This window comes from Chthonomonas calidirosea T49 (genome assembly GCF_000427095.1).
Lineage (GTDB): Bacteria > Armatimonadota > Chthonomonadetes > Chthonomonadales > Chthonomonadaceae > Chthonomonas > Chthonomonas calidirosea.
This window is the reverse complement of sequence record NC_021487.1, coordinates 2,363,716-2,421,386: the sequence shown is the minus strand read 5'-3', so window position 1 is coordinate 2,421,386 and position 57,671 is coordinate 2,363,716. Positions and strand designations below refer to the sequence as shown.

Here is a 57,671-nt window from a genome sequence, read left to right as displayed (position 1 = left end):
TCCACATAGGTCTCATGCTCATAGCGCAAGCAGCACATCAGTTTACCGCATATGCCGGAAAACTTAACCGGATTGAGAAACAGACTTTGGTCTTTCGCCATCTTCATGGAGATGGAGGCGAACTCGGTGAGAAACGTGGCACAGCAGAGCGTTCTCCCACAAGGGCCGATGCCCCCCAGCATCTTCGTCTCATCGCGCGCACCCACCTGATAGAGCATCACACGAACTTTAAGACGAGCCACAAGGTCGCGCACCAGGTCCCGAAAATCTACCCGGGTTTCTGAGGAAAAGTAGAAGGTAAGCTGCTCCCCATCGAAAGTGTACTCCGCATACAGCGCCTTCATGGGGAGCTCGTGCCGTTGAATTCCCTCCTTAAACAGGGCGAGATCCGCTTGTGCCTTCTGACGTAGCTCGCGCTCCCGCTGCAGATCGGCCGCTTCGGCACGGCGTAGAACACGCTGCAACGGCGCCTGCAGATCATCTTCCGGTACATCTTGAGGGCCGATGCGCACAACGCCTAGCGCCAGCCCTCGCGACGTCTCGACGATCACCTGATCGCCCTCTTTGAGCTCGATGCCGTTGGCCTCGAACCAATAGGATTTTGCCACTCGCTTAAAAGCCACACCAACACAAAGGGGCATCTGTACAGTCCTCAAGGTTTGCATGTTTCAAGAAGGGCATGGTTTTCAACGCCGACGCACCTTCCGCCCTCCAACGCGCAGGGCGTTTTTATTTGTCCACGGGAGATCGGGTTGGTTCGGTCGAACTCCACGGTGCAAGAAAACGGTATTGGCCCGAATCGAGATGGAGGACGACGCCATCCGATGTCATCTCCAGCAGCTTCACCCCCAGACTTTCCGAGAGAGGCCTATCGGCTTCCAACACATCGGCATCGGATTGGACCGGGAGAATCGCTGTCGCCGTGGTGTTCGTGGGAACCTCCACCTCCCATAGCAACCGTCCGTCTTCGATACGCCAGGCGCTACGAACCAAACCACACACCGTCCTAAGAGAGGCTTCGGCATGGGTAAGCCCACCTCCCGGCCTCGGCGCCAACCGAATATGACGATAGCCCGGTGATTTTGGGTCGAGATCGATTCCGGCCACAACCTGATACAGCCACGCCCCTACGGCGCCGTAGGCATAGTGGTTAAATGAGTTCATGGCAGGGTCTTGAAACCCTTTCTCCTCCGTCCAACTATCCCAACGCTCCCATACCGTGGTCGCTCCTTTCGTCACCGGGTAGAGCCAAGAAGGCCAGGTGCGCTGTAGCAGCAACCTATAGGCCACATCGAGATAGCCCTCCCGCGTCAGCACATGGAGAAGATAGGGAGTGCCGACAAAGCCGGTAGAAAGATGATAACCACGCGCACGAATATCGTGAACGAGCGCTTTCGCGACGGCAGCCCTTACGGATTCAGGAACGAGATCGAACTCCAAAGCGAGGACACAGGCCGTCTGTGTACCGCTTACCAAAAGCCCATCAGGCGTAAGAAAACGCCTCTGAAAGGCGCTCCGAATCGTTTCGTACAGCTGCCGATAGCGTTTCTCATCCTCCTCCTTTCCCAGCACTTTAGCGATCTCGGCCATGAGGGAGGCATCGTACGCGTAGAAAGCGGTGCCGATAAGGTCTAAGGGGGTCTCAGCATTTGTGGAGAGCCAATCACCAAAGCCCCGAAAGCCACTATACTCTGGGTGGCAGCGAATGCCATTGATGGCAGTCTTCTCCAAGTAGGCCATGAAACGCGCCATACTGGCGTAGCGGCCTTCTAATATCCGCTTATCGCCGTAGCAGAGATAGAGAGTCCAAGGACAGATGATGATGGCATCGGCCCACGCTGGTCCACCATCCGTGCCCACCATGGCGGGACAAGGGTTCGGGCAAACAGGAGGAATGGCCCCCTCTTCATTTTGCGAATCCTCCACTGTTTGCAGCCAGCGCGCGAAAAAGCTTTCGATGTCGTGAACAAAGGCACCGGTGCGCACGAACACCTGGGCGTCGCCCGTCCAACCCAATCGTTCATCGCGTTGGGGGCAGTCGGTAGGGATATCCACGGAGTTGCCCTTATGTCCCCACACAATGTTGTGCTGGAGTTGGTTCAGCAGGGGTTCGGAGCAGGAGAACGTACCCGTTAGCGGCATATCAGTGTGGAGCACTATGCCCGTGATGAGGTCTTTGCTCGGCTTTTCCGTTAGGCCGGTTACCTCCACATAACGAAAGCCATGAAAAGTGAAGAGAGGCTCGTAAATCTCCTCGTCACCTCCGCGCAGCACATAGGTGTCGGTCTGTTTGGCAGTGCGCAGATTTTCGGTGTACAGGCTTCCGTCTGGCTTAAGCATTTCACCGTAGCGCAGTCGAATCGTGGTGCCAGGATCGCCCTTCACCTTAAGGCGCACACGGCCCACCATGTTTTGCCCTAGATCGAATATCCAGGCGGGCATGGGCCAGTTTGAGACCTGCCGCGGCTCTTCGATGGGCGATAGCTCCTCCTTCCGTCGCACGGGAGGCCCTATGCGCGCGCAAAGCGGAGCCGGCCACGGCGCAAAGACCTGCACCGGTTTCCAACCCTCTGCAGCGAATCCTGGGCAGTTCCAGCCGGGCATCTCAAGGCGAGCGTTGTACGTCTCCCCCATAAGAAGGTCAGCTTCTAGTAACGGGCCGGTGGAAAACTGCCAAGTGGAATCGGTGGGAATATACTGGGTTTCGCCATTCTCATAGAGAATAACAAGCTGCGCCAAGAGGCGCGGTGCCTCCCCATAGATCTGCCGGCCCCACCAAGCGACATGCCCACAGAACCACCCATCGCCGAGAATAACCCCTATCGCGTTGGTGCCGACGTGGAGTTGCTGAGTTACATCGTACACAAAATACTCCACGCGCTTCCTATACTCTGTCCATCCTGGAGCGAGGACGACATCACCCACAGGTTGGCCGTTGATGCTGGCATCATAGAGACCAAGGGCCGTAATGTAAAGACGCGCCTGCCGAATGGAGCGTCCGATGGTGAACTCCTTGCGGAGATAGGGGCAGGGCACACCGGCGCGACGTCCTCCTACGATGGGGGCACCAATCCACTCAGCCTTCCAGTCATCTGGCGTTAAAAGCCCCATCTCCCACCAGGCCGGCTCTGCCCACTCAGAGGGTTGTCCTTGCTCATCCCACACACGTACGCTCCACCAGGCGCGTTGCATGGAGCGCAGAGGCTTTCCCTCATAGGGAATGTGAAACGTATGCTCTGACTCGACTTTGCCGCTCTCCCACAGGTCGGCCTCGCCGGCAAGAAGTGTTTCGCGGGAGGTAGCAACACGAATGGCATAGGCGGTTTGGCGCGCCCCGCGTCGTTCCTCACGAAGCTCCCAACTAAGGCGTGGCTGCAGCACATCAATCCCCAACGGGTTTGAAAGATATTCACATCGCAAGTTTTCTATGATCATGGAGTTAAGAGCTCTCTCCTACGAGACCTGTTTTTTCGTGCAGAGAAGTTCTCCTCTTGAAGGCGTTTCTCCTGCAAACCGTTCTCCGCACCCTAGGAAAAGCTGAAATCTAGAGGACAGGTTCCCAACCTGCCCCCACAAAAACTAGCATTTCCACCGATAAGTGGAGGGCTTCAATCTGCCGTTAATCTCTCTGTCAATAACCTAAGTGCTCTTGAGGGCCAGAGGTCCGACGAAGGAGGGATGGCCTCTAGGGAGGTTACAAAAATGATAGGAATTTTAGAAGCAAAAGCGCTAGTGGGAAAAACTTGCGAACTCGAGTGGAAAGACAGGCTCGGTAATGTACATAGAGCAACTTCATTGATCTACGATGCTACTTTTGTCCCTTTGTATGGAGGCTATCTGATTACAGCCCAAGAGGATATCCGTTTAGACCGTCTCATCAGCGTTCGCGTTGTAGAAGCCGAACCTACTGGCGCCTCATTAACCGCTTCCTCCTCCATAAACACGCAAAATGCGGCCGCCTGAGGTGGAATAAAGGGTGAAGAGGATGAGCATACAGCTCTCCTCTTCACCTAAGGAAAGAGGTGTGAAAGGAACTACCTCTAAGTTTGCGCGTTTTGCTAGCGCGTATAGTCGGGGCTGTCGGCCTCTGGATAGGTGTAGATTCCCATGTGCTGGTACTCCCACATAACCTGGCCCTGTGTTTTTGGAGTTCCATCTGGGTTTAAGAAGGGAGGGTCTTTGAACCACTTCACATGACCATCGCAGAAGATCCAGTTACGTCCCAGCGCATGCCGCTTCCCTTTAGGCCATCGTCCTTGCCCTGCAGCATCGTTATCATATCCAGGAGCTATGTACCAACCAGCAAAAATGACACCGTTTGATAGAAGCCTCGACCCCACATCTGTTGCGAAAAATACATTGGAGGGGCAGTGGTAGTAGGCGAGCGAATACATCTTCCCTCCGCGATATCCAGACGGGTTCAAGGTGGGATCGTAAGCCGAACTCAAAAAGTAATTTCCTGCATAAGACAGAGGGAAAGAGCGCAGGAAGGCGTTAACATCCTTTCTCATTCCTGGATAAGAGTTTGGCATATGAACTGCCAGTAATTGAGCTTCATAGCAGTAAGAATAGTACTTGTTGAATCCACCCTTATCCGGGTCGCTAGGACAACTAAATATCTGCCAATTCTTGATGTAGGGAGCTGTAGCGATGGGAAAAGAGAAAACTCCACTGAAGTACTGGTCTCCTAGAGGATAGATGCCATTGGCGTTGGGAGTAGGGCTGCTACAGGGGCCTTGCCAGCCCGTTTCAGGCGGAGTTTCATCGTAGTCCTGAGCATACATAAACACGGCCGTGCTGATCTGCCTGAGGTTGGAGATGCAGGTTGCTTTTCTTGCTGCCTCTCTTGCCTGGGCAAAAACAGGAAACAGAATGGCTGCTAGTATAGCGATTATCGCTATAACGACGAGAAGCTCAATAAGTGTAAAAGCCTTTCTCAAACATTTCATGGTTTGTTTCTCCTTATCGACTTCGCCATAGTAAGTCCTGTATTCTTTGTAAGTCTCTATAGAGCTTACAATCCATCCTACAGCTATGCCGATTAAGGATAGGTTAAAACTATTAAGCTCATTTCATCCTGCCTCTTCTAAGCTGTTTTAGCAGGCTATCTGGTCTTGCCCAACCTCTGCTCCGTTATGGGTATTGCGCTAGCTGACTTTTTGTGTTAGAATAGAATTCAGCGGATGAATCACAAAAGAACAGCTTAACTGCCTACTACAGGACGCATGAAAGCGCGCATTCTGGATCAAAAGTTTCGGTTTTCTACGCTTCGTCGAAAAGCCCGCCAACCATCGGGCTTTACGCTGATGGAGCTGCTCTTTGTCATGGCCGTTCTTGCAGTGCTGAGTGCCGTGCTTCTACCTGTTTTTCTCTCCGGGAGACGCTCGGCACAAAAGGCGGCCTGCCTTCAGAATCTTCACCAAATCGGCATCGCCCTCGCGCTTTACGTCCAAGACTACGACGAAGCGTTTCCTGCCTACACCGTAGACCCACAGGTCCGAGCGCACCCAGACGACCTCCTCACCTGGCATAACAGTTTCTGTCGTGCGGAAGACCTCCAACCTTCTCAGGTATCATGGGCCTCCCTGGCACTCCCCTATGCCCTCAGCAGCCTATATGGCACGTCAACTCAGGGCGACTCCCCCCTCTTCTGCCCGGCAGATACCGATCGCAAGGCGCGTCCTGTAACCTCCTACGAGTTCAAGATGTTCCTTTCCGAGGGCGTTCACATCAACGATGTGGAGTATCCTGCCGACACGGCCATGGTGTGGGAACAGTGGGACTATCATGATCCGGGGCACTACTCGGAGTACGACTCGCGCGCTCACCTTAACACAGTATTTGTGGATGGACATGCAAAAAGCGTCTGGTTGGTGGACACTACAAGCGCGCGCTACGGCAACGGTCCCGACCTCCACTGGCCCTTTGTAGGGCAAGGTAAAAGCGCCCCCTACACCGACCACGACACGTTACCGTGAAACCGCCGTTTCACGATGCCTAGCTTCTCTCTCCTTATTGCCCCACGCACAAGTTGATGACTTTCTTTTACCCTTAAAGCGGCGCAGCGACAATACGATAGAGATGCACATCGTAGGGCTGAAAGCTATCTTCGAATTTGCCATTAACCACCGAGATACTTCGATTTTCACCCAATACCTCTGCGGTCGCTTTTGCAGGTAGGCTCTTTACATCAAAAGCGCCCTTCGTAGCTCCATTGCGCATGGCAACTGCAAAAAGGTAGGTTGCGCCCTGATAGCGCTTTACCATGATATCAATAGGCACTTGAGCAGAGGATGAGACCACCGTGGCCGCTTTCTCTATGGTAGGGCTATTCAAAACAGGGGCGAGACGATGAATCTGTTGATTGATCTGGGTTACTGCAGCCAGCATGGAGGGGTCGTCGAGGAGCGCATGCTCATCGAAGGTCGGTTCGAACTGATGTACAAAGTAGATAAGCCCTCGCGAGCCGTGAATGAGAGCCATCCACACCTCCGCACGGACCTCGTGCGGCGTCGCTTTCTTTGCCCCACGGATCCGTGTGCATTCGACGCAGTTCCAAACCACCTTTTGTCCCTTCGACCAACGAACCAACCGTTCAACGCCTTTGGCCACATACCACAGATAGTTCTCGCCGTCTGGCCTGTCTAACCCCGCCACCGGATAGACGTCAAAGGAGACGATGTCGCAACCTTTTACGTAGGTTTCATAGTCCGATAGTTTGGCCCCCGGCCCTCGGCCATACCAAGCGTCGTTGGCGACTCCTTGCCCCAAATTTAGCAGGATAGGGCGGGTGGGGTCTGCAGCACGAAACCTTTGGTACTCGGCGACAATGCGCTCCGGGGGCACACAAGGCCCCCAGCTCTGTTTTCCCGTATTTGGGTCTTCCACCGGCTGCGCGTTGTCCGGCTCGTCCTCGTGCATCCAGCCAACGATGATCGGATCGTTTCGGTGTGCGAGCCCCACCGCGTTCTGCTCACAGATGACCGGCATATGGGCCGCTTTGAGTGCAGCAAGCTGCTCTTCAGTAGGGCCTTGCCAAAGCCCTACGTAGAGGTTAAAACCGGCCGCTTTGTACTTTAGGGCGTTTTCAGGGGACTGTAGCCAAACCGCGATCGGGAAATAGTCCGGCGTTGCAGGAGGGCCATACTTCCATTGAGCATAGGGTGCCCGACCCGTTGCCAGAGGGCCAGTGGCCACAGCCAATGGGGTAGGCCGCTTCCCTACAAGCCCTAGCAGAAGGGAAACGCCTAGCCCAATGAGGCCCAGATACCTGAAACGCATTTTGAAGCTTCCCCTTTCGTTGAGTCCACTAGGGTAAAGTTATGTACACAAAAAGCGTATAGACTCTTGAATGCGACGCACCGCAGACAACACGACACGAGCGGACAGCACTTGCGTGTGGTATACTAGCATACCCTTATAGAAAGTCTTATTGATACGGTACCGGTTGCACAAGGAACGTACTTATGTCGGAAACCACCCAAGCGGTCTCCATGACTCCATCTAATACCGATACCGGCCAAGAGCTGGAAAACATTCTGGAACGCCTCACCACCTACCGGCCTGAGGCGGATAAGGACCTTGTGCGCCGTGCCTACGCCTTTGCCGCCGAAAAGCACTGTGGACAAACGCGCAGCGACGGCTCACCCTATATCACCCATCCCCTCGCCGTTACCGCCATTCTGGCCGAACTGGAGATGGATGAAACCACTTTGGCCGCCGCGCTTCTTCATGACGTGGTAGAGGATTGCGGAGTCCCCCTCGAAGAGATTCAAAACCGATTCGGCCCCGCTGTAGCGCAGTTGGTAGACGGCGTTACGAAACTTCAGATCATCGGGGTAGACGAGGGCAAAACGCGTCCCAACATGCCTGAGGACGAAGAGGCGCTTACACCGATCGCCATCGATCGGCGCAAGAAGCAGGCAGAGATGGCCAAGAAGGCGGCCAACCTACGTAAAATCTTTTTGGCAATGGCCCGCGACCTGCGGGTCATTGTCATTAAATTGGCCGATCGGCTCCATAACATGCGTACCCTTTCGGCCCTGCCACCAGCTCGTCAATTGCGCATCGCTCAAGAGACCCTGCAGATCTTCGCTCCCTTAGCCCATCGTCTCGGCATTTGGCGCCTAAAATGGGAGCTAGAAGACCTTGCATTTCGTTACGTCGAACCGGAGGCCTATGAACAGGTGGCGGCCATGGTGGCGCGCACTCGGGCGGAACGCCAAGCCGAGGTAGATGAGGCCGTCGCCATCCTCCAGCAGAAGCTAAACGAAGAGGGTATAGAGGCCCAAGTTGTGGGACGCCCGAAACACCTTTATAGCATCTACAACAAAATGCGCCAGCAAGGGCTGGATTTCACCCAACTTTATGACCTTATTGCTCTCCGAGTCATCGTGCCAACGCGCCCCGACTGCTACCACGCTCTCGGAGTGGTGAGCGCGCTCTGGGCGCCCATTCCCGGCATGTTTTCCGACTACATCGCCCAGCCCAAAAGCAACATGTATCAGTCCATCCATATTAAGGTGATCGGACCGAAGGGTACTCCGCTAGAGGTGCAGATTCGTACCTGGGAGATGCACCGAACCGCGGAGTTCGGTGTGGCGGCGCACTGGCAGTATAAAGAGGGCGGCAAAACGAACGACCAGTTCGAGCGCCGTCTCTCTTTCCTTCGTCAGCAACTATTTGATTGGCAAAACGATAGCAAAGATAGTGGAGAGTTTTTACGTAACATCACGGAAGATCTGTTCACCGACCAGGTCTTTGTGCTGACCCCTAAAGGCGACGTTATAGACTTGCCGGCCGGGAGCTGCCCCATAGATTTTGCCTATCGGGTTCACAGTGAAGTGGGCGACCACTGCGTTGGGGCGAAGGTGAACGGTCGCCTAGTGCCGCTTTCCTATCAGTTTCGCAACGGTGACACGGTGGAGATCATCACCCGCCCTGGCGCCACGCCAAGCCGAGACTGGCTCGCCTTCGTGAAAACCTCCCACGCACGCGCGAAAATCAAGAACTATTTCAAACGTCTTCATCAGCGCGAAAACGTGCAGCGTGGGCGTGAGCTTTTGGAAAAGGAGCTGACCAACCAACTTGAGCGCGACCCCCATGGGTGGGGCGAGAACCCGCGGGACCTTCTGAAAGACGAATCGCTGCGCAGCGTGGCGGCCTCTTTCAACGTACCAAGCGAGATAGAGTTGCTGGCCTCAATTGGCTACGGCACCATCGCCCCTCTCACTGTTCTGAACCGTCTACGCCCTGTCGCTCCCACCGAAGTGAGCATTCCCATTGGCGGCAAACGCGCGAGTGAAGAGAAACTCCACATCGTGGCCGGTGGACTAGATACCGAGAATCTGCTCTTTCGCCGCTCTCGCTGTTGCTTGCCTATCCCCGGAGACGACGTCATCGGCTACATCACCCGTGGACGTGGTATGGCCCTTCACCGTCGCGAGTGTCCCAATGCACGCTACTATCTCGCCAACGAACCTGACCGCTGCGTGCCGGTAGAGTATGTGGGCAACGATGGGCAGGTCTATCAGGTCTATCTGACGATCGTTTGTTTGGATCGAACCGGGCTCTTGGCTGACATTGGCTCCGTTTTTGGAGAGAATAAAACCAACATCACCGCGCTACGAACCCAGTCGCATCGTGATAAAACCGCTACTCTAGAACTTGCTATTGAGGTACGTAACACAGAGCACCTCGACGATATCATCAAGAAAGTCTACGCGATTGGCGATATTTTGGACGTACACCGCGCTTTCGGCAGCCGCGATGAAGGCAAAACAAAATAGCCCTTTCATCGGTCTAACCTATAATTAAGACATAGGGGAAGAGACAGATGAAAGGCATATTTTGGGTTCGTCGTCTGCTGTTTTCTGGAGCGTTTCTTCTTTTGTGCGGGGGGCTGTCGCTTCCTCAAGAAACACAACCGCCCCTATCCCCACCGGATAACGGTTCCTCGCTCAATGTGTTGATTGTAGGAGGGGGGCCGGAGCCTGACTATAATCAAGTTGCCATCGAAAGCAACGTGCGTTATGTGCAACGGCTGCTTCCGGCCAACGCCCAATGTACCACCCTCTTTGCCGATGGCGATCCCAAGCATGACACCATCTACTATACCGATCCGGCACCTATTTCTATTGGTCAACACCTGTATGACCTCCTCATTCACGAGGATAGCACCTACTCCGCCGATCGCTATCGCCCCCCACACCTGCTCCGCGGCCCTGATGGTCCCTCGCGCCTTTCAGCCATTCGCAACTTTTTTGACCGCATGCATCAGCAGTATACAACCTCTTCCGATCCCGCGCCTTTGCTGCTCTACTTTACCGGCCACGGCAGCCCTGACCGCCCTACCTATGCCAACAATCGGTATGACCTTTGGAAACCGGGACCCGACCTCGATGTTCACACCCTAGCCAGTCTGCTAGAGCAGATACCGCCTAAAGTGCCCGTGACGCTCATCATGGTGCAGTGCTTCTCTGGAGGGTTCGCCGATCTCCTTTTCGGTGGGGGCGATCCAGAGCGTCCCTATCTAGATAGAGACCTTGTTGGGTTTTTTGCTGCTCTGCCGCAGCGTGAGGCTGCCGGCTGTACCTCCGAGGTAAACGAGGCCGAGTATCACGACTTTACCTCCTATTTCTTTGCTGCCCTCACCGGTCGTGACCGGTTGGGACACCCCGTTACCGGCGCCGACTATAATCACGATGGACGGGTGGGAATGGACGAGGCCTTCTGCTATACCCTCATCCACGATCCCTCCATAGACACCCCCGTCTGCACTTCTGATGTTTTTCTTCGCCATTTTGTACAAGCGAGCGACCAAGAGGTGTTCTCTACACCATGGCACGACCTGTTGAGGTGGGCCTCTCCGGCGCAACGCGCCGCTCTCGAAGCGATATCCGACCAGCTGCAACTCCAAGGCGAAAGCCGTGCGCAAACCGCCTTTAACCTCGTACAGGACGACTCAAACCTAAGAACTTTGCGTGCCCGCTTTGCCAACGCCGAATCGGAACTGGAAGGCCAACTGCGCGACGACAAGGCGATTCTCATCGCCAACTTCCCCAAACTGCGCGGGCGCGGGGCGGATAGAGAAGCCGCAAAGCAGGAGGCCATAGATTGGCTCGCTCAAAACGCGCAACAGTCCCCCTGGAAAGACCTACTGGAAGCGGAGAAACGCCTTGAGAACTTAGATGCTCAGGAAGAGCAGGCAGAGTGCGTAAAGGCACGTCAAATTCGGTTTGTGCGCCTTTGCAAATCGGTGGTGTTGGCGCACAAACTGCTAGCGGGCCAAGACGACGTGCTCAAAGAGCGCTATCTCAAGCTTACCAAAGCGGAGGGTCGCAGCCTGTTACCTCCAGCCCCTGCCTTTACCGAGACGCTTAGCCAGACGAACACTTTTGCGCTGCAGCCCCACCACATTTTGCGCCCTTGTGGCTGTGGCCAAAGCACCACCCATTTGCTGAAAGCATACTGAGCCTTCGATTATCAATCGCTTGTGCCTTAAAGAGTAGGCCCTAGGAGGCGGCGGGATTCACCGCGTGAGCGCCTTTGTCTTCGCTGAGGCTGACCTATTTTGCCTTTTGCGCCACGGTGTGCGAGACAATAAAGTAGAAGGCCACATCACGCGAAACCGGCGGAGTGGTTATCGTCACCTTACCATGGTCCACAACCGTCAACGTGCTTTCCGCTAACACCTTACCAGCACGCGTATCCCACCAAACGAGGTGATAGGTTCCAGGGGTGAGCGTAGGCAGTGCGATCTGACCTTGGGCTGGCTTCGGTTGGGCATCGGCAGGAGCGTAGATACCAGACCGATTGTATACCCAACCCGCCACATAGTTCTTACCCACACGCGCCAAACACTGCAGGGCCAAGGCGTAGTTCTCAAGAACGATACGGTGTATCCGCACCCAATCCGAACCCGTGTTTTGCAGTGTCAATGTGTGTTGCCCGGCAGGCAGGCCGAAAGACAGCGTGCCCTGCTGGGCCTCGGGGGTATAGTCGTTATTTTCTGCGCCGAACGTACGCGTTGCAACCACCTGTCCATCCACACCTATCTGAAGAGTAGCACCGGCCTTCGCAACCCGATCGATCTGCACCTCTCCTTTTATAGGCGTTGCACAGTTCACCTGCAAGGTAAGCGGTTCGGGCATCATATCACGATGGAACTGCCCCTGCAGGTAGGAGGGATAGGCACCAAAAGCGGCAGGAGCGCCTTCCGGACTGATGATGAAGGTGGACTGTTTTGCTGGCTCGAACCCGCCACCAGGGGCGATCACAAGATCGGCATGCTGTTGAGTCTCCACCGACAGTGTAGCCGTCTGAAGCCCTCTCTGTTCCAGCAACTCCGATGCATTTAGAAAAGCGGTGGCGGCCGCATAGTTGCCGTAGAGATCGTGTGCTTCGATGATATCCCATGACCAGTATTCGGGGGCGCCAGAGGGCCAGCGCATCAGACCTGCCCAGAGGCCATTGTGTAGCGCCAAGCCGTCTGAATCGGTTAGCGTTGCTGGCCCAAACTCTCCCACAAAGATCGGCTTGTTCAGCTTCAAGGCCTGCGCCGGTGGGCCGGCAGCCAACGTCGTTAGGGGATCGGGCGGATAGGTGTGCACCTGAATGTAGTCCATGCTTTGCCAAATAGGGCTATCGTAGGGCACATCTGGTGCCGAGCTAGTGGTGATAAGGTGATGATTGATATCATAACGCCGGAGAAAATCGGCCATTTCGCGATGCCACTGGGCGATGGCAGCCTCGTGTTTGTGCTGATAGGCATCGGTGAACTGTACCTCATTGAAAAGCTCAAACGCCATAATATTGGGCGAATAGCCCCATCTGGCAAGAATGTAGTAGAGCTTTCGTTTTGTATCCTCAATGGCCTGCGGGTTGGTAAAAAAATCGTCTGGCGCTTGCAGAAAGCCGCCATTTTTAACGTTGTAGGGGTTCTCGTCCCAGTTCGGGTTCACATTCGAGGAGTACTGCCCGTGGTGTTGCAGCACCATCTGAAAGTAGATACCATTCTGTTGAGCGGCCTCCACGATCTTGTCCCAACGTCGAGCGACATCGAGGTCAATATCTCCAGGCGCGACCTTACTGCCAGGAACCCAATCCAGATTTTGATGCGCCCAATGGGCCATCCAAACACGCGACCAGTTTTCACCCGCCGCGTGCATTTTTGCAAAAAGGGCGGGAATATCGGGCAGGTTCGGCGAAGGCCATGCCTCATTGTTACCAACAGGGTAATAGGTGTTACCGTTGTCAAAAACGAAGCGCATGGGATCGGCTGGGTTGATGCGAATGAAGCCAGGCTCAGGCGTGCCGGAGACGTTCCACTGGGTGGGGTTCAGGTTCGTTTCATGGGCGATCTGGCCATTTAAGAGCACTTTTTGTACGATATAGCGCCCAGGTGCAATGGGTGTGTAGCGGGCGCGCCAGGTTTGATCGCCGTCGTAGAAGGCCGGCACCGAAACGGTGCCTCCATCTGGCCGCTGGAACACCACCTGCACATTCACCTTTTCAAAATCGAAGGGATCGCCGGGCACCTTAGCGAGCTGAAACGAAGTTTCGATCATGGGGTAACATCCTTGTCCAGGTAATAGGCGTGCGCCTGTATTTCGATTCTGCAACGCGATGGGCGTATTGTAGCCGGGGGCGATGTCCCCGCTAAGACTTTGTTGAAGGCCGCCAAAGTCGGCTCCCCCGCATCCGGCACATACCCCTAAGAGAACGCCAGGAAACAGCCCGCATAGCCACCAAAACCATCGCTGAATTCGCATCATGATGCCCTTTTGCTAAAATGTCTTCTAAATATCTACCCTATTTGGCCGCGGCGTGTGACGCCCCAAAGCGATAGGTGTAAAGCTCCGCTCCCACGCGGCGCGCAGCGGCCACCATATGACGATATGGCCTATCGGTTTGTGTCACAAACCCGATGTTGTAGTTTTCACCGTCCCACGTTCGTCCCGTTAGCGGCTCATCCACGTATTGAAACCAGTGACAACCCACGAAGGCCGGATTATCGAGAACGCTGTGCACGTAGTCTATAAACATCTGCGCTCGCGTCTCTTGATTGGGTGCCGAGACGAGTCCCGGATGCCACATGCCCCTATCGAGAGCACCAAAATGGAACTCTCCAATAATGCAGGGACGATTGAGATCGGCCAAATAGCCCCATTGGTTCGCGTCTACGCGTGGAGCATATATATTGAAGCTTACCACATCGCAGTATTTTGCAGCCTCCTCTACCTCGGCACGACTGTGCCAAGCAAAACGGCAGCCCAGATAGAGATGGTTCGGATCGTACCGTTTTAACGCCTCTCGAATGGTTTGAAAATACTTATCCGCAAAAGCGCGTACAAACCTCTCGGCGTCTTGGTGCGCCTCCTGAGTAAGCGGCAAGGAGGCTTTGTAGGGCGCTTCCAGCTGCTGCCAAGAGGAGACGTCGGCATGCCACGCAGCATTAAACCGCGCAATGTCCCCATACTTTTCTTGAAGCTGATGGAGAAAGGCGCGCTTGGCTGGCGATTTCGAGGCCTCTTCTTTTAGCGCCCCCAGGGCAAGCCCCACATCTCCATCGGGCCCAGAGCCGGCCCAGCTCAGTTCGTTATCTATAAAATAGCCCACGCACCATGGGGAGTTCCGCACGCGGGCGGCGAGGTTTTTCATATTGGCGTCGGCGGCAGCGGCGAAGCGAGGGTCGAAGGGATCGGGCATGCGCCCCCAGTAGTCGGAGCCGCTGCTTACCGTGGCAAAGTCGCCGTAAACACCGCCGGTTGCCACAAAAGGCACCTGCTGGTTTTGATAGAAGATGGGGTCAGACCAGTTGCCGATGGTGTTGAATCCCCAAGAAGGCAGGCGCTTTAAGGCCATCTGCTGCCATTCAGTTTGGTAATTGGGGCCGTATTTACGGTAGAGATTGGCGCGATAAAAGTCGAATGTCTTTCCTCGCTTGCCCGCCAACGGCCCCATATAGGCGCCGCTCTCACCATAGAAAGCGCCGAGCGGCCCATTAGGATCTGGCAGGCTCGCAAACAGCGATTCGCGACCGGTGATAAAGGTAGGGTAGTTCGACTCCACAACATCTAGCCCTAGGGAAAAGAACAGATGTCCCGAAGGCGTCACAAGCATCCACTTGCCATCATACTTCTCCGTTCGAAAATAGCCCGTGGCTTTCAGCTGAGGGCCGCGAGCCCAACCTCCATACGGATCGCGATCAGGCAGAGGCGGATGCGCTTTCAGATCGGCCTCCTCCTCTCTCCGCTGCTGCACCAGATCGGCATCGCTATGAACTTTGCCCGGCCAATCGGCTTTCGCATACTGACCATAGGCATCCACCACGCCTTTGAGGTCTTCCGTTGACAACGGCAAGGTTTTGAAGGACGAGAGCGCTAATGTGACATTCTGGTCTGGGCTATGCAGGAAGAGCTGAAACTGCACAACATGCTGAAAGCTGAAAGGGTTTCCACCAGAGACGCCCAAGGTCACCATGCCAGGTATAGGAGGAAGTCCGCGCATTCCGAGGCTCATGGGGTCGGGGCCGAAGCGCACGGCAAAGGTTTGGGTTTGACCGGGGGCGATGCTTCCATTTGCCGTTCGTGAATGGTTATAGCCATCCGCATCGAGCGAGTCGTCTATGCGAAAACCAAATGCAACAGGACGTTTTCCAGGATTGCTAAGGGTAAAAGAGAGGGCTTCCACACCACTCCAATCCAGCGGACTGGCCGGCTTAAAAAGCACCTGAGGCCATTCGGCCCCTTTGTGAAAGGTGATCCGTAACGTGGGATGCTCTGGAGCGTTCTCTATCGCGATATCAGCATTGTTAGGCCGCAGCGTGAAACCAGAGAAAGTAGTTTCAGGGCTTTCTTGAGCGCGAGCACAGAGCGCAGCAGCAGTGGCTAGAATCAACAACAGCAGATAGAGTTTCATCGGCTTTTCTCCCCGTGAGGAAGCATTTGGTTAGATCGCCAAGCGTCTCGCCTACAAGCAAGAGGAAGCGTTTCATAGTATTTTAGCAGAGATTCACGGGATCTCGCCGCTATTAGCAGATAGAAGCAAAGTACATGCAAGGCTAGGAGTTAACAACGGTGTTTGGTGCAGGAGCACCCATTGAGAGCAACGGAGAATAGATGAGATTAGGGATTCGGCGATAGAGACACTGTTCGCGAAATTTTTTGGGAAATCCCTTGACAATTTGCGGAGGCTATGTTATAATGGAAGGTGAGAATACGAATTCACTGAATTCCTATTCAAGAACCTACACGGAACAAAAAGTGCCCGGCCTAACCCAATTAGAAATAGCACGTCTTGCCCGCGTCTCACAGGCCACCGTGTCGCGAGTCCTTAACAACGATCCCCGCGTCAATGAGGCCGCGCGTAAAAGAGTGCTTGAGGTCATCCGTGCCCATAATTACGTTCCCAATGCTCGCGCCCAATCCCTTCGCTCGCAACATAGTGGCGTCATCGGCCTTGTTGTCCACCGAAAACCGGAAGAGCTAGAGCAAGACCCCTTCTTCTGCCCTCTCATTGTCTCTATTCTTCGCGTTAGCGCCGAGCGTGGCTACCATCTGTGCGTGGATACCGACCGCAATGTTCGCTCTCGCCGACCTATCCATGAAGAGCTGCTCCGTTCGCATCGTGTGGATGGCCTCATCCTCGTGGAATCGCGTGACTACGACGAGCGCATCGAGCGGCTTGTGGCGGAGGAAGCGCCCTTCGTGCTGATCGGGCGCTACGGGCGCACCGAAAACCTGCTCTCTGTGGATAACGATAACAGGGCGGCAGGACGCATGGTCACCGAAAAGCTTATCTCCGATGGCCATCGCCGCATCGCCTATATTGGCGGTCCTAAAGGAGTGAACGTGTCGGAGGATCGTCTAACAGGCTATCTTGAAGCCCTTCAAGCGAATGCGGTGCCCTTCCAAGCCATAGAATACGGCAACTTCACCGCAGAAGGTGGACGCCAAGCGATGAAGAGGCTCCTGAGTCTCCCCACACCTCCAGATGCCGTGGTCGCCGTAGACGACGTCACTGCGGCTGCCGCTATGCAGGTGGCTCTAGAGAATGGCCTCCACGTTCCCGAAGATATCGCCTTCGTGGGTTTCAACAACTCGAGCTTCTGCTCCTATTTGGAGCCGCCGCTGACCTCCGTCTCTATTAATATCAGTAGCCTCGCCCGCACGGCCACCGAAATGTTGATAGACCTTATTGAAGGTCATGCTGGTCGCCCACAGCACTGCATCGTGCCCTGTCATATCGTGCTGCGCGGCTCAACACGTCAAAGCGTTCCCACACTAAAAGACTTTAATAGACATGTCACACAATAAAGTGCTCTTTAACTTAGGCTTCATGCACCTTCTTCAAAGGTGTTTGAACATACCACAAGACACAAACTTTCATAAAGAAAGGATCAAAGCGCATGCAACGCAGCAAAGGTTTCACACTGATTGAACTGCTAGTAGTTATTGCGATTATTGCGATACTAGCAGCTATTCTCTTCCCAGTCTTCGCCCAAGCGCGTGAGAAAGCACGTCAAACCGCCTGCCTCTCCAACATGAAGCAGATCGGCCTAGCTATGCTGATGTACGCGCAAGACTACGATAACTATATGCCAGTCTACATCTGGCCTAATAGCTACATCGTGGCGGCACGTCTAGAGCCCTATATCAAAAACGCTCAGCTGTTTAAATGCCCATCCTCTACCTTCCCGATGGGCACGATCCAACATAAGCAGCGTGATAACGGCCAGGGCGACTATATGCTTCCTCCCGACGATGGTTGCGTAGGCTTACCTCACTCCAACGTAGGCGATGCTCAGTACTATGACGATGTCTACCCGCCCATGGACTACGACTTCAACAACATTATGCTGACCTATGACAGCCACTGGGTCCCTAATAGTTGTCCCGGCCTTTATGGGGGTTACGAAGCCCCTATCTCCTTCGACAATCCCGATATCGTAAGCTCGGCGAAGGCGGCGATGATGATTGACTTTCCGGCGGCAGGTTTCCTGTGGCCAGGTGGTGTTGGCAACCCACAGCCGAACTTCTGGGGCAGCCCAAGCTTTCAAGGGCGACATAACTCCGGCTCCAACGTGCTGCACATGGACGGGCACGTGCACTGGTATCAGTTCTCAAAACTCTATCCGGAGGGTGTAGAGTATAGTGGCAAGAAGAACGAATGGGGCTTCTGGGGACTCGCCTACGGCGACCCCAGTGTTCAACAATAGGTGAAGCTGCCAGGGCAAGCGAAGACAGTCTTCGCTTGCCCTTTTAAATATTTCCTTGAAAGGAGTGGAGATGAGAGTCACGATGTTTTTGAAAAACCTACCCTATTTAGGAGGAGTATGCGCCCTCATAGCCTTGGCCGGCTGCAGTAGCAATCAAGGAAACCCAACTCCCTCAGGGCCACCACCCCATCAAACCCTACAGCAAAAAATTCAGGCCATTCAGAATAATCCGGAACTGCCGGCTCCGGCAAAGCAGGCCGCCATTCAAAAGCTAGAGCAGCAAGCGGGGACCAGCCCCAATAATCCCAGCGGACCGTAAAAGTCTCTTTTCGGTGCACCACCAGTGGCGTAGGGCGAGTTTCCCTATTCTCGCCCGTTGCTAAGGACGGGCTCTACTCTCTATCAACAGGGGTGGGCGCTTCGCCCACCCCTAAATTTTTTGAAGCAGTCGCCTACGGAAGCAGGCCCCAACTCCCATCCGACTTTTGATAAGGAATGCCCCAAAGCTCCGTGCTGTTTTGATACGGCCCAGCATCCGTAACCACATAGGCTTTTGTGCTCTGCCCGTCGAGCTGGGTGCCAACGTAAGGGTTGCCATTTGCATCGGTATAGGGCTTTGTGTGTACCACCTTTGCATGACCATCGGCATAGACCGAGTTGACCGTGGTGTTATGGCGTGCCTGCACCGGGGAACAAAATAGGCAGAAAGCCGAAGTAGGGCCTTGGAGGGTAACGGTGGCGTCGGCAAAGGCACTGGTCTCTACAGGGAACTGCACTTCGGCCAATCGGTGCACTGGTCTGCCGGTCTCCCCGGCAAAAATCGGATTGGGATCGCCATCATCAATCAGCGCATAGTTGGGCTGATAGCTCACTTTGATAAGAACCGGGGAAACCGGGCAAGGAGCTGGTAATCCGATCGTCTGCATAGCCACCGGAAAGTTGAGCGGTGTGCCGTCGGAAGGGCACACCACTATCAACGAGTTCTTCTGGTAGGGCTGTATCTCTTGATAGCTCGTCATCACGCAGGCGTTCCCGTTGTTCTGCCCTAAGTAGAGATTGATAGGAAAAGTCTCATCATAGTCCTGTACGTACATGTTTAAGGCCAGCCCTTGCTGTTTCAAGTTGGAGAGACAAGAGATGGCTCGTGCCTTTTCACGCGCCTGTGCAAAGACAGGGAACAGAATAGCTGCCAATATCGCGATAATTGCAATAACGACGAGCAGCTCAATTAACGTGAAAGCCATGCGACAATGGTGCTTCATTACCAATGAACCTCCTCTTCGTCATCTGGAATTTGGGATGTTAGTATCGGTTCTTCACTAACGATGTTTCATTTCTACACCATTTGCAAGAATCCTTCTTTGAAAGACAATTAACAACAAAGCTGCAAGGAAAGTTCCTATTTTTATTCGCTTAATGCCGCGTCATCCGTGTTTTGGGGAGGTCTTGCTGGAGGAGGATTGAGGAGGTTCTTTAAAAGCGTATCGGCCTCCTGAAGCGCATGAAGTGTGTTGGCACGCGCCAAAGCCAACGTATCCGCAGCTTCGCGCGGAGTGCGCGCCGGGTCTGAAAGCACGTCGTGGAAGTAGCCGATGCCCTGCAGAAGCAACGCAGCGCTTTGACCATAGGCCGCCTGTGCCTTTTCAGCTCCAACGGCCGGAGGAAGTTTGGTAAGAAAATCACTTAATGCAACAAGCCGATTCTGCAGATCGGCAAGGTTGCGCAGGGCCTCGGTCACACTAAGACCGCCTTGCACGCAGGACTCATAGATCTGTTGGAGCGCATCGGCATCATCGTGAATGCGTTCGCTAAGAACTGGCATCAGCATTGCGTAGCAGTTAAGGTAGCTTGTGGTATCGGTGGATGGGAGAAGTTGACGCGCCGTTTCAAGTTCAGAAAGGCCTTTTGCGTAGAAACTTGGGTCGGAATTCGCCTCCTTTACAAATAGGGCAGCGAGGCGCAGAGCGGGAAGCGCGCTTTTTGGATTGATAGAGGCGGCCATTTCATAGGCATTTTGGGCATCGGCATACTGTCCGTTCGCCAGCAGAGCATCGCCCAAAGCGATACGAGCCGCCACATCCTGAGGGTTATGGGCCACAAGCTGGGTGAACAGCTGCAAAGCACCCTTTGTATCGCCTTTAGCCTGTAGCACCTGTGCCTCAAGCTGTGTTAGCTCTACACTATTTGGGCAGAGCAGAAGGCTATCTTGAGCCTCCGTATCGGCCAACGCAACCAGGTGACGCTGAAGGTAGGTCTGGATAAGCAAAGCTCTGGGTTTTGGATCGAAGGGATTTGCATCTATGGCTTGACGTAGCAGCATAATGGCATCGGCCACATTGCCATCGCGCAGGGCATCCTGTGCTTGCGCCACGTAGTTCGGTGGAGTGGGCTGTATGGGAGGGCTACTACTTGGTGTAGAGGCCAAATCGATCGCTTTCTGTCCAGAGGCGGAGTGCGCATCGTTCAACGCCACGGTTTGAGGCAGCGTTATGGGCAAAGAGGCAAGCAAGTGGGTTGGGCTGCCGATTGCAGCGGAGATGCTATCCACGAGGCCATAAAGTAGGGCTTTATACCGCAACTCTTCCGTAACTCCGCGCCGCGTGGGCGGCATATCCACACGAAGACGATTGGAGTAGGGCATCGTCCAGCTCTCTGCTGGCGCCCGATAGAAGAGCGACACATCCACCTCCACCGCCATAGAAAGGATATGAGGTTGAATAGAGAGTAGATAACGTGCGTTGTAAGCCTCGGCAAGTCGTTGCTGAGAGGCAGGAGAGTCGAGTGTGCTGAGATCTTTAGGCGTCAAGAGATGATTAAGGAGCGCATTCTTGATGGTTGGATCGTATGGGCTATAGAGCAGGGGAGTGTAAAGCGAAGAGCTGTTCAGGGACTGTTTTAACAGCCCCGCCAGGCGTTGAGGCAAGTCGGAGTTAGGGGTTTTGGGGTCTTTACGCACAAGAATCAGCAGCTTAGGCAGGTTGGGCGAAGCTGGAGGCGTTTCGGCAGCCGTATAACGGCCCACTTGCTGTCCCCCTAAAAGGACCATCCAACCGAAAATACAAAAACGAATTAGGGGCTGCACAGCTTGATTCCCTGATCGCATGCTATAATGCCGGCGCGGGCCTCCGCCACCTTACGACCGGCCTCAAGCAGCTGCTGGTAGGCGGCTTTGGCCTGACGAAAATTATCGGCAGCCTCTGCCTTCTTGCCCTCGCGTTGATAGCAGAGGGCTATCTGTTGGTAAACAAAACCGGCTTCATCTCCCGCAGAGGGAAGAGCCTTCCGATAGGCTTCGATGGCCTGATCGTACTGACCGCTCAACTGCAGGTGCTGCCCCATGGCGATATAGGAACGGGCGGAGCTATCGTCGGCGGAGCCAGAAGCGCTGTTGGTACGATAAACACGAACGACGGTGGTACCCTGGCTGCTAGGTGCAGCGAACGTCGAGCCGTTGTTCGTAGCGAGAGGCGTACTGCCGGAAACCGGAATAACCACCGTGTTTTCATCGGAACCCCCAGAGGCATCGTTGGCCGGTAGCACAATGCGCTGTGAAGATGTTGTAGAACGAGAAGGCGGCACAGGATGAGCTGTAGCAGGCGGCAGCGAGAAATGCATGGGTGCGACGCCAATAGAGGCGTGCGAAAGACCCGATGAGAGAGCGGCTTGGGGTGCCTCACCGCCCTCGCGACGGCGCGACGGTTGCGGCGGCTCGGTGGGCAGAGGGGCTGTATTTGGGGCAGAAGACGGCCCGGGGAAAGGCGACGCATTCCAGGGAAAGCTCGGCGATGACGCTGCAGGACGTTCGACGATGCTAGGCGGCAAGCTCGACCTGTTCATGCTGAGTTGGGTTGTGCGCCCCCACTCGTACGCCAGGATCGCAACGGCGGCAGCCAGCATGAGACTTGTGGTGGAAAGGATCAGGACAACACTTATGCGCGAATCCCCGGTACGGTCTGGAGACGGCGCTACAGAGGGGTTGGCTGAAGACCGGCTCTGCGCCCTATGCTTAAGCTCTTCTAAACGCAACCGATAGGCCATGCTCTCAGGACGAAGCTTCGTGAGGCGCTCATAAAGCTCTGTCGCTGCGAGATAGTGCTCCTGTTTTTCCTCAAGCTGGGCCATGAGCGTAAGTGCCTCTTCGTTCTCCGGATCGGCCTTCAAAAGCTGCCGGCATCTAAGTAAAGCCGTCTCCATGTCCTCCTGTTTGTAGGCAAGATAGGCTTGCTGAAGGAGAGCAGAGGTCGTTTGGGAGTTGGGCGTCGTCAGTGGCACGCCACAACGTACACAGGTTTGATTGTCGGGTTCGTTGGTTGCGCCGCAGTTTTGGCATTCCATCGTCTCATCGCCCCTCTCTTGTGCTGCTAAAGAATCGGCCCGATTCTGCGCCCAAACACCGCCTTAGCGCAAGTGCATTATAACCGAAACAGCCCTCTTTGGCAAGAGGCATCTCAAATCGTGCCGCCCTAAACTAAACTATAGAAACACTTTCACCGAGAACACCGTTCCCATAGCTTAGATATAAACACAAAAGAACAGAAGAGATCGTTTTTCTCGACAAGGGAACCGTAGCAGCCTCCCTTGTCGGTATTTAAAAGCGTACAGCCGCTCGTTTCGGCCGGAGGATGAGAATGGAGACATTAAATTCGATGCGTTGGTTATTTCTCACTTTTCGCGTGATTCTGGTCTGTTGCATCGGGTTACTACTCTACTATCTTCTTATTGACCGTCCCTCTCCTCTGCCAAAAGAGCTTTTGGTGGCCAGAAATAGCCTACTGCACGGAGATGAAGCCGAAGCACGTGCAGCGCTCGATCACTATCTCGACACCCATCCCCACGACCCAACAGCTTACCTAGAGGTGATCGGGCTATGTGAGAACTTTCCTCATAGCGCCTCTGACCTGCTGTTGAACTACGCTCAGCGTGCGGTGCAAGATTGTAGCAACGCCGATAGCACAAGTCGTTCGCGGCTTTATCTCGCCTTGGCTGATGCCTACACCCAACAAAAGCCGCCACAAAATCAGCAGGCACGTGCAGCGGCACTACAGGGCCTCAACCTTACTCCCGACGATCCTCAAACGCTGAACGATACCGGCTACATTCTTGCGATCACAAGCAGCGATCCGGACGCGCTTAAGCAAGCGCAGATCCTTGTTGCCAAAGCGCTTACTAAACTACAGCACAGTTTTGACTTCTCTTCTGACCGAAGCGAACTCTACGCCGCAGCAGAAGACAGCTACGGGTGGGTTCTTTATCGTCAGGCTGTCTGCGGCCCAAAATCGCAAGCGCACGACCTCTATGCCGATGCCGTGGAGATGTTGCTGCAGGCGACCTCCGATCTACCTAAAAACACGCCACCGGTGGCGGCACGAACCTACTATTATCACCTTGCAGCCGCCTACTATGGGCTCGGGCAATACGAACTCGCCAAACATGCCATCCAGGTCGCTCTGCTCTACGACCCCAACTACGAGGAGGCTTTACAAGAGCAAAAGATCATCGAAGCCGCTCTAGCGAAAACGCCTTCCACCGAGTCGGCCTCTGCAGGCACTGCCACAACACCACAGCTTTCTACGCCGACGCCCAAGCTCACCCCGGCCTCTTTACCGGCTCAGAAGTGAGGGACGGAAACGGTTAGAACACCTTCCGTTTACCTAGCCCCTCCCAGAAAGCCACTTCCTAAAGTATACTATCCCCACTAAGCACACGAACCGTACTACCAAAGCTTTTGGAGGGAGATTCCATGCCCGTTTTCGAGATGCCTTTAGAGCAGCTAAAACGCTACCAAGGCAGAAACCCCAAACCCGATGATTTCGATGCCTATTGGCACCGTGCACTCTCCGAAATGCGCAGCATCGACCCACAGGTGGAGCTTATTCCTCACCCAACCAAGGCGAGCTTTGCCGAATGTTTCGACCTCTATTTCACCGGTGTAGGTGGCTCGCGCGTCTATGCGAAATATCTTCGTCCAAAGGCCGCCCCAAAGCCTCATCCAGCCCTCCTCATGTTCCATGGTTATAGCGGATCGAGTGGCGATTGGACCGACAAACTGCCTTACGTGGCACAAGGCTTCGCGGTAGCAGCACTGGATTGTCGTGGACAGGGAGGCCGCTCGGAAAACATCGAAGGGGTTCGTGGCCCCACCCTGCGTGGGCACATCATTCGTGGGCTAGACGATCACCCCGACAAACTTTACTATCGCGCGGTATTTCTTGACACAGCCCAGCTCGCCAACATCGTGATGAGTTTTCCAGAGATTGATGCCGATCGCGTCGGCGCTACCGGCGGCTCACAAGGGGGCGCACTCACTCTTGCCTGTGCTGCTCTCGAGCCGCGCATCCGAAAAGCTGCCCCCGTGTTTCCTTTTCTCTGCGACTACCTGCGCGTTTGGGAGATGGATCTCGCTGTCGGCGCCTATGAAGAGATACGTACCTTTCTTCGACAGTTCGACCCACGCCATGAAAGGGAGCAGGAGATATTTACACGGCTCGGCTACATAGATTGCCAACATTTGGCGCCGCGCATTCGGGCCGAGGTGCTTATGCTTACCGGTCTCATGGATACTATCTGCCCACCGTCCACACAGTTTGCCGCCTATAACAAAATCGAATCGCCCAAACGCATGATCCTTTACCCCGACTACGGGCACGAGAGCCTCCCCGATTCAGCCGACATCCTCTTCGACTTTTTTGCCGATCTCTAACCGATAGCTCGATAACCTATCTGTTGGGTGCTAAGCGCCTCTCCACTTGAATTCGAGCATACAAAATAACGGCAAAAAAGACGATAATTGGGCGATAAATGCCGCAAACGAATCGTATTTGTTTTGAACTGAAGAGAGAAAAACGCCTCTCTTACAGAGTACGCATCATAATGCGGCGCCTCGCCGCTCAGGAGTGATGGATCGAATGTCTGAAGATTCTGAGATCGTGTTGACCCCAGGAGGTCATGCTAAGCTGCGCCAGCGGCTCGATTATCTGCGCAATGTGCAGAGGCCTGATATCGCTCGCCGTCTGCGCGCCGCCAAGGAAGGCGACGACCTCACGGAGAACTCAGAGTACGAAACCGCTAAACAAGAGCAAGCTCTTGTCGAAAGCGAGATTCTCGAACTCGGCCATCTTCTTCAGATGGCCCGGGTGGTAGACGATGAATCTATTCCCACGGACCACGTGGGCATCGGCTCCATTGTGGCAATGACCAATTTGGAAAGCGGCGCACGATGGGAGTTCACTTTGGTGAGCTCGGCAGAAGCTGACCCTGATCACAACCTCATCTCCGACGAATCACCCATCGGCAAGGCCGTCATGGGAAAGAAGGTAGGAGACATCGTCTCCATTCGTGTGCCCAAAGGGATCATGAACTACCGCATCGAGAGCATTCGCAAGTAGAAGAACACCCTACCAGATAGACTGCTTCCGATTAGAAGCATCCCTTTGTCAAAATGGCTTAGCAAGACATTTCTGCTTTGCCTTTCAGAATCTGTGTCGTGTAAGAGAACCTATGTAGGCGTGAAGGGAGGAGACCAGAAGAATCGATCGTGAACGACGAACGAAAACCGCTTATCGCCGCTGAAGAGGAGAGCGCCTCAACGACGGCCTCACGTGCCGAAGATGCCACGAGCGCAACGCAGGAGGAGCAAGAGCGAACCGAAGAGACCGCTAGACGCCTTGCCAAACTGCAGGCGTTACGTGCCGAAGGCCTCGACCCTTTTCTTATTGAGCGCTATGTACGTACCCACACCGCTTCCGAGCTTACCGCTGAGACGGCCGTTCACTGGACATTGCCGGACGAGCAGCGGGAGCAGATGGAGGTCTCCGTGGCTGGGCGCCTTACCGCTCAGCGTGTTAAAGGCAAGGTAATATTTGCTGATATTCGTGATCAAAGTGGACGCATACAGGTCTACGCACGGCGTGATGACCTCGGTGAAGTCGCTTTTGAACGCTTTAAAGACCTTGACCTCGGCGATTTTGTGGGCATCAAAGGCTACCCCTTTAAAACGCGCACCGGCGAGCCAACCATTCATGTTCGCGAATTTACTCTCTTAGCCAAAAGCCTTCGTCCCATCCCCTTCGGCAAGCAGGATGCAGAGGGCGTGGTGCACGGAGGGCTTTCCGATCGGGAGGAGCGCTATCGCCGTCGCTACCTCGATCTGCTGGTAAACCCCTCTTCGCGTGAGGTGCTTACCAAGCGTTGCAAAATCGTCTCCGCCATGCGTCGCTATCTCGATGCCCGCGGTTTCCTGGAGGTAGAGACCCCGGTACTGCAGTTAGTTGCAGGTGGGGCCGCTGCCAGGCCGTTTATTACCCACCATAACGCGCTCAATCACGATTTTAAACTGCGCATCAGCTTAGAGCTCTACCTTAAGCGACTTATTATTGGCGGCTACGAGAAGGTCTACGAGATCGGCAGGGTGTTCCGCAACGAGGGCATCTCTACGCGCCACAATCCTGAATTTACCCTCATGGAGCTTTACCAGGCCTATGCCAATCTCGAAGATATCATGGAGTTGGTGGAGGATATGTACGTTGCCATCGCTACGGAGGTAAACGGCAGTCCTCAACTTGAAGTCTTTGGGCACTCCATTAACCTCGCCCAACGCCCCTGGCCACGTCTCCCCATTTTAGAGGGTATTTATGAAAACACCGGCATAAGGCCCGAAGAGCTTACCTCCCTCGATAGCGCCAAAGCAGCCTGCCGTCGCATTGGGGTGACCTTCGATCTCGACAAGGAGACGAATCTAGGGGGGCTTATTGAGAAGCTCCATGAGCAGTATACCCAGCCTAAGCTCATTCAACCCACGTTCATCACCGATTTCCCCATAGAGACGTCGCCGTTAGCCAAACGCAAACCGGATAACCCCGCGCTCACACGCCGATTCGAGATTTACATCGCCACCCAAGAGCTTGGCAACGCCTTCTCCGAACTTAACGATCCCCTCGATCAACGGGCACGCTTTGAGGCTCAGGTACGTCAACGCGCCGCCGGAGACGAAGAGGCACACCCCATGGACGAGGAGTTTTTAGAGGCCATGGAGTACGGAATGCCGCCCACCGGAGGACTTGGCGTAGGTATCGATCGCTTGGCCATGGTGCTTACCGGCGCCGAGTCGATTCGGGACGTGATCTTCTTTCCTGCGATGCGGCCGGAAAAACCCCACACGCAACGATAGCCAAGAGCTTAGGTATACTACAATTTTAACTAGCGTTGCTGAGGGCGAAAAATGAGCAAACAGACCAAGACGGCTTCCCAAAACACAAAGTCCCGCCAGGTGGTTGCGGTCAATCGTCGTGCTCGCCACGACTATGAGATCGGTGAGACCTACGAGGCCGGTATCGCGCTGGTTGGCACCGAAGTGAAGCCGCTTCGAGCCGGCCGCGTGAACTTTCAGGACGCCTTCTGCAAAATCGAGAACGGTGAAGCCTGGCTCTATAACATGCATATCTCCCCCTATGAGCAGGGCAATCGCTATAATACCGACCCCAAACGCCGGAGAAAACTTCTCCTCCATCGTTATGAAATCGAACGTTTGCGCGCTGCCGCCGAACAGAAAGGCCTCACCATTATCCCGCTCTCCATTTTCTTTGAACGCGGTTTTGCAAAAGTGGAGATTGCCCTAGCGCGCGGAAAGAAACTCTACGATAAACGCGAAAGTATCGCTGAGCGCGACCGAGAAAGGGAAGCCCTTCGTCAAGCAGCCGGTCGCGAGTGAACCCCGAATAGAGCGGTTTTAAAAAAGAAGCAGGAAAGAGCGACACCAACGGCGTAACTGTTTCGTAGTCTGTACGAATTCCATCCCGTATTGCCTTGATCTTTAAAAGCTTACCAACATAGCTAAAACAGAGGTCTTCGGCCTCCGGTCGTTTGTGGTTTCCGCGCTTCGCCAACGTCTTTTGAGAGAGTGTCAGGAGATTGAGCGCTTCAAAAAAATACAATAGAACTCGAATGGGGTCTTCTTCTCTTCGAGAAGCAACAGGCCCTTCAAAACGGAGGAGAACATGGAAAATCGCGTTGTGCTGATCTTACATGGCTGGGGTGGCAATGCACCAGAGCACTGGCAAGAGCACCTATATGAACGGCTAACTGCTGAACAGGTTCCGGTGTACTATCCCGAAATGCCCAATCCGAGTGCTCCTGAGCTGAATGCGTGGCTCAGCGCGATCCGTCGCGAAATCGGCATGATTCGTGACCACCACGTGGGAGAGCCGCTCACCGTAGTAGCCCACAGCCTTGGTTGTATCGCCTGGATCCACCTCGTAAGCAGTTGCGGAACGGATGCCGACCCTATTGCGGAACGGGTTTTGTTGGTAGCTCCTCCCTATATCATGCCACAAGCCCCACCCACAGAGGCTCCTGCCGGCGTCACCAGTTTCTATCCACTGCCTATCTACCCGGGGGTGTTACACGCTGTTTGCCCGCAAACCGTTCTCGTTGCCTCTGATAACGACGACTACGCCACCTTCGATCAAAGCGCTGGCCTAGCGCAGGCTCTCGGCATCCCCATTTACAAACTTGAGGGGGCTGGCCACATTAGCCCCTACTACGGCTACGGCAAGTGGCCTTGGGTCGAAGAGTGGTGCCTAGGGCGTGCGGAGCTGCCACCACAACCACGCTAATCGTATAGCCTTTGAGTGGATCTTGGGGATGACATTGGGCTTCCCGACAAAGAGTGGGAGGCAGTTGTTGTTGCGCCCAAAAACGCTAGCGATTTCCCTTGATAATCGCGAGAAGACCAAACGATCTGTTTCCCTAACAAAAGGAATCGTCCGTTCCTTTGGCGAAATGTAAAGCTTAGAAAGCGGGAAAATCCATTCCTTTACTTCAGCATCGGAGGTAAAAAACCTATGGCGAAAAAACAGCTCAATGTCGCCCTTATCGGCTACCAGTTCATGGGCAAAGCGCATAGCAACGCCTATCGGCAGGTAGCACGCTTTTTCGATATCGAGGTCGAACCCGTCCTCAAGGTGATATGCGGACGTCATGAACAGAAAGTACGGGCTGCTCAAGAGCGCTTCGGGTGGCAAGAGTACGCCACAAACTGGGAAGATGTGGTGGCACGAAATGATATTGATATTATAGACATCGGAACTCCTAATAATACCCACGCCCAGATCGCCCAAGCAGCTTTGAAAGCAGGCAAACATGTGCTCTGTGAAAAGCCGCTTGCCACCACTCTAGAGGACGCACGTGCCTCCTATGAGCTCGCTAAAAAGAGCGGTCTCGTTCACGGGATCTGCCATAACTATCGCTTTGTACCAGCTGTGGCCTACATTGCTCAACTCGTGCGAGAGGGGCGCATCGGCAAAGTGCGCCATTTCCGTGCTACCTACCTCCAAGACTGGATTGTAGACCCCAACGTGCCCCTCGTATGGCGTCTTGATAAAAGCATTGCCGGTAGCGGCTCGCATGGCGACCTGAACGGCCACCTCATAGATACCGCTCGATTCGTTATGGGCACCGAGTTCGCCGAAGTCATTGGGCTTCAAGAGACGTTTATCAAAAAACGCCCCCTCCTTGCCGATACCGAAGGAGGCCTGGCCGGTTTTAAAGCCGCTCAGGATATGGGAGAAGTGACCGTAGATGACGTGACGGCATTTCTCGCCCGACTAGAAAACGGCGCGACTGCCACTTTCGAAGCCACCCGCCTTGCTCCGGGGCGCAAAAACTATCATCGGTGGGAAATCAATGGAGAAAAAGGCTCCATCGTCTTTAATCAAGAGCGCATGAACGAGTTCGAAATCTATCTTACCGATGACCCCCAGGGCGTTCAGGGCTTCCACCTAGTTCAGTCCACCGAAAGCTTTATGCCCTATATGAGCGCCTATTGGCCGGTTGCCCATATCATCGGCTACGAGCATACCTTCATTAATCTTGTGCACGACTTCCTCTTGGCCATCGTGCGTGGAACCCCATTTACCCCTAACTTCGAAGACGGCTATAGGAACCAAGCTGTGCTCTCAGCCGTAGAACGTTCCTGCGAGACACGACAATGGACCAAACCTGAAAAGTAACGGCATGATCGAGCAGATATGGGCGCCCTGGAGGCTGCAATACATTGAAGCGGCGGGAAAGTCAGAGCAGTGTATCTTTTGCGACTTTCCCGCCCAAGGCGAAGCACATGATGCCGACAATCTCATCGTGCATCGAAGTTCCCATGGCTTTCTCATTCTCAACGCCTTTCCCTATAGCAATGGGCATCTCATGGTGGTACCCTTTCGACACACCACCTCGATGGAAGACTATACCGACGAAGAGCTTCTCGATACGATGAAACTCATCCGGCTAAGCCTGCGGCTTCTGCAGATCGCCTATCATCCAGAGGGGTTTAATACCGGACTTAACATTGGGCGCGTAGCTGGAGCCGGCATTGCGAACCATCTCCACTGGCATATCGTTCCACGCTGGAACGGAGATACTAACTTCATGACAGCGGTGTCTGGTATTCGCGTTATCCCTGAACGACTAGAAAACACTTACGCACGCCTTCGCCAAGCCCTTCCGGAAGCTCTCAAGTTGGAAAAAAGCGAACCAGGAACTTCCTAACGATCGCTTGCGTACAGGAAATTGCTTCTTGAATAGATTGGGTTTGGGTGTTGATTTTAGGTCTTCCCCTTTGGTTGGGTGGGGAAGACCTAAACTGTTTGTGTAGTTGCAAGCAATTGTGGACCTAAACTCGTTCTTCTCCCCATGATCCTACGGCGCGATAAGCACTTTAACTGAATGAACTCTTCGTTGATGCATCGCCTGCAACATCTCTACCGCCTGCACCAATGGCACTTTGTGTGAGATCAGGGGTTTCACGTTGAACTGCCCGGTGGCCATTGCGGAGAGCGTGGTGTGCCAGTCGTCCGAGGTGGTGTAAACGCCATACTCCGAGTTCCACGTACCAACCACCGTGACCTCACGGCGCATCATCTGCGAAAGAAGCGGTGCCGACAGCACCACGTCGGTGGCCGGGTTACCCAGCAACACAACATGTCCACCCCGCCCACAGGCGCTACAGGCTTGAATCAACGTAGCCGGCACACCGGCGGCCTCGATGCAGATATCGGCCCCCTGTGCCATCGTCTCTATCTCGATGCGTCTTACGGGATCTTCCTCCTTTGTTGAAAAGACCCTTGCAAAGCCCAAGCCTCTCGCCAAAGAGAGCTTCTCTTCTACAACATCGAACAAGAGGATTTTCGCCGCTCCTCCTAAACGCGCCCAGAGCGCCGCGAGCAGCCCAATGGGGCCGCAACCGAAAACCGCCACAGTAAGCCCGGTGAGGTTTCGACCGGTGCGCCGAAGCGCATGAAGGGCAACGGCAGCCGGCTCGGTCATTGCAGCCTCTTCCAGCGATACCCCTTCAGGCACCGGCAGGAGATTGCAGGCAGGCGCCACAACGTATTCTGCGAAGGCTCCGTTCTCACGCGAGCCAAGATAGCTATAATCGAAGCACTGCGCGTAGTTCCCTCTCTCACAAGCAGAACAGCGACCACACCAGATGAGTGGGAAAACGGTTACCGCTTGTCCTTTTTCAAACCCCTCTACATCAGGGCCGCAGAGATCAACGGTGCCGGCGAACTCATGGCCGCACACCAACGGAAATCGGTAGGTGCCTTTCTCGAAGAGCCGTGGAATGTCCGATCCGCAGACCCCACAATAGCCTACCCTTATCCTTACCTGGCCTGGGCCCGGCTCTGGACAGGGTATCGGCTCGTAACGCACATCCCCAACTTGGTGGAGCACAAGGGCATGCATAGTTGTCATGGCTTTCGCGATCTCTCTTGGCGTAGTCTCATCCCTTCCTCAATGGCCTGTTCAATTCGACGCATATTTTCTAGACGTGGCCGTTCCGAAGCAAAGAGGCTGCTAGAACCGACAACGAGGATATCGGCGCCTGCAGCCACCATGCGAGCAATGTTGGTAAAACTTACATTGCCATCCACTTGAATCGGCAGTTGCGACAAACCTCTCTCATCGAGCCAGCGGCGACAATCCTCTATCTTGCGGATGGCCGAGGCGGTCAGCAGCTGCCCAGCAAAACCTGGGTTCACCGTCATGATAAGCACAAAATCTATCAGCTCTCGCACGTATTCGAGGGCGGAGAGCGGGGTTGCCGGGTTTAACGCCACACCGGCCTGAATTCCGTGGGCGCGAATGAGACTAAGCACCCGATCGAGATGCCGTGTGGACTCGGCATGTACGGAGATGGATTGAACCCCTATCTTTGCCAATCGCTCGATAAAGAGCTCGTTATGCTCCACCATGAGATGGACATCAAAGGGAAGACGGGTTAAAGAGCGCAAATGCTCTACCGTGGTGAGACCAAGGGGCATGTTGGGCACAAAATGGGTGTCCATAATATCCATATGGAGCCAGTCTACACCCAGCATCTCCAGTTCGCGCACCTCATCGGCAAGATGGGCCTGGTCAGCACACATCATGGAGGGCGCAACGCGCACGGTTCGCGAAGGTGTCGGCGAAAGGACGGCCTCTGAAGGACGGGCGGTGAAGTGTTTCTTGAGATAGCGTAGCGAGCTACGCAGCTGGGATTCCAGAAGTGGGTCGGTATAGTCTCGTCCGCGTTTAGGCCCGCTGATCTCGAGGTAGCCTACCACCTCGGAGACGGGAAGATGATGCGCATGCTGATAGAGCAGATCGCGAAAGGTAGCGATCTCGATCACGCCACGAAGACGTTCCTCCTCCGAGAACCCGAAGGTTGCGGCGAAGCTGGCATCGGTGTTTTTAAGGTGGATCTCGTAGAGGGCTGGCAGGGCGGCCTCGAAGAGAGCCTGCGGCGTATAGCACAAAGCGCCTTTCTTGTCTATGTAAGCATGGGCGATGTCCACACAATAGCCTACCCGGGCCGTGCTGGAAAGATGGGCAGCATGGTAGGCGTTGAGCTCCTCAGCGAGATAACGAATCTCTTCCGGCGTCGCGGGTGGCTCGGCAAGACACGACATCGGCTCAATGGTAAGCCAGCGCACTCCCTTTTCATAGGCGTAGTGCATAAGCTCCTTCATATGGCGTATATAACGAGCGAGACCATCAGGCTTGAAGTCAATCTCATCTCGCATAACGGCGCCAGGGTTGGAGCCCACAGACAAGGCACCGAGCAGGGCACCTACCTCGATGAGTCGTTCATAACAACGCCTTGCAACCTGCTCATACCCTGCCTCCTTCCGAAAGAAGCCGCCGAGTTCTCGATGTGCGGTAAAAAGGCTGCGGATACAAACGCCATGTGCCTCCGCTTCGGCGCGCAGTTGGAGAAAAGCATCATCCGGCAAGTGATAAAGTTCGAAAAAGGTACCAAGCTGTACGAGGTGGATATCCTCCTCTTGCAGGAGGCGAAAGAGCCATTGAAAAGAGTACCGATACTCTATCGGATCGGTTTTTACTCCTAAGGCTAGGGAGAGAGAAGTAGGGTTGGAGGACTTTGGGCGCGGTTCAAGCGGCGCCTGAACGTTTTTGGCGTTTTTCATGTGTTTCACTAGCATCTTGCGCTTTGACTACAGTTATGTTATACCCTCTGATAGCTTGTAGAACGTTTTAACGGCAGCGGATAGTATGTGTCGAACGATACACATTTTTTGAATCCCTTGTTGACACTCGACGCGATTTGGTGCTATACTGTTGTTAACCTAACGATAGGTTAATCCAAGAGGCCCTATGGTATCACAACAGCCTACTCTGCGTGAAATAGCGAAACGAGCCAACGTCCACTACACGACGGCCGCCTGTGTGCTGAACGGCACGCGCGGAAATACACGCGTGTCAGAACAGACCCGTAAGCGCGTGCTTACTGCTGCCAAAGAGCTGGGCTATACGGTAAACCGTGCAGCACAACAGCTCCGTACACGCAAAAGCCACGTTGTAGGTCTCCTCGTCGGCGGTGTAGAAAACCCCTTTTTCGCCAGAATGGTGGCGCTCTGCTCTGCTGCCCTTGAACGACGCGGGTACGAAATCATTCTGACCACTCGACGCTCCGATGAACCAAACGACCTACATCTGCTGGACGCCTTGCTTTCGAGACGTCCAGATGGGGTACTTCTATGGTGCGAAACCTCTACTCAGGTTCGTGAAAGGGTACAGCAGCCAGATATGGCGAATGCGGTGGTCATTGGTTATGGTGTTCCTGGACGAGATAGTGTGGCTGCTGTGCTACAAACAGGGCTACACAGTGCGCTCGAATATCTCGTTGCACACGGGCGGCATCGTATTGCCTATCTCGCACCAAAGCATTCCGTCGCTCGTGAGGGAGATGTACGCTCGACATACTACACTGAGTTTATGAAAACCATAGGACAGGAACCTACCATCTACACATTCTGCGGAACGGCTTTCGATGTTGATGTCGCCTATGCTCGTGTACAACAAATAGTATCTCAACCGGATCGTCCGGATGCACTTCTCTGTTTTAATGATATGACCGCACTAGGTGCTTTGGCGGGCTTGCGACATAGAGGGATCAGTATCCCCCACGAGATCGCCATCGTTGGGTGCAATGACCTGCCACTTTCTGCTCTATTCGATCCACCGCTCACCACCATCCGCTATCCCCTTGATCAAATCTGCGATTTGGCTGTGCAGATGTTGGTAGAGCGCATCCAAGCGAGTCAGGCAGGGGAGTGGCTCGCCCCACGTCATGTGGAGATACCGACAGAGCTCGTCTTGCGCGCATCGGCCTAATTGTAATCGCGAATCAAATACAGACTTCTGAATGGAGGTGAAATAACATGAGCGGTTCTCCACTCAAAAGCGAGCTACCCAGCTGGGTGGGTGTTGCTGTCATTGTAGTCGGCATTCTGGTACTCATAGGAATTGGCTACTACGTCTTTACGGCGAACGGGGCACCCAGCAAATTCCCGCCGGGAGCGGTTGTAAAGCCAACCTATGGACAACCCGGAGGCTATATGCCTCCGCGTCCCTCTAACCCTTACAATGGCGGTACCCGTTAGCACGAAGTTTTTCCCTTAATAACGCATCGCTACTATCAATGAGGAAAGGAGCTAATAATAATGAACTCTAGATCGAATGCATTTACCTTAATTGAGTTGCTTGTCGTTATAGCAATAATCGCTATATTTGCAGCGATTCTGTTCCCTGTCTTCGCGCAAGCGCGTGAGAAGGCAAGAGAGATCTCGTGTCTTAGCAACGCAAGAGAGCTTGGAATGGCCATTGCCATGTTTACCCAGGATCATGATGAGTACCTTCCTAAAGCCTTCTTCAACGATCAGGCGGATGTTGGGGAACCTTGGGGCAATCCATGGAACACTGGTTGGGATGAAGTTATTCTGCCCTATATCAAGAACAAGCAGGTATTCCAGTGCCCCTCCGATTCGTATAGCCTGCCGCGAACAATGCACGATTACGACCCAAACACAAATCCCAACGAGGTCATTCCAGGGTCCTATCGGTATAACATCAGCAACTTGCCCAACGGCCCTTGGACGGCGATGAAGCTTGCCGCCCTCGATCAACCGACAAGTTGCATTCTCATCGCAGAGAGTGTTCCTGGTGTTGATGGATGGGAGTGGAACCAACTCTCCACTTGGGAAGACATTCACGGTCGCGTGTGCATAGACTTTACGAATAATGCCGGTTTTGACCGCCATTCACGCATCAGCGGACGCGGCCCCAACACATGGACATCGGAATCGGCTGAAGTGCTTCCAAAGGATCAAAGAAACCGAGCGATGTCAAACTATGTCTTCGCAGACGGCCACGCCAAAGCGCTTACCTGGTCGGCCACATGGCAGCCCATCGGACCCGACGTGAATGTGAATGGTACCATGCTCACTCCCACCATGTGGCGCCAGAACTTTAGCGGTTGGCAAGATCAGTGCAACTATCAAGCAGGTCAGAATCGCTAGCGGGTCCTAAGCTTATCTAAAGCCGATCATCAACCCTCTTCTTTGCGAAAACGAAGAAGAGGGTTTCTTGTTTCGCCTTACCTTAAGAAACTGCCAACCCCTTTTCGACGGTATCTCAAAGAAGGTACAATTCTTCCACTTCTGGAGGTGCTATGGCTATGTGCAAATCTTCCCGAATAGTTCGGGCTGTTTTCTATAGTTGTGTGCTTGCTCTCGTTGCGCTGCCCTGTCATGCTCAACAAAAATCGGCTCCCCCGTCTCCACAAAGCTCTGCACCCGCTGCAACCGGCCCCCTACTCACCTATGCGCTCCAGCCCGGCTCTGTGATGCACTATCTGGTAACAGCCTACTTCGATGGTCACTTCCCTCCCTTCGATCAGCCGGGCGATCCACCCGTTCATCTGTTAGCTCACATGGAGTATGTGGCGCATGTCGGTCAACCGCAGCAAGATGGGCTCCCTGTGGACTTCACCGTGACCAAAGTGGACATGCAGCTACTGCAAAAAGAGGTGCCTATTGGAGCGAAGGTCGACCCGAAGCAGGTGGTTCCGTTCCCCATAGAGCTGGAGCAGGCGCAAAAAGCCCTTAACACCAGTGTGGTATTACGACCTGATGGCTCTATTGCGCGAATCCTCACCGCGCCCAACAACATGGTTCGGGTGAACGTGGGGATCGATCTGCGCAAACTGTTTATGATCGTTATGCCCGTCATCTTACCGAACAGTGCCGTCACTCTGGGCATGTCGTGGACATCGAAGGAGGGTGTAATCGGCACCGCGCCGGCTCAGGTCGCCTATACCAACAAACTCAGCGCAATGCAGCCGGATGGAGCCAACCTTAATTTAAAGATCGTGCAGACGGCCACCTCTCAAATTGACGATACCCTCGACTCGAGCGGTATGGCCACAAATGACAAGCAGCATGAGGTTAGCCGCCTTCAAGGCACAGCCAGCCTTACTGGATGGATGAACTATTTTGGCACTCCAGTCCTTGCATCAAACGGCATAAAAACCTACGCGGTCCGCATGCAAAAAGGGCTTTTTAAGCTGGCTGTAAAGCTAAAGCAGACTCCTCTATCTAACGCTGCCGTCTCTTCTTCCACCACTCCGCCCAACGTCACAACCACTGGAAATGTGGATGTTACCGCACGATTCGTGGTACAGGCTCTTGAGCAGACGGCCTCGCATTAGCAAGAGAGCTCGTCTTCTCTATCTAGCTTGCCTACTGTTTTTTGGAGAAATGAGGCTTGGAGCCTCTTCGCCCCCACAAGGGGCAAGGCACCCTCGTCCCTCACAAAGCCAAAACCGTTCGCTCTACTCCCTTAAGCTGCGGTTCTCTGAAGGGCAGGTCACAAACTATCGGATAGATATCGTCTATTCTCTCCGCCGTGCTGGCAAGGCTCAGCCACTTTACACGCTTCGAGAAACGTTGATGGAGCGAGTCCAAGTGCAAAAGGTTCGCCCAGATGGAAGTGCGGAGCTATCGTTTGTCGTTACAAGTGGTGCTGGCCTGTTTAATGGTAAGGCTTTTGAGGTGAATGCCTCTGAAGCTCCTATGTATTGCGTTGTAGCCCCAAACGGCGCTGTGGTTTCCTCTCCTCCCTCAAAAGGAAAGGTGGTCTCTCCACAAATACCCGACTTTCTACAACGTGCCACCAACCTCTACGGCCTTCTATTCCCCTCTTACCCGCTTGCCTTAGGCCAACATTGGAGCTATCATGAAGCCGAAGGCAACACCACCGCCTGCCTTGCAGAAATGCGGCAGGTCGGGCCTTACCAAACGTTGCTGTTGAAATCGCTTTCGGTTATCTCGATACATACCTTTGTGCACACCTCCGATTCTCCCTCGGCAGAGGGCGATCCAAACTCTGTCAGCGGAATGATCCTGCGGGGCAAGCTGCGCCTACGTTCTTCAACCGACTTTGCGCCTCAGCTCGGCCTGTGCGTGCGTATTGTTAAGCACGGATGGGCCGATCTGCAGGTGCGCACGGTGGTCAACAAACCCTCTAAGCAAAACCAAAATACCCCAGCCACTCTTGTCCTTCCTCCACCAGTACATATGCTTGCAACTTTCGAGATAAGCGCGGGTATTGTGGGCTAGGGATAGGAAAGGGCACAACTTACGCCCTTTTATCCGTAACTAAAGAAGGGATGCGAGTTCACCGATAATACTTGGTGATTCGAGTTCACCTTCCTTCCCTGGCGCGGCAGGGTTTTGCTCTCCTTTTACCTGCCGCGTCCTTTTTTATTTTAGAGTCGCCTTCACCGAGAGAAGCGTCCCGTTATTCCCTACCTTTGAAGAGAAGGTACAATTTAACAGAGAAAGGAGAAGTAAATGGAGATTCTAGTTTTTCTTAGCAAATGGCTCCATATTTTGAGCATGGCAGGGGTGATTGGCGGGCTCTTCTTTGGTCTCTTCGTACTTGGTGCCTTACGACCCCAAAATGAGGGCGAGGAGGATGAAAAGCTGAAGCTTGCCTGGAAACGTTTTGGCATCTCTATGGGAATATTGTGGCTCGTGGTGCTTATCACCGGTTTCTATAATCTCTCAGTAGTTACCCCAGAGGTTAATGCCACCTATCAAACCACAATAGGAATCAAAATCGGCCTGGCCCTGTTGATGTTCCTCATAACGCTTGCTGTCGCTCACCCTATAGGGCCGCTTAAGAAATTCTTTCGCGAGCGCAACACCTGGCTGGCTATCCTGCTGATAACCGGCATTGTCATTGTGGGCATCTCCGCCGATCTCAACCTCTCTCGGATCAACGGCTCCGGCCTGAAAAAAGTGCCTGCAGCCTCAACTCCAGCCGCCATTCCGCCGGGCCCTTAATAGAGCCTTACCCTGTCTTTATGACCCTATGCGCGACAAGCCCTGCGGTTCAGGGCGGGGAAGGATAGCGCGGGCGGCATAGCCGTCCTTGGGTTTTCCGTGGGGTGTTTGCTGCGGCTCGATGGAGTGGCGCACGATGCAGATCGGAGCGCCGCCACAGGATGAGGGACGGCGACCACAACACGCCCCTCCAAGAGCGTTTCTGAATGGCGGGCCGCGTTGGAGACGGCCACCTCGGAAGGATCTTCCACCAACAGGTGAAAGTGATCATCCTCCCCATCCATCTCGATTACTTGCGCCTCGAAGTCGGCGCAGACCTTGGCGAGGAGGGCGCCCAGCCGCTGGATGGCGTCGCCATCGAACACTCTACGGCGGTATTTCCTCACTAAGACCAAAGGGACGTGCATCGTGAAAACGCCGTGCCCTCCGTGCCCAATAGCGTTGTCATCGCTCCTAGACCAAAAGGACAATTCCGGACATGCAGCGCCTCCAAGCCTTCAAAGCAGGGCGGCTTCCCGCGCTTCAAGAAGAGGGGCCAGCACGACAGCTTCCGCTACCCCGGTCCGAAACCGATCAAACTCGACCCGGCCAACAGCCGCCTCTTTCTGCCCAAGCTGGGCTGGCTGCGCTCCCGCAACCGTCGGGAAGTGCTAGGTACCGTGAAGAACCTCACCGTGAGCCACTCTTGCGGCAAGTGGTTCATGTCGATCCAGACCGCCTATGCGCCGCTGGGCCGCTTGAAGCGGCCCGAGGTGGCCTTGCGCACAGCGCAGCAGGCCATGAGCCGCAAGGTAGAGTTCAGCAACAACGGGAAGAAGGCGAAAGCCAGGGTCTCAAAGACTCATTCCCGCATCGCCAATGGGCGCCGCGACTTGCTGCAGAAGCTCTCGACCGCGATCCGCAAAAACCACGCGATGGTGTGTATTGAGGACTTGCAGGGACGAAAAAAGTCCAAGTTGGCGGCAGGCACAGCCGATGTGCCGGGAAGCAACGTTCGGGCCAAGTCGGGCCTGAACAAGTCCCTCCTCGACCAAGGCGGGTTGTCGTTCCGCCGCAGGACACCAGCCGCACCTGTCGGCCATGTCTGTGCGGACAACCGGCAGACGCAAGCCAAGTTCGCTTGTGTGGAGTGTGGTTTCGAGGGAAACGCCGATGTGGTCGGCGCGGTCAACATCCTTTCTTGTGGGATGCGACTGTTGCGAGACGCAGGTTAGGACACGGGCGACGCTTCGCCCAGGAGGCCGCAGGGTTCCTGGGGTGTCAGCCCGGCTGTCCTGTGGTTTGAACCCTAATGGGGGTCGGAAGCGGGAACCCAAGGAAGCGACTCAGGGGAATACCATACCTGAGCGCCGTAGGAATCTCCGGCCTTCAGGCCGGGGAGGATGTCAAAGCTTACCCGTAAGCACTCCATGGCAACAGCTAAGCGCGTGGTCGTTTCCAGCCGGCACTGTTTTGCTAAAGAAAGAACCTAGCAAAGCGGATAGCGATAACCAAAAAGGCGCTTCCAGTAACGTTGGAAGCGCCTTCCTTCTGTTCAGTGGATTCCTAATCGGACGACAATACCGCCTGATAGCGCGGCCAAAACGCCTGTAGTCGAGCCTTTTTCTTGAAAGCGTCGAAATCTTTCTGATACTGAGCGTTTTGTTGCGGGGTCAGTAGTTCCTGTAACGCTAACAGCTCACACTGCTCTTTCACGTTTCAAAGGGATCGGTTGAAGCGGGGATATGACCTACCATACGAATGATCCACCACGTCGGCCGCAGTTGATGTGTTACAGCATCGCGCACCATAAAGAAATGAGGGGTGGTAGTTTGGTCAACATGAAGAGAGAAGATCAAATCCTTGAGGGCCTGTGGTGCGCTGCCACCCTGTTTGCGCATCCACGGAAGCAGGCCACCGTTTTGGGCGCTGACATCCTGACTATACTGCTTTGCCACCGTGTAGAAGGAGGCTCCTGAGGTAAGGGCATCGTAGGCCTTGTCAGCGGTGGCTTTGTCTTTGGTAATGATCACGGCGATCTGAACCTGCTCGGGATGATAGAAAAGCGCATTGGGATTGGATGGATCGGTATTTTTCTTATAGACGGCCTCGACAGCCGATGTGGGCAGCGGGTGTCCATAGTAGTGGGTCAAAATCGCGATCTGCGCCAAGGTGGAACGGAGATTCATCTTCACATCATCGGGTGTCTCGTACCGGTCAGCCAGCATCTGGTCGAAATGCGGCGCTTTGCTGATCTCGGCATAGCGCTGGTCTACTTCTTGATCGCTTGGAGCTACCCCAAGGCTCTGTGCAAATTGAATGCGCAGCACCGTGTCGCGCCAGTTTTTGAGTACTTGCGGTCCAGCAACCTGTTCGAGATGGCGGTAGAACTCATCCTGATAGATAGGGTATCCATTCACGGCAGCTACCATCTGTCGCGCGCGAACTCTTCGACTTTCAATATAGCCTCCTAGTCCTATCCCAACAATTAGCGTGACAGCAAGAAGCAGTAAGAGCGGAAAGCGGCGCCCAGCGCTTGGACTGTTTTCGAACGGCAAGGGTTCCGGCTGCCTACGTGGCTTTACTTCGGGCAACCTTGCCACAAACTTTTCTTCGGAAGTGCCTTTCGTTTCCAAGACTTTCCCTCCTTGGCGCGATTTTAGCATCCACCAATCGGAACGCCTACATACCAAATTATCTATGTCTGTTCAGCTCACGCAGATATCTTACAAAATATATAGGGTTTCGGGTATTTTAAGTTCCCGTCTGCAACTATTATGGCAGAGACAGAGAGCAACTTAATGCCCCCTTATGGCATATCGAGGTTACGTGCAATGCGTTGGCTAAAAGTGGCTTCCGTCTCCGACATTCCTCCCGATACAGCTCGAATCTACCATTTAGACAGGCTGCTGCCTCCCGAAGGTTCCATGTCTACTCCAATGGAGGTAGCCATCTTCAAGGTAAACGGAACCTTCTACTGCTTGAACAACACCTGTCCTCATCTCGGTGGCCCGCTCGGCGAAGGATGGGTAGAAGGGAACGTTGTTATCTGTCCTCTGCACTATTGGGAGTTCGATATCCGTACAGGAGAGTCACCTGACGACCCCACCCTCTGTGTCACAACATACCCGTGCAAGGTAGAAGCAGGGTATGTCTACATCGGGTTGGAAGAGGAAGCAGAGGAAGGGCCTTAACACATCCTCTCTACCCTTAAAACGCTGGTAACGTTACCTGGGCACGTACTACACCAGCCCTATCGTGACGAGCCGTAAGTTTTACGTTCACGCCCGCTGGGCCTCGCACTACCCACTCCACCTTGGTACGCTCGCGGGTGGCATCGGCCGTCCATCCATAAGGAGCAGAGGCTTTATAGGCCTTGCCCTCCAACTGCTCCACTTCTGTGCGGGGTTTACCCACCTCTAGCACGACGCCTTCAGGCAGCTCGATCTCGGCTACCAACGGACGACACACCTGCTTCTCGAGTGCCTTTTTGCTAATATAGGTCGGCAGCCAACCCACGTTATCTACTACCAGTTGAACGCGGTAAGCCCCCTCCCCCAACGGCTCGGCAGTTGCGCTGTGCACCTGTAGCAAGGGCGATAGGAGGGCGTTCCATACGACCCAGTGGGCAAACGGCGCGATCTCTTTTTCCAGGAATTGGGGCGGCGGATTACGAAAGGCATACTGCACATCCCAGCCACCTATCTCTACAGCTCCCAATTGTGGGTGTTGGAAGGGACGCCAAGCCACGTAGCCTTTGCCACCCAGATTGGCATCGGACCACTCCAACATCTTGATGTCTTCCTCCAGCGGATGGTCTCGATACCACTCAATAAACCGATACTGCCCTGGCTTGGTATCGGGGCTAAAACCCTCTGTAATCCCGGCTTGACGCTGTGGTGACCATATCTCCACCGTCCAGGCAAAGAGACCAAGATGGTCGTACATCCAGTCGTCCCACACTCCGGTGATCACCTCGTTGGGATGATAGCGAAAGTCATGATAGACGCTGACGTGAGGGTAGCCGGTGAGTTCTGCCCCCTTTTTGCCTATGGTCTGAAAGACCCAAAGGTCTTCTGCGGGCATGGTATCGTCGGCTTGTGTGCCGTAAGGGCGTAGCAGCACGCCTCCATAGGTATGAAAGGTAAGGCCACCGGTGATGTTTGGATGGTTGGAGATAAACTGCAGAAGATTGTGCACTTCGGGTTCGCTGCCGGGGAAGGGACCGGCGCCGCGCTGTTGATGCTCCTGGCGCCAATGGGCAGGAAAGTTCCGATTGAGGTCAAGCCCCTCCTTATTACGCTGCACCGTTAAGGTGAAACCATCCCAATTTTCCAAAATCCCTTCCGGCAAGATGCGGTAGTAGGTTCCTCCGGTCTCCGTGGGCTCACGACGCACCATCAGGCGTGGATGCTCGGGATGGATCTTCCATGGGCCGTTTGGATCGGGGATGCGCATATTCAGTATGCGCCCATCTCCATCTACGTCTTCAATACGTAGGCCCTCTATAGGCTCTTCATCGTAGGGATAAGGCCGAACGCTGGAGCGGAGAAAGCGGGGTTTATCGGAAAAATAGAGTTCAGCTCCATCTGGGTTAACGCGGGGTACGACATAGAAGGCACGACTATCCAGAGCGCGTGTGACGTCGGGATCAGTCCCATAATGAGTGGCGAGGTAGTGCAGAATATAGAGACAGGCCGAGGAGGCGGACACCTCTGTGGCATGGATATTTCCGTCGCACCAATAGGCGGGCTTTTCGATATCGGGGCCGGTTTCGAAGCGGGTTGCTGTTACAAGCCATACATCACGCCCCTCATAGCTCTTCCCTATCGATTCCAGTCGCAGCAGATGGGGGAAGGCCTCCACAAGCGCCTGTAGGCGCTCTGTGAGCGCAGCATAGGGATAGTAGGTGTCGAATCGAATATCGCTAAGCTTCATCTTCCAAACTCGTATAGAAAGTCTATGGCATCTTGTTTCGTCATCGTGGGGAGGAGTTCCTGCCCGTGAGCCGGAGCATAAATTAAGAAAGACGAGGCAAATGAGCCTCGTCTTTCTCGTTTCCTTGCACCGCCACGCCTTTGTGGAGCGCATTCTTTAGGACATTTGCAAATCTATGTCAACACTCTTCGTTGCCGAAGAGCGATTACATGGTAGCAGGGAAGAGGCTGCGGCTCTTCGTTATCTGCGCCATGCACGTCCTGCACGTGTTTGCAACCTCTTCATCTTTGTTTATTCCAAACCCACGAGGATTTCTCAACACGGTAACTCTACCAGGTTATTAGGAATTAGAAAGAGGTGGTAAGGCGAGCTGTTGAGTTTTCTCGGTTTTATCGTTGGCCCAACCCGCCGAGAAAAGCAGAGAGAACTGAGAGGGGTCGGGTTGTTGTGCCAATTGAATACGAGCCGTGTAGAGGGTACCAGCCTGGGCGACACCTTGCTGTACCACCACTCTATCGCCCTGCGATGCAGGCAACCCAGGCTGCAGACGCACCAACGCAATCGTGAAGTGCAAGACTGCATCCTTCGATTCGGTTGCAGGCACCTGAAACTGCACCTCCAAATAGCCACCCTGTCCGTTCTCGTTGGCCTGCCAAACCACAGTAGGTTGCGGAAGCATCGGTTTCCGAACGGGATGAAGCCAACCGAAGAGCCTATCCGGCAGCCCCAAAGCGGCATGGCGTACGGGTGTGAACTGTAGCCCCGCCAGGAGCACAATAAGCACAAGAGCGGCGGCTGCAAGCACCTGTGGGCGCCAAAGCAGCTGCCAGCTGCCAAAAAGCTTGGGTTGTTGGCGTTGCAGAGGCTTTTCATCGAGTTTTGCAAGAATGCGCTCGTGAAGGGATGGAGGAGGTTCTACACTGGGCAGACGGTCAAGGTCGGCCCACACCTGTCGAAACCCCTGCATGCCCTCACGACAGGAGGGGCACTGCTGTAGGTGTGCCTCGAAAGCCGCCTGCAAGGCCTTATCCATATCTCCCGAAACATAGTCCGAAAATAGTTCTAAAGCATCTTGACATTGCATCTGTTTTACCCACCACGACGAGCTAATGAAGCCACATCTATTTAGTTTGATCCACTTTTTGGACGACGCCTCAGCAAGTTATGTTCCGCATGGCTAGAACGCCTCACGAATCGGCTCTAGCTTCTCCCGCAGGGCAAGACGTGCTCGGTTAAGGCGCGATTTTACTGTGCCAATGGGCAGTGAGAGCACCTCCGCGATCTCCTCATAGGAAAGCCCATCTACATGATAAAGCACAATCATGGCCCGCTGGTATTCAGGCAAACTTTCAATCGCTTTCTGTAAAAGCTCCTGACGCTGTTGTGCCTCTGCTAGCTCCTCCGGTCCTGGGGAGGGATCTTCGATCTGACGGGTTACTTGGCTCTCTTCTAACTCCACATACTCTTCCAGCGACAGGGTTTTTCGATTCTTTTGGCGCTTTCGGCGATCTAGATAGACGTTGGTGACGATGCGATAGAGCCAAGTCGAAAAGTTGGCGTCGCCTCGAAAACTATTGATCGCCTGATAGACGCGTAGAAAAGCCTCTACCGTGATATCGCCGGCCTCATCGTAATTGCCACATAAACGATAGGCCAAGTTATAGACGCGCTTTTCATGCATCCGCACCAAAGCATCGAAGGCGCGACGATCGCCTTCTTTGCTGCGCTCAATCAGTCGTTGTTCATCCGCGTCGGTCATCCTCTTCTCCGGCGCAAGGGTCTCAATAGGTTAGGGCTTCTTGCAGAGCGCGTGTCTCCTCGTCCGATAGAGGATGACTCGCACGTCCGTTCTGCACACGTTTGGCGTAGACGCGCACCTCGGCCCGGCTATAAACGCTTGTTAGCACATAGCCGTTGTTGTGCCCATCAAGCATAGCCAGCGAAAAGCTTTGCTCACCGCCGACGTTTTCAAAGGCATTATAGCGGACAAGGCCGTGCTTTTGAAAACATGCCGGTATCTGAGCCTGCAGCACCCCCACTGCCTGCTCCACCGCCTCGATACGCTGTTCCAAGCGCTCGATCTCGCAGACTTGGTGGGCCAGCATCTGCTCCAAACTGGCTCCATCGGGCCCTCGCAGAAACGCCTTTAACCTCTTATCCATACGTCGCACAGCGAGAAACGTAACCACAAAGCCCACAGCAAGCAGCGGAAAACCGATGAGAAGGGTGGGCATCAGCCATGACACCACGTTAGGTTGCAGCAGTGCGTGAAACACGTGTCTCCTTTCACTCCTCCTATTAAAAGTATTAGCGTTGGGGGGGACAACTCAAACCTCCATCGAGGCCAAGCAAGGGTATACTCTACAAGAGCTTTCGAGGAACTTCCATGTCGCCTTCCACACGCAGACAAGTCGTTTTTGTTGCCGTATTTCTTGTTATTGTACTTTTTTTCATGCTGACTTTCCGCCTAAGCATCGTAGACGGCGATTCGATGTTACCCACTTATCACAGTGGGCAGATCGTGCTGGTTTGGCGTCGTGGCCCGTTTTGCCCGCCCTTGCGCCGTAACGAGGTGGTGCTCGTGCGCCAGGCGCGCGAGGTTATCATCAAACGCATCGCTCGTCTGCCCGGCGAGCCCTTAGGACACTCCTTTCCGGACCTTCAAGCTCTTGCTTTTCGCAATGGTCTTGCCGATTACTACGAACAGCACATCGTCCAGACGTCGCACGGGCCTCAGGTAGAGCTAACGGTGCCTAAAGGCTATATCGTGGTGCTCGGCGACAATCTTGCCGTCTCTGAAGACAGTCGTGTTTTCGGCCCTGTTCCCGAAAAAGATGTGCTTGGAGTGGTGGTCAACAGTCCTCCGCCACCCTATACCTCCATAAGGCCTTAACCACCGAACAGGATTTGACATTCTAGCATGTTTTACTTGCTAATGACAAGAGGAGGAAACTATTTATGATTACTGGCTATTATGCTGTAGACTATCAGGTGCATTCGTTCCGCTCTCACGATGGCAGCGCCTCCATAGCCGAGCATTGCGAGCGTGCCGTAGCCATTGGCCTAGACGAGATAGGTTTTTCAGAACATAAGGATTTCGACCCCTGCGACCCCGTGGTGGACTACTTTCATTACGACGCCTATCTTAGAGAGATAGAGGCTGCACGCCAAGTATGGGGCGATCGGCTTCGTATTCGTGCGGGCGTAGAGATAGACTATCAAAAACGCTTTGAGGAGGAGATCGCAGCCTTTCTTGAAACCTATGCCTTCGACTTTGTGTTAGGCAGCGTCCATTATGTGGATGGTGTTCTGATCATGACCCCAGAGTACAACCGCGATCGAACGCAGCAGCAGGCCTACTCCGACTACTTTGCCGCAGTGATCGACTCGGTGCGCAGCGGCCTATTCGATGTAGTTGCCCATCTAGAGTACGCAAATCGGCGTGGCCTGGCTGCTTGGGGGCCTTACGATCCAGGGGCTTACCGTGATCTTCTTGAGGTCCTTTTTGAGGAGATGATCGCCCGTGGTGTAGCATTGGAGATCAATACCGCAGGTCTACATCATGGCCTAGGGACAACCTATCCGGTCGAGGCAACGGTGGCTCTCTATGCGCATAAAGGTGGGCGATATATCTCTATAGGCTCCGATGCCCACCACCCCGATCAACTTGCTCATGCCTATCCGCACGCTGTGGAGATGGCGTTGCGACAGGGCTTCACCGAAGTCTGCACGTGGGAGGGGCGACGCCGCCTTGCTAAACCGTTCTCCTCATAAGCGCCTCCTCTTGCAGTTTTTTCCGCTTCGTGCGTATAATGATAGCGGGCGCAACGGAGACCCCGTTGCGCCTTTGCTTATAAAAGTGAGGGCGCGACGATGCCACAGTTTGAACAGCTCAAAAAAGGGATGACGCGCGTGCGCGTACCCGCCAAAGACTCGTTGAGAGCCTACTTACTTCTCATGCAGCGCACCGGTGGAAGAATGCAGGTGCTGCCCAACGATGTTTACGTGCTTGACGAAAGCCAGATTCAGATACTGAAGGAGAACCAGATTCCTTACGAGGTCATAGCCGATAAATAGCCCGAAGGACTTAGGAATGAAGAGGCCTCTGTCCCTGAGGTCTTATCAGCCAGCAAGGCATAGAAGGAGAGGAGAGAGGGTTGAGCGCTGAAACGAAATATATTTTCGTTACCGGTGGAGTTGTGAGCGGCCTGGGGAAAGGCATCACCACCGCCAGCCTGGGGCGCCTCTTACGTAACCGAGGCTTCCGCATTACCTTTCAAAAGCTAGATCCCTACATCAATGTGGATGCCGACACCATGAACCCCTATCAGCATGGAGAGGCGTTTGTCACCGACGATGGAGCCGTTACCGATCTCGACCTCGGTCACTACGAGCGTTTTGTAGACATCTCCCTCACCCGTCGTGCCAGCGTTACCACAGGCAGCGTCTACAGCACGGTCATTGAGAAGGAGCGACGTGGCGACTATCTCGGTGCCACCGTGCAGATGATCCCTCACATCACCAACGAGATCAAAGAGCGCATTCGAAGCGCAGCCAAAGGCACCTCCGGCGAACCAGATGCCGACATCGTGATCGCTGAGGTGGGTGGCACGGTGGGCGATATTGAGGGACTGCCTTTTCTCGAGGCCATTCGCCAGTTCCGCAAAGATGTGGGGCCCCAAAACGTCATGTACATCCATGTAACCCTTATTCCGAGCGTAGGGCCTTGGGGCGAGGTAAAAACCAAACCCACACAGCATAGCGTTATGAAGCTGCGTGAGATCGGTCTACAGCCGGATGTGCTTATTTGTCGCACCCGTTTGCCCCTCTCTCAGGAGATGAAAAACAAAATCTCCCTTTTCTGTGATGTGGAGCCGGCCGCCGTGGTAGACGCAGTAGACGTTGACACCATTTACGAGGTTCCCCTTCTATTTGAAGAGGCCGGACTAGCCGATCTCGTCGTGAAGCGCCTTGGCCTGCCCGAAACGACCCCCGATTTGGCAGAATGGCGTGAAATTGTCTCTCGCATCAAACAGCCGCGCTACGAGGTGAACGTGGCCGTGGTTGGCAAATATGTGGAGAACGGCGACGCCTACATCTCCATTGCGGAGGCCTTAAAACATGCTGGTATCGCCAACGATGCCCGCGTCAACATCCACTGGGTAGATAGCGAAAAGTTGGAGCGCCAGCCGATAGAGCAGGTTATGGAGGGCATAGATGCCGTGCTTGTCGCCCCAGGCTTCGGTGCACGAGGTGTTGAAGGCAAGGTGATGGCTGCCCACTATGCGCGTACCAAGCCGCTGCCCTTCCTTGGCGTGTGTTACGGCATGCAGATGGCCGTTGTGGAGTTCGCTCGTAACATGTGTGGCCTTGCCGAAGCCCATAGCGAAGAGGTAAACCCTCGAACCCCGCACCCTGTCATCCACATTTTGCCCGATCAGAAAAATGTGCCGAATATGGGCAACTCCATGCGCCTCGGCAGCCATCGATGCCTGTTGGTATCCGGATCGATGGCCGAACGGCTCTATGGTGAATCGATTATCTATGAACGCCATCGCCATCGCTATGAACTGAATAACGACTACCGTGAGCTGTTGACGAAGCATGGGATGCTTTGCTCCGGCCTGTCGCCAGACTATCGCCTTGTGGAGATGGTGGAGATTCCCTCTCATCCCTATTTCATTGCCACCCAGTTTCATCCTGAATTTCAATCGAGGCCTAATCGGGCTCACCCGCTCTTTCGAGGACTTATTGCTGCCGCCCTCGAACATAACGGATTTCGAGCCTTTCGCGAGACCACAACCAAGACCATAGAGCGTCCTATGACGAGCCGGGGGGAGCTGACTCTGGACAACGAGGAGAAGAACATCGGCCTTGTGGAGAACGCACAAACGCTGGAGCTCTAACGCTAATGGCTGCTAAAAAACCGGCGACGCCTACCATCGTCGCTGCCCGACGAAAGACGCTGTATGCCATGTGCTTTGCCAGCATCCTCTTTGGGGTGCTCTGTCTACTGATTGGGAGTTACCTTCTTTCACTCGTTATTCCACCTCACGCGCGCTCGAAAGAAGACCTATTTACCCTCGCCATCGGTATAGGGATGCTCCTGTTCGGCCTTTGGCGTCTGGGGCTAGCGTTCTACTATCTGCGTGTTCTACGGAAAACGCGCTCTGCACCCTCCTCTTCTTCCCAACAACAAACGTGATACACTATCTCTTTTGAGGAGAATCTACTTATGCTGCCGCATCGTACAAGGTCCTTCATCTGCCTTCTATCTGGCCTGTTTCTCGTCGGATTGTCACGGATTACTGCCTATGCCCAATTTCAACGTGTTGGCGGTAACCCATTCGAGCCGCCCGCAGCCACCCTCCACTACGCCCGCAACCGTGACTATCATGTGGAGCATCTCCAACTTGTCTTCATTGTCCATCCTGATACCCACTCCGCCGAAGGTACCGTTACCCACACTCTCGCTCCTTTGCGAGATGGGCTATCCACCATCGTGCTTGATGCCGGGGCAAATCTCCAGATCAAGGATTGCACCCTAGATGGTGCCCCCGTTACGTTTGAACATAACGGCGATAAACTGATCCTGCATGCCCCTTCGCCTCTGCAGCGCGGGAAGTACGTGAAGGTAAGCGTACACTACATCATGCCTAGCGGCACAGTGGGGGGTGGTGCAAATGGAGTCGGTGGGTTCAAATGGATCGATCCGACCCCTTCCGACCCGCATCGCGCACCGGGGTTTTGGACGCAGGGAGAAACAGATACCAACAGGAACTGGGTACCCTGTTATGACTATCCTAATGACAAGTGTACTAGTGAAACCATCGTCACCGTGCCGGATACTTGGACGGTTATTGGGAATGGCCAGGAAGGTCCCGTAACGGAAGACAAAGCACATCACACTAAAACCTTCCGCTGGATCATGAATCAGCCTCATTCCACCTATCTCCTATCGCTTGTTGGGGGCGAATTAGATGTGTATCGCACCCACTGGGGAAAAACACCCCTGCTCTACGTAACGCCGAAAGGTCAAGGCGCACTCGCCCCCTACAGCTTCTCCGACACACCCGATATGCTCTCCTTCTATAGCCAACTGCTGGACTTCAAATATCCTTGGCCCAAATACGCCGAGGACGCTGTCTACGACTTCCCTGGCGGTATGGAGAACGTGAGCGCAACCACCTTAGGCAACATCGCTCTCACCGACCCTAGAGCTGGGCTGGTTCGTACCGACAGCCTCACCGCCCACGAGCTTGCTCATCAATGGTTCGGAGACACCGTCACCTGCAAGGACTGGGGCAACATCTGGTTAAACGAAGGATTTGCCACCTTTATGCAGATGCTCTATACCCGCCATCGCTTTGGCGAGGAAGAGTGGCAGGCCGATAAAGAGGGTGCCCTGCAAAGTTATCTGCGGGAAGCAAACCGCTATCTACGCCCTCTCTCTACAAAGCTCTACTCTAACCCGGACGTGCTCTTTGACTCCACGACCTACTCCAAGGGTGCTCTTGTTCTAGAGATGTTACGTGACCAGCTCGGCCAAGATAACCTCTTCCGCGGATTGCACCACTACCTCGAAGTCTACAAGTTTCGCCCCGTAGATAGCCATGACCTTATGGAGGCCATTACCGACGAGACCGGTATCAATGTAGAGCCCTTTTTCGACCAGTGGGTCTACAAGCCAGGACACCCTGTTCTGCAGATGAGTTGGCACTACGACCCGCAAAGCGCAACCGTGCAAATAACGGTGAAGCAGCTGCAAGATACCTCACGTGGAGTGCCCATTTTTCATATGCCGATCACTTTTGGGCTTATCTACCCTGATCGATCCTCTAGCGATCGCCTGCAGCGGGTCACAGAAAACTGCGACCAGGCCGAACAGGAGTTCTCCATTCCCGAAACGGCGGCGCCTGCGGCCGTGCTGCTCGATCCCGATCACGAGCTGATCAAACAGATGGAGACGCCGAAATGGTCGGAGGCCGAAGCCAAAGCTATTCTGCTCTATGCCCCCGACTATGTCGATCGTTTAGAGGCTGCGAGGCAGATCGTTGCGCAGCCAGGAGGGCTTACGGCAGAAAGAGAGCAACTGTTCATTCAAGCTTTGAAATCGGAACCGGCCTGGCGTGTTGCGAGCTTTTTACTGCGGCAACTAGGCAACCTCAAAGACCCCGCCCTGCGTTCCCTCTTCCTTCAACAAACCGAAAGCAAGCAGCCCGAACGCGTGGCTGCCGCTTTTGAAGCCCTGAGTCAGTTGCCCGCCGACGCTGCCACTTTAAACCTTCTTCATCGTGAAGCCATTAGCGATACAGCTCCCTATGTTGCCGTTGGAGGGGCCTTAAATGCGCTCGCTAAGCTCGCTCCCGCTCAAAACCTTGACGTTTTTCGGCATCAGATCGAGGCCAAAACGCCCCGCGATCAGCTGGCCTATATAGCGGTCAATGCGCTCGCTGAGGCTCACGTGGATGCAGCAGGCCCTCTGCTGTTGGAAGCGGCCGGTCCTAGCCACTTCTACTTCACGCGACTTGCAGCTATCCGCGCGCTCGGCCATCTCGACCGCAGTGATTCGTCCGTTAGCAAAGGATTAGCGAACCTGCTTTCCGACTCTAACCCACAGATTCAACAGAGCGTTATCGAGGCCTTGCAAGAGCGCGGCGATAAAAGCGTCACCCCCGTACTCCAGGCGTTTGAAACCCAAACGTCCGATCCAAAGCTAAAACAGGCTGCAGAAGACGCCATAGCCAATCTAAAACGAGGGGATTAGATCTATCTCATTCAGCGAGCCTATTGGTGGGTTCCCCACCGTCTCCTGGCAGGGAATCCAGGTTACCTTTATCCCGCGCACGCAGTCACCCCCTCCGCTGCCTGTGCGTGCCGTGCTCGCCTTTGTTTTTTCGGGAGGGCAAGCGCTCCTTGCCCGCATCCGCGGCAGAGGTTGGTGTGTGCCAAGCGGCCATGTTGAAGCTGGGGAGACGCCTGAAAACGCAATCCGACGCGAAATCCGCGAGGAGGTTGGCGCCAGCGTAGGCCATCTGCACCTACTAGGCCACTATCTGCTCACCCCGCCCCACGCTTCCCCCTATCTTGCTGCCGTCTACTACACATCGCTTTTATCCCAAGAGGCCATTCCAGAAGGCAGCGAATCGCAGGAGGCACGCCTGTTTCCTTTGGAGGCGTTTCCCACCCACTACTACTTTTGGGATCCGCTTGTGGAAGCCGTCTGTCAGTACGCCTTTCAGCAGGCGGCACAAAGCCCTCCCTGAACCACCATGCGCTTAAGACAATCGCTTCGCCTTTGTCGCTACCGACAGCTCTTTGTCCCTGCGGCAACTCCTCGTAGAGGAACACATAGCTTACAAGCGGAAGTATTATAGGAGGGATGGAAACGCAATTTTGAGGAGCATAATGCTACGCCGAAATCTTACCATAGCGCTTTTCGTGGTGCTGATAATCACTCTTTTCGCCTACTTAATGGGCGTGCATACGCCTCTAGCCATAGGGCCTAGCGACGGACCGGCGCCCATTGCCAAACGTTTCGCCCTCACGAACGCTAAACTGCCGCTACTGCCCCCGAATAAGCCGGTGCGCCTCGCCGACCTGAAGGGGAAGGTGGTGATTCTAGATTTTTGGGCAACCTGGTGCGGACCCTGCCGCATGAGCATGCCGGAACTGCAGAAGCTCTACACCAAATACGCCAACAAAGGCGTTGAGGTGATTGGTGTTTCGGAAGACACCTCTCTCGGACGCTCTCATTCCGAGCTTGTTCAGGCGGTCCAAGGTGTTGCCAAGCAGATAGGGGTTACCTATCCTCTTGCACTCGCCGTAGATAACCCTCAACTTGAAGCCCTATTTCCCCACACCGCCATTCCAGCGCTCTTTGTGCTTGATAAGCACGGACGAGCGGCCTATATGGAAAACGGCTTTGACCCAGTAAATAAACTTCAAGGTGTGGATCAGGCGGTAAGTGAACTGCTTCAAGAGAGATAGGGATCATGGAGAACCTCTCTCGTGCGGAGTCGTCGTTTGCATTAGCAGTCTAGTAGCTGTTGCTTATAGTCGTAGCCTTTGTCCGTGTTCTTGCCCTGCGTACTCCCCATACGCCTCCTAGCGCCAGCAGAAAACCCAAGCCAACAAGACTGTTTACCTCCGGAGTGGCGGAAGAGGTACCTAATCGCACGTCGTCAAGGTAGATGTAGCCACTGGTGTCTTGGAAGGCAAACTGTAGCACCGGGTTCGCGACTGTGGGTGTTACCTGATATTCGTAGATTTGGTAACCCGGCCCTAAATTTTGAAAGGAAGCCACACTGTTGCCGTCAAAACTAACATCGAGGCTATTCGGTAGGCTTCCATCGGTTGTAACCCAGAAACTAAGAAAGTAGCTTTGATTGGGGGTAACACTCAACGTTTGAGAAAGATAGCCGGTACCGTAGGTTGTTCCAAGCGCCGCACTATAGTTGCCTGTGTGAGGATCAGCACTACTCACTGTTGCTACGGTGGTATCTCCAGATAACGTCCAATCGGTGAAATCTCCGGTCTCAAAACCTCCGTTCTGCACGTAGTTTTGAGCCCGCACACCAGACAGACCGACAAGTCCCATCGTAAGGCAAAGAATACCTATTCTCAGATATCTGTTCATCCACGCTTCTCCCTCTTGTCATCGAACAGCTTCTTTTAAATTTTAACACGGTAGGCCGCCACGTTGAAATCGCAAAATTACCGAATTTATCGTGCCAGCCACCACTCTAACAGTTTCTGTGGCCGATAACCGTGCCACAGAATATCCTCAGGTTTCGCATCGCCAAGAGCCTTTTGGGGAATAAGGCCGATGATCTCGCTTTCAAGCGGTGCTGCTCCCAGCTTTCTAGCGGACTGTTTTACCCACTCAAATACGACGGGTAAGGGAGTTTTTTCTGGACAGGTGAGGTTCATGGAAAGCTGGGCTAGGCCCCGGCTAGGTAGAAACAGCCCCATGGCTCGCACGCCTTCGAGTTCAGGGACGTGTTCACGCTGCTGTCGAATCGTCCGTGCCAACTCGCGCGCTATGGCCGCATTGGCTGTGTTGAGCAGGATATTGTAGGCAATGAGGGGACCTCGTGCCCCTACAATAGCCACACCCGCCGTTGGATGCGGGTGAGAAGGGCCGAAGTCCGGGTCTAAAACGCTTTGGGCTATGTGCTCCCAACCGCCCTGTCGTAGCTTTGGCAGTGCGGTTTCGCGCCCTGGGCGTGCAGCCCATTCATAAAACAGCACGGGGATCTTAAGCTGTTCCGCCAGTTGCTTTCCTATCGTATGCGCGAGGGCAACGGCTTCTTCACGCCCTACCTTGCGCACCGGCACCACGGGCAACACATCCACAGCGCCCGTTCGAGGGTGCAGCCCCTGATGCCGACGCATATCAATATGCTTCACCGCCTCGGCAGCCGCAGCTAATGCGCCGGCCTCAATCTGTTGGGCGTCGCCCAAAAGAGACACCACGCTGCGATTATGATCGGGGTCAAGGCTCCAGTCGGCCACTACCGCACCGGCACGTTGTGCGGCGTTCGCAATCGCCTCAACAACCTCTCTTCTTCGTCCCTCACTGAAGTTGGGCACGCACTGAAAAACGGCCTCGCCAAGCAATACGCCCCTCGTTTCCCAAGTAGATTTCAACGCTGCAAGGCTCATTTTACCTCTAGCGACAAGCAAATTGGGCACTCTACCTTACGCTCACAGTAAGGTGACAAAGAGGGGACCCACCGAATCGTCCCCCCAACAAGGCCAAATCTAAAGGAAAGGAGCGTTGACCCGGTGCGCGACAAGCCCTGCGGTTCAGGGCGGGGAAGGATAGCGCGGACGGCGTAGCCGTCCTTGGGTTTTCCGTGGGGTGTTTGCTGCGGCTCGATGGAGTGGCGCACGATGCAGATCGGAGCGCCGCCACAGGAGGATGAGAGACGGCGACCACAACACGCCCCTCCAAGAGCGTTTCTGAATGGCGGGCCGCTCCTTGCGCAGCAGGCGGATGGAGACGCCTGTAAGGCTGTTCACGAGGTTGGAGACGGCCACTTCGGAAGGATCTTCCACCAACAGGTGAACGTGATCATCCTCCCCATCCATCTCGATTACTTGCGCCTCGAAGTCGGCGCAGACCTTGGCGAGGAGGGCGCCCAGCCGCGGGATGGCGTCGCCATCGAACACTCTGCGGCGGTATTTCCTCACTAAGACCAAAGGGACGTGCATCGTGAAAACGCCGTGCCCTCCGTGCCCAATCGCGTTGTCATCGCTCCTAGACCAAGAGGACAATTCCGGACAGGCAGCGCCTCAAGCCTTCAAAGCAGGGCGGCTTCCCGCGCTTCAAGAAGAGGGGCCAGCACGACAGCTTCCGCTACCCCGGTCCGAAACCGATCAAACTCGACCCGGCCAATAGCCGCCTCTTCCTGCCCAAGCTGGGCTGGCTGCGCTCCCGCAACCGTCGGGAAGTGCTGGGTACCGTGAAGAACCTCACCGTGAGCCACTCTTGCGCAAGTGGTTCATGTCGATCCAGACCGCCTATGCGCCGCTGGGCCGCTTGAAGCGGCCCGAGGTGGCCTTGCGCACAGCGCAGCAGACCATGAGCCGCAAGGTAAAGTTCAGCAACAATGGGAAGAAGGCGAAAGCCAGGGTCTCAAAGACTCATTCCCGCATCGCCAATGGGCGCCGCGACTTGCTGCAGAAGCCCTCGACCGCGATCCGCAAAAACCACGCAATGGTGTGTATCGAGGACTTGCAGGGACGAAAAAAGTCCAAGTTGGCGGCAGGCACAGCCGATGTGCCGGGAAGCAACGTTCGGGCCAAGTCGGGCCTGAACAAGTCCCTCCTCGACCAAGGCTGGTTCGCGTTCCGCCGCAGAACACCAGCCGCACCTGTCGGCCATGTCTCTGCGGACAACCGGCAGACACAAGCCAAGTTCGCTTGTGTGGAGTGTGGTTTCGAGGGAAACGCCGATGTGGTCGGCGCGGTCAACATCCTTTCTTGTGGGATGCGACTGTTGCGAGACGCAGGTCAGGACACGGGCGACGCTTCGCCCGGGAGGCCGCAGGGTTCCTGGGGTGTCAGCCCGGCTGTCCTGTGGTTTGAACCCTAATGGGGGTCGGAAGCAGGAACCCAAGGAAGCGACTCAGGGGAATACCATACCTGAGCGCCGTAGGAATCTCCGGCCTTCAGGCCGGGGAGGATGTCAAGAGTGGAATTTGAACGTATTATTTTATAATAATGCGTCTGGAACGGCCATGAACACAAAAACCTTTCGCACAGGACTGGTGTGGTTTCGTACGGGTCTCCGGCTTCACGACAACACCTGTCTCTTTGCCGCGCTCCAGGAAAACGAGCAGGTCTACGCGCTCTACGTGCTCGATGACACCTATCTGCGCGGGGCCGATATCGGTGCTGCCCGAGTCGCTTTCCTCTTCGATGCTCTTCACAAACTGCAAGCCGATATCGAATCCTACGGCGGGCAGCTGATCGTGCGACGCGTCAAACAGGCTCCGCAGCAAGAGGTTGTTGCCGTGGCAAAAGAGGTGGGGGCACGCGCCATCTATCTGAATCGAGACTATCTGCCCTATCCCATCCAACGCGATCGCCACGCAAAAGCCCTGGCCGAGGCGGAAGGCATCGCTTTTAAAACCTACCCAGACATTCTGCTTGTCGAGCCGGAACGCGTTAAAACAGAAACCGGCCTGCCTTATCAAGTATTTACGCCCTTCAAGCGTCGGTGGGAAAACCTCGTGAACGTGCCGGAGCGTTATTCCATAGAGCCCCTATTAGGGCGCCTTCGGGTGACACATCACGTCCGGAGTGCGGAGATTCCTTCCCTCGCCGAATACGGCCTTTCCCTTCGT

General features: G+C 54.5%; 49 protein-coding genes and 4 pseudogenes (2 of these 53 only partly in view). 33 read left to right on the top strand and 20 right to left on the bottom strand.

Annotation, left to right across the window (positions count from 1 at the left end; translation table 11 throughout):
• Both CCALI_RS10070 and CCALI_RS10065 read right to left on the bottom strand, forming a co-directional pair.
• Positions 1-641 carry the 5' portion of a PSP1 domain-containing protein gene (locus tag CCALI_RS10070; RefSeq protein ID WP_016483380.1) on the bottom strand. It extends 244 nt beyond the left edge of the window, so only the first 641 of its 885 coding nucleotides appear in the window; the start codon lies at positions 639-641; its stop codon lies off the left edge, out of view.
• 88 nt (positions 642-729) lie between these two features.
• Positions 730-3,435, bottom strand: a complete 2,706-nt coding sequence (locus CCALI_RS10065; RefSeq protein WP_016483379.1) for a glycoside hydrolase family 78 protein — start codon at positions 3,433-3,435, stop codon at positions 730-732.
• Positions 3,436-3,702: 267 nt separating this feature from the next.
• Between CCALI_RS10065 and CCALI_RS10060 the strand changes: the two genes are divergently transcribed.
• Entirely contained in the window at positions 3,703-3,963 is a 261-nt protein-coding gene (locus tag CCALI_RS10060; RefSeq protein WP_016483378.1) for a hypothetical protein, read from the top strand.
• Positions 3,964-4,058: 95 nt separating this feature from the next.
• Here the strand turns inward: CCALI_RS10060 and CCALI_RS16650 are convergent, their stop codons facing one another.
• Positions 4,059-4,949, bottom strand: coding sequence for a DUF1559 family PulG-like putative transporter (locus CCALI_RS16650; RefSeq protein WP_016483377.1), 891 nt, complete (start codon positions 4,947-4,949; stop codon positions 4,059-4,061).
• Positions 4,950-5,225: 276 nt separating this feature from the next.
• Between CCALI_RS16650 and CCALI_RS10050 the strand changes: the two genes are divergently transcribed.
• On the top strand, positions 5,226-5,978 hold the full coding sequence (locus CCALI_RS10050) for a type II secretion system protein (RefSeq protein ID WP_016483376.1): 753 nt from the start codon (positions 5,226-5,228) through the stop codon (positions 5,976-5,978).
• Between the two features lie 73 nt (positions 5,979-6,051).
• Here the strand turns inward: CCALI_RS10050 and CCALI_RS10045 are convergent, their stop codons facing one another.
• Positions 6,052-7,281 (bottom strand): hypothetical protein, encoded by a 1,230-nt coding sequence (locus tag CCALI_RS10045; protein ID WP_016483375.1) that lies wholly within the window; start codon positions 7,279-7,281, stop codon positions 6,052-6,054.
• A gap of 185 nt (positions 7,282-7,466) precedes the next feature.
• Here CCALI_RS10045 and CCALI_RS10040 point away from each other — a divergent pair, with 185 nt between their 5' ends.
• Both CCALI_RS10040 and CCALI_RS10035 read left to right on the top strand, forming a co-directional pair.
• A complete protein-coding gene (locus tag CCALI_RS10040; protein ID WP_016483374.1) occupies positions 7,467-9,788 on the top strand; it encodes a RelA/SpoT family protein in 2,322 nt (773 codons plus the stop codon).
• 47 nt (positions 9,789-9,835) lie between these two features.
• A complete protein-coding gene (locus tag CCALI_RS10035) occupies positions 9,836-11,473 on the top strand; it encodes a hypothetical protein (protein ID WP_016483373.1) in 1,638 nt (545 codons plus the stop codon).
• A gap of 94 nt (positions 11,474-11,567) precedes the next feature.
• On the opposite strand, the gene CCALI_RS10030 is transcribed toward CCALI_RS10035, so the two are convergent.
• Both CCALI_RS10030 and CCALI_RS10025 read right to left on the bottom strand, forming a co-directional pair.
• Positions 11,568-13,775, bottom strand: a complete 2,208-nt coding sequence (locus CCALI_RS10030; protein ID WP_016483372.1) for a DUF5060 domain-containing protein — start codon at positions 13,773-13,775, stop codon at positions 11,568-11,570.
• 37 nt (positions 13,776-13,812) lie between these two features.
• A complete protein-coding gene (locus CCALI_RS10025) occupies positions 13,813-15,921 on the bottom strand; it encodes a beta-galactosidase (RefSeq protein ID WP_016483371.1) in 2,109 nt (702 codons plus the stop codon).
• Positions 15,922-16,205: 284 nt separating this feature from the next.
• Between CCALI_RS10025 and CCALI_RS10020 the strand changes: the two genes are divergently transcribed.
• From CCALI_RS10020 to CCALI_RS10010, 3 genes are all read left to right on the top strand, one after another.
• Positions 16,206-17,318: a LacI family DNA-binding transcriptional regulator gene (locus CCALI_RS10020; RefSeq protein WP_016483370.1), complete on the top strand. Its 1,113-nt coding sequence runs from the start codon at positions 16,206-16,208 to the stop codon at positions 17,316-17,318.
• 92 nt (positions 17,319-17,410) lie between these two features.
• Positions 17,411-18,220: a DUF1559 family PulG-like putative transporter gene (locus CCALI_RS16645; protein WP_016483369.1), complete on the top strand. Its 810-nt coding sequence runs from the start codon at positions 17,411-17,413 to the stop codon at positions 18,218-18,220.
• Positions 18,221-18,290: 70 nt separating this feature from the next.
• A complete protein-coding gene (locus CCALI_RS10010) occupies positions 18,291-18,539 on the top strand; it encodes a hypothetical protein (RefSeq protein ID WP_016483368.1) in 249 nt (82 codons plus the stop codon).
• Positions 18,540-18,672: 133 nt separating this feature from the next.
• On the opposite strand, the gene CCALI_RS16495 is transcribed toward CCALI_RS10010, so the two are convergent.
• The 3 genes from CCALI_RS16495 to CCALI_RS09995 form a co-directional block, all read right to left on the bottom strand.
• Entirely contained in the window at positions 18,673-19,482 is an 810-nt protein-coding gene (locus tag CCALI_RS16495; RefSeq protein WP_016483367.1) for a DUF1559 family PulG-like putative transporter, read from the bottom strand.
• A gap of 143 nt (positions 19,483-19,625) precedes the next feature.
• Positions 19,626-21,302: a tetratricopeptide repeat protein gene (locus CCALI_RS10000; RefSeq protein ID WP_016483366.1), complete on the bottom strand. Its 1,677-nt coding sequence runs from the start codon at positions 21,300-21,302 to the stop codon at positions 19,626-19,628.
• Positions 21,290-22,555: a tetratricopeptide repeat protein gene (locus tag CCALI_RS09995; protein WP_016483365.1), complete on the bottom strand. Its 1,266-nt coding sequence runs from the start codon at positions 22,553-22,555 to the stop codon at positions 21,290-21,292. The genes CCALI_RS10000 and CCALI_RS09995 overlap by 13 nt, the downstream gene beginning before the upstream one ends.
• 311 nt (positions 22,556-22,866) lie before the next feature.
• On the opposite strand from CCALI_RS09995, the gene CCALI_RS09990 reads away from it, so the two are divergent.
• The 8 genes from CCALI_RS09990 to CCALI_RS09955 all read left to right on the top strand — a co-directional run bounded on the left by CCALI_RS09990 (position 22,867) and on the right by CCALI_RS09955 (position 30,757).
• A complete protein-coding gene (locus CCALI_RS09990) occupies positions 22,867-23,838 on the top strand; it encodes a hypothetical protein (protein WP_044949102.1) in 972 nt (323 codons plus the stop codon).
• Between the two features lie 122 nt (positions 23,839-23,960).
• Positions 23,961-24,920, top strand: coding sequence for an acetylxylan esterase (locus CCALI_RS09985; protein ID WP_016483363.1), 960 nt, complete (start codon positions 23,961-23,963; stop codon positions 24,918-24,920).
• Between the two features lie 205 nt (positions 24,921-25,125).
• On the top strand, positions 25,126-25,605 hold the full coding sequence (greA, locus tag CCALI_RS09980; RefSeq protein ID WP_016483362.1) for a transcription elongation factor GreA: 480 nt from the start codon (positions 25,126-25,128) through the stop codon (positions 25,603-25,605).
• A gap of 149 nt (positions 25,606-25,754) precedes the next feature.
• A complete protein-coding gene (gene lysS, locus CCALI_RS09975; protein ID WP_016483361.1) occupies positions 25,755-27,386 on the top strand; it encodes a lysine--tRNA ligase in 1,632 nt (543 codons plus the stop codon).
• A gap of 51 nt (positions 27,387-27,437) precedes the next feature.
• Positions 27,438-27,926 carry an SsrA-binding protein SmpB gene (smpB, locus tag CCALI_RS09970; protein WP_016483360.1) on the top strand — a complete coding sequence of 163 codons (489 nt, stop codon included), beginning with the start codon at positions 27,438-27,440 and terminating at the stop codon, positions 27,924-27,926.
• A gap of 286 nt (positions 27,927-28,212) precedes the next feature.
• On the top strand, positions 28,213-28,830 hold the full coding sequence (locus CCALI_RS09965) for an RBBP9/YdeN family alpha/beta hydrolase (protein ID WP_016483358.1): 618 nt from the start codon (positions 28,213-28,215) through the stop codon (positions 28,828-28,830).
• A 228-nt stretch (positions 28,831-29,058) separates the two neighbouring features.
• Positions 29,059-30,225: a Gfo/Idh/MocA family protein gene (locus tag CCALI_RS09960; protein ID WP_016483357.1), complete on the top strand. Its 1,167-nt coding sequence runs from the start codon at positions 29,059-29,061 to the stop codon at positions 30,223-30,225.
• 4 nt (positions 30,226-30,229) lie between these two features.
• The gene (locus CCALI_RS09955) at positions 30,230-30,757 is read left to right on the top strand and encodes an HIT family protein (protein WP_016483356.1); all 528 of its coding nucleotides are present in this window, start codon (positions 30,230-30,232) and stop codon (positions 30,755-30,757) included.
• 150 nt (positions 30,758-30,907) lie between these two features.
• Here the strand turns inward: CCALI_RS09955 and CCALI_RS09950 are convergent, their stop codons facing one another.
• Positions 30,908-31,963 (bottom strand): galactitol-1-phosphate 5-dehydrogenase, encoded by a 1,056-nt coding sequence (locus CCALI_RS09950; protein WP_016483355.1) that lies wholly within the window; start codon positions 31,961-31,963, stop codon positions 30,908-30,910.
• The gene (gene rpe, locus CCALI_RS16165; RefSeq protein WP_231730019.1) at positions 31,960-33,678 is read right to left on the bottom strand and encodes a ribulose-phosphate 3-epimerase; all 1,719 of its coding nucleotides are present in this window, start codon (positions 33,676-33,678) and stop codon (positions 31,960-31,962) included. Before rpe ends, CCALI_RS09950 begins: the two co-directional genes overlap by 4 nt.
• Before the next feature lie 187 nt (positions 33,679-33,865).
• On the opposite strand from rpe, the gene CCALI_RS09935 reads away from it, so the two are divergent.
• The 6 genes from CCALI_RS09935 to CCALI_RS09910 all read left to right on the top strand — a co-directional run bounded on the left by CCALI_RS09935 (position 33,866) and on the right by CCALI_RS09910 (position 38,898).
• Entirely contained in the window at positions 33,866-34,885 is a 1,020-nt protein-coding gene (locus CCALI_RS09935) for a LacI family DNA-binding transcriptional regulator (RefSeq protein WP_016483353.1), read from the top strand.
• Positions 34,886-34,932: 47 nt separating this feature from the next.
• Positions 34,933-35,154: a hypothetical protein gene (locus CCALI_RS09930; protein ID WP_016483352.1), complete on the top strand. Its 222-nt coding sequence runs from the start codon at positions 34,933-34,935 to the stop codon at positions 35,152-35,154.
• A gap of 60 nt (positions 35,155-35,214) precedes the next feature.
• On the top strand, positions 35,215-36,069 hold the full coding sequence (locus tag CCALI_RS15290) for a type II secretion system protein (protein WP_016483351.1): 855 nt from the start codon (positions 35,215-35,217) through the stop codon (positions 36,067-36,069).
• Positions 36,070-36,227: 158 nt separating this feature from the next.
• Positions 36,228-37,259, top strand: coding sequence for a hypothetical protein (locus tag CCALI_RS09920; RefSeq protein WP_016483350.1), 1,032 nt, complete (start codon positions 36,228-36,230; stop codon positions 37,257-37,259).
• Positions 37,260-37,308: 49 nt separating this feature from the next.
• Positions 37,309-38,169 carry a hypothetical protein gene (locus CCALI_RS09915; protein ID WP_044949100.1) on the top strand — a complete coding sequence of 287 codons (861 nt, stop codon included), beginning with the start codon at positions 37,309-37,311 and terminating at the stop codon, positions 38,167-38,169.
• Positions 38,170-38,403: 234 nt separating this feature from the next.
• Positions 38,404-38,898 (top strand): hypothetical protein, encoded by a 495-nt coding sequence (locus tag CCALI_RS09910; RefSeq protein WP_016483348.1) that lies wholly within the window; start codon positions 38,404-38,406, stop codon positions 38,896-38,898.
• 99 nt (positions 38,899-38,997) lie between these two features.
• Here the strand turns inward: CCALI_RS09910 and CCALI_RS15800 are convergent.
• A pseudogene (locus tag CCALI_RS15800) lies at positions 38,998-39,305 on the bottom strand (transposase); the annotation flags it as partial.
• A 90-nt stretch (positions 39,306-39,395) separates the two neighbouring features.
• Here CCALI_RS15800 and CCALI_RS09900 point away from each other — a divergent pair.
• A pseudogene (locus tag CCALI_RS09900) lies at positions 39,396-40,085 on the top strand (RNA-guided endonuclease InsQ/TnpB family protein); the annotation flags it as partial.
• A gap of 504 nt (positions 40,086-40,589) precedes the next feature.
• Here the strand turns inward: CCALI_RS09900 and CCALI_RS09895 are convergent.
• Complete coding sequence (locus tag CCALI_RS09895) at positions 40,590-41,513, bottom strand: peptidylprolyl isomerase (protein WP_016483344.1); 924 nt, start codon at positions 41,511-41,513, stop codon at positions 40,590-40,592.
• Positions 41,514-41,711: 198 nt separating this feature from the next.
• Here CCALI_RS09895 and CCALI_RS09890 point away from each other — a divergent pair, with 198 nt between their 5' ends.
• Positions 41,712-42,071 carry a Rieske (2Fe-2S) protein gene (locus CCALI_RS09890; RefSeq protein WP_016483343.1) on the top strand — a complete coding sequence of 120 codons (360 nt, stop codon included), beginning with the start codon at positions 41,712-41,714 and terminating at the stop codon, positions 42,069-42,071.
• A gap of 16 nt (positions 42,072-42,087) precedes the next feature.
• Here the strand turns inward: CCALI_RS09890 and CCALI_RS09885 are convergent, their stop codons facing one another.
• The 4 genes from CCALI_RS09885 to CCALI_RS09870 all read right to left on the bottom strand — a co-directional run bounded on the left by CCALI_RS09885 (position 42,088) and on the right by CCALI_RS09870 (position 46,091).
• Positions 42,088-43,815, bottom strand: coding sequence for a M14 family metallopeptidase (locus CCALI_RS09885; RefSeq protein ID WP_016483342.1), 1,728 nt, complete (start codon positions 43,813-43,815; stop codon positions 42,088-42,090).
• Positions 43,816-44,155: 340 nt separating this feature from the next.
• Entirely contained in the window at positions 44,156-44,899 is a 744-nt protein-coding gene (locus tag CCALI_RS09880) for a zf-HC2 domain-containing protein (protein WP_016483341.1), read from the bottom strand.
• Positions 44,900-44,992: 93 nt separating this feature from the next.
• A complete protein-coding gene (locus tag CCALI_RS09875; RefSeq protein ID WP_016483340.1) occupies positions 44,993-45,574 on the bottom strand; it encodes a sigma-70 family RNA polymerase sigma factor in 582 nt (193 codons plus the stop codon).
• 22 nt (positions 45,575-45,596) lie between these two features.
• Positions 45,597-46,091, bottom strand: coding sequence for a DUF4446 family protein (locus CCALI_RS09870; protein ID WP_016483339.1), 495 nt, complete (start codon positions 46,089-46,091; stop codon positions 45,597-45,599).
• Between the two features lie 110 nt (positions 46,092-46,201).
• On the opposite strand from CCALI_RS09870, the gene lepB reads away from it, so the two are divergent.
• From lepB to CCALI_RS09830, 8 genes are all read left to right on the top strand, one after another.
• Positions 46,202-46,708: a signal peptidase I gene (gene lepB / locus CCALI_RS15285; protein WP_016483338.1), complete on the top strand. Its 507-nt coding sequence runs from the start codon at positions 46,202-46,204 to the stop codon at positions 46,706-46,708.
• A 65-nt stretch (positions 46,709-46,773) separates the two neighbouring features.
• Positions 46,774-47,589, top strand: coding sequence for a histidinol-phosphatase (locus CCALI_RS09860; RefSeq protein ID WP_016483337.1), 816 nt, complete (start codon positions 46,774-46,776; stop codon positions 47,587-47,589).
• A 99-nt stretch (positions 47,590-47,688) separates the two neighbouring features.
• On the top strand, positions 47,689-47,892 hold the full coding sequence (locus tag CCALI_RS09855) for a hypothetical protein (RefSeq protein ID WP_016483336.1): 204 nt from the start codon (positions 47,689-47,691) through the stop codon (positions 47,890-47,892).
• A gap of 80 nt (positions 47,893-47,972) precedes the next feature.
• Positions 47,973-49,721 carry a CTP synthase gene (pyrG, locus tag CCALI_RS09850; protein WP_016483335.1) on the top strand — a complete coding sequence of 583 codons (1,749 nt, stop codon included), beginning with the start codon at positions 47,973-47,975 and terminating at the stop codon, positions 49,719-49,721.
• A gap of 5 nt (positions 49,722-49,726) precedes the next feature.
• Complete coding sequence (locus tag CCALI_RS09845; protein ID WP_016483334.1) at positions 49,727-50,020, top strand: hypothetical protein; 294 nt, start codon at positions 49,727-49,729, stop codon at positions 50,018-50,020.
• A gap of 30 nt (positions 50,021-50,050) precedes the next feature.
• Positions 50,051-52,582 carry a M1 family aminopeptidase gene (locus CCALI_RS09840; RefSeq protein WP_016483333.1) on the top strand — a complete coding sequence of 844 codons (2,532 nt, stop codon included), beginning with the start codon at positions 50,051-50,053 and terminating at the stop codon, positions 52,580-52,582.
• 103 nt (positions 52,583-52,685) lie between these two features.
• A complete protein-coding gene (locus tag CCALI_RS15280; protein WP_016483332.1) occupies positions 52,686-53,081 on the top strand; it encodes an NUDIX hydrolase in 396 nt (131 codons plus the stop codon).
• A gap of 142 nt (positions 53,082-53,223) precedes the next feature.
• Entirely contained in the window at positions 53,224-53,805 is a 582-nt protein-coding gene (locus CCALI_RS09830) for a TlpA disulfide reductase family protein (protein ID WP_016483331.1), read from the top strand.
• Positions 53,806-53,854: 49 nt separating this feature from the next.
• Here the strand turns inward: CCALI_RS09830 and CCALI_RS09825 are convergent, their stop codons facing one another.
• The 3 genes and pseudogenes from CCALI_RS09825 to tnpA all read right to left on the bottom strand — a co-directional run.
• Positions 53,855-54,454, bottom strand: coding sequence for a carbohydrate binding domain-containing protein (locus tag CCALI_RS09825; protein WP_016483330.1), 600 nt, complete (start codon positions 54,452-54,454; stop codon positions 53,855-53,857).
• Positions 54,455-54,540: 86 nt separating this feature from the next.
• Positions 54,541-55,467, bottom strand: a complete 927-nt coding sequence (ftcD, locus tag CCALI_RS09820; protein ID WP_172636649.1) for a glutamate formimidoyltransferase — start codon at positions 55,465-55,467, stop codon at positions 54,541-54,543.
• 209 nt (positions 55,468-55,676) lie between these two features.
• Positions 55,677-56,034 (bottom strand): annotated as a pseudogene (gene tnpA / locus CCALI_RS15795) (IS200/IS605 family transposase); the annotation flags it as partial.
• A gap of 89 nt (positions 56,035-56,123) precedes the next feature.
• Between tnpA and CCALI_RS09810 the strand changes: the two are divergent.
• Together CCALI_RS09810 and CCALI_RS09805 are read left to right on the top strand one after the other, a co-directional pair.
• A pseudogene (locus CCALI_RS09810) lies at positions 56,124-56,917 on the top strand (RNA-guided endonuclease InsQ/TnpB family protein); the annotation flags it as partial.
• Positions 56,918-57,062: 145 nt separating this feature from the next.
• Positions 57,063-57,671 carry the 5' portion of a cryptochrome/photolyase family protein gene (locus CCALI_RS09805; protein ID WP_016483327.1) on the top strand. 786 nt of this gene lie beyond the right edge of the window, so 609 of the gene's 1,395 nt are visible here — the first part of the coding sequence; the start codon lies at positions 57,063-57,065; its stop codon lies off the right edge, out of view.

Coding starts and splice junctions, on each gene's coding strand:
- CCALI_RS09955 (WP_016483356.1), top strand. CDS start 30,230: ATGATCGAGCAGATATGGGCGCCCTGGAGGCTGCAATACATTGAAGCG.
- CCALI_RS16645 (WP_016483369.1), top strand. CDS start 17,411: ATGCAACGCAGCAAAGGTTTCACACTGATTGAACTGCTAGTAGTTATT.
- CCALI_RS09990 (WP_044949102.1), top strand. CDS start 22,867: ATGCGTTGGTTATTTCTCACTTTTCGCGTGATTCTGGTCTGTTGCATC.
- CCALI_RS09890 (WP_016483343.1), top strand. CDS start 41,712: ATGCGTTGGCTAAAAGTGGCTTCCGTCTCCGACATTCCTCCCGATACA.
- CCALI_RS09930 (WP_016483352.1), top strand. CDS start 34,933: ATGAGCGGTTCTCCACTCAAAAGCGAGCTACCCAGCTGGGTGGGTGTT.
- rpe (WP_231730019.1), bottom strand. CDS start 33,678: ATGAAAAACGCCAAAAACGTTCAGGCGCCGCTTGAACCGCGCCCAAAG.
- CCALI_RS10040 (WP_016483374.1), top strand. CDS start 7,467: ATGTCGGAAACCACCCAAGCGGTCTCCATGACTCCATCTAATACCGAT.
- CCALI_RS09875 (WP_016483340.1), bottom strand. CDS start 45,574: ATGACCGACGCGGATGAACAACGACTGATTGAGCGCAGCAAAGAAGGC.
- CCALI_RS10065 (WP_016483379.1), bottom strand. CDS start 3,435: ATGATCATAGAAAACTTGCGATGTGAATATCTTTCAAACCCGTTGGGG.
- CCALI_RS10010 (WP_016483368.1), top strand. CDS start 18,291: ATGAGAGTCACGATGTTTTTGAAAAACCTACCCTATTTAGGAGGAGTA.
- CCALI_RS10030 (WP_016483372.1), bottom strand. CDS start 13,775: ATGATGCGAATTCAGCGATGGTTTTGGTGGCTATGCGGGCTGTTTCCT.
- CCALI_RS09965 (WP_016483358.1), top strand. CDS start 28,213: ATGGAAAATCGCGTTGTGCTGATCTTACATGGCTGGGGTGGCAATGCA.
- CCALI_RS09840 (WP_016483333.1), top strand. CDS start 50,051: ATGCTGCCGCATCGTACAAGGTCCTTCATCTGCCTTCTATCTGGCCTG.
- CCALI_RS16650 (WP_016483377.1), bottom strand. CDS start 4,949: ATGAAATGTTTGAGAAAGGCTTTTACACTTATTGAGCTTCTCGTCGTT.
- CCALI_RS10020 (WP_016483370.1), top strand. CDS start 16,206: ATGGAAGGTGAGAATACGAATTCACTGAATTCCTATTCAAGAACCTAC.
- CCALI_RS09920 (WP_016483350.1), top strand. CDS start 36,228: ATGTGCAAATCTTCCCGAATAGTTCGGGCTGTTTTCTATAGTTGTGTG.
- CCALI_RS10035 (WP_016483373.1), top strand. CDS start 9,836: ATGAAAGGCATATTTTGGGTTCGTCGTCTGCTGTTTTCTGGAGCGTTT.
- lepB (WP_016483338.1), top strand. CDS start 46,202: ATGTCGCCTTCCACACGCAGACAAGTCGTTTTTGTTGCCGTATTTCTT.
- CCALI_RS09985 (WP_016483363.1), top strand. CDS start 23,961: ATGCCCGTTTTCGAGATGCCTTTAGAGCAGCTAAAACGCTACCAAGGC.
- CCALI_RS09935 (WP_016483353.1), top strand. CDS start 33,866: ATGGTATCACAACAGCCTACTCTGCGTGAAATAGCGAAACGAGCCAAC.
- CCALI_RS09995 (WP_016483365.1), bottom strand. CDS start 22,555: ATGGAATGCCAAAACTGCGGCGCAACCAACGAACCCGACAATCAAACC.
- CCALI_RS10050 (WP_016483376.1), top strand. CDS start 5,226: ATGAAAGCGCGCATTCTGGATCAAAAGTTTCGGTTTTCTACGCTTCGT.
- smpB (WP_016483360.1), top strand. CDS start 27,438: ATGAGCAAACAGACCAAGACGGCTTCCCAAAACACAAAGTCCCGCCAG.
- CCALI_RS09960 (WP_016483357.1), top strand. CDS start 29,059: ATGGCGAAAAAACAGCTCAATGTCGCCCTTATCGGCTACCAGTTCATG.
- CCALI_RS09885 (WP_016483342.1), bottom strand. CDS start 43,815: ATGAAGCTTAGCGATATTCGATTCGACACCTACTATCCCTATGCTGCG.
- CCALI_RS09860 (WP_016483337.1), top strand. CDS start 46,774: ATGATTACTGGCTATTATGCTGTAGACTATCAGGTGCATTCGTTCCGC.
- CCALI_RS09915 (WP_044949100.1), top strand. CDS start 37,309: ATGAGGCTTGGAGCCTCTTCGCCCCCACAAGGGGCAAGGCACCCTCGT.
- CCALI_RS10060 (WP_016483378.1), top strand. CDS start 3,703: ATGATAGGAATTTTAGAAGCAAAAGCGCTAGTGGGAAAAACTTGCGAA.
- CCALI_RS09950 (WP_016483355.1), bottom strand. CDS start 31,963: ATGACAACTATGCATGCCCTTGTGCTCCACCAAGTTGGGGATGTGCGT.
- CCALI_RS09910 (WP_016483348.1), top strand. CDS start 38,404: ATGGAGATTCTAGTTTTTCTTAGCAAATGGCTCCATATTTTGAGCATG.
- CCALI_RS10025 (WP_016483371.1), bottom strand. CDS start 15,921: ATGAAACTCTATCTGCTGTTGTTGATTCTAGCCACTGCTGCTGCGCTC.
- CCALI_RS09825 (WP_016483330.1), bottom strand. CDS start 54,454: ATGAACAGATATCTGAGAATAGGTATTCTTTGCCTTACGATGGGACTT.
- CCALI_RS10045 (WP_016483375.1), bottom strand. CDS start 7,281: ATGCGTTTCAGGTATCTGGGCCTCATTGGGCTAGGCGTTTCCCTTCTG.
- CCALI_RS09880 (WP_016483341.1), bottom strand. CDS start 44,899: ATGCAATGTCAAGATGCTTTAGAACTATTTTCGGACTATGTTTCGGGA.
- CCALI_RS09845 (WP_016483334.1), top strand. CDS start 49,727: ATGGCTGCTAAAAAACCGGCGACGCCTACCATCGTCGCTGCCCGACGA.
- CCALI_RS09830 (WP_016483331.1), top strand. CDS start 53,224: ATGCTACGCCGAAATCTTACCATAGCGCTTTTCGTGGTGCTGATAATC.
- CCALI_RS09855 (WP_016483336.1), top strand. CDS start 47,689: ATGCCACAGTTTGAACAGCTCAAAAAAGGGATGACGCGCGTGCGCGTA.
- CCALI_RS15290 (WP_016483351.1), top strand. CDS start 35,215: ATGAACTCTAGATCGAATGCATTTACCTTAATTGAGTTGCTTGTCGTT.
- greA (WP_016483362.1), top strand. CDS start 25,126: ATGTCTGAAGATTCTGAGATCGTGTTGACCCCAGGAGGTCATGCTAAG.
- CCALI_RS16495 (WP_016483367.1), bottom strand. CDS start 19,482: ATGAAGCACCATTGTCGCATGGCTTTCACGTTAATTGAGCTGCTCGTC.